We start from the raw sequence: 45009 nt of genomic DNA on the forward strand, positions 1-45009 counted from the left end.
CACCCCGCCGGCGCCGCCCGCCCGCCGCCGCGGGCGGGCGGGGTGTACGGCACTTCATCAACACGATCCGGAATCCGGCGACATGGGACCGCCGGCCCGGGAACCCCGCCGGGCCCGGACAGCCCGGCGGAACATCGCCCGGTCCCGAGGTGGATGCCCAGGGGCCGGGCGACCAGGAGCCGCAGCGGCGGACCGCCAGGGGCGGGCGCGTCGCGGCGATGAGTGAAGGACACCATGCACACCCAGGACGGCAACAACCCGACGGGCGTGACCCGTTCGGCGCTCACCCGACGGGGCTTCCTCGCCTCCGCGGCGGCGGGTGCCGCCGTGGCCGCCGCCGACAGCGCTGCGGCACCGACCCCGGCGAGCGCGGCCACCGAGGCCGGAGCCAGGAGCGGGACCGAGTCCGGGGCGGCGCCGCCGGCCGGAACGACCGGCGCACCCGCGGACACGACACACACGACGCGACTCACCGACGACGCGCCCCGCCCCGGCCGGGGCGGACCGGCCGGACCCGCCCCGGCCGCACCCACCTACCGCAGCCTCACCCCGTTCCGTGACCCCCTGCGCATCCCCGGGATCGTCGGGAAGACCCGGGCCGACGGCGTCTCGTACGCCACCGTCCGGATGCGGACGACGACGACCCGCCTGCATTCCCAGCTGCCGCCGACCCCCGTCTGGGCCTACGACGGCCAGGTGACCGGTCCCACCTTCGACGTCCGCCGGGGCGAGAAGCTCCGCGTGACCTGGGCCAACGAACTGTCCGGCGATCTCCCGGTGACGGTCGTCGAGGTGCCCGACGCCACGACGTCGCCCGCGCTCTGGGACCAGCCGGGGCGCGGCGGCGTGAGCGCGCGCGAAGATGTGGCGGCCCTGCGGCCGTGGACGGTGGTCCACCTGCACGGAGCGCTCACCGGCGGCGGCAACGACGGCTGGCCTGAGAACGGTGTGCAGCCGGGCACGTCCCAACTGTCGGAGTACCCCAACGAGCAGCGTGCGGCGGCGCTCTTCTATCACGACCACGCCATGGGCATCACCCGGTGGAACGTGATGGCGGGTCTGTCCGGCATGTACCTGATCCGGGACGAGGAGGAGGACGCCCTCGGCCTTCCCGGTGGGGCGTACGAGGTTCCGCTGATGCTCGCGGACCGCAATCTGGAGACCGACAGCGAGGGCCGTCTCACCGGCCGCCTGCTGCACAAGACGATCGTCGTGCACAGTGAACCCCTCCTGCAGACGCGCGCGTTCACCGGCCCGTTCACCACGGTCAACGGCGTGATCTGGCCGTATCTGCGAGTCGAGCCGCGTTGGTACCGCTTCCGGGTCGTCAACGCCGCCAACACCCGCCAGTACCGGCTGACGCTGACCGACGAGAACGGCCGTGCCGTGCCGGCCGGCAGCGTGTACCAGATCGGCACGGACCACGGACTGCTGACGGAACCGGTGCCGGTGGACCCCGCCGACGGGCTGACACTGGGCTCCGCCGAGCGCGCCGACCTGCTGATCGACTTCTCGGCGTTCCGCGGTCGCCGCCTGCGGCTGACGAACACCAACCCCAATCCCGACCCCGGGCCGTGGCCGCAGGTGATGGAGTTCCGGGTGGACCACCGCCCCGTCCACGACCCCTTCACACTGCCGCGGCGGCTGAGCGACGGCTCCCTCGGGGACGACAGGACCGGCACCCCGGCCGTCCCCCAGCGCCCGACGGAGCGGCTGGTGGTGCTGACGCCCATGGGCCCCGGTCAGGCCCTGTGCTGGGAGATGGAGAAGACCGAGGCGCCGCCGGGTGAGCTGCCGACCGACGGCATCGTGCAGATCAGGGAGGACGACGGCACCCTGACCACGTACCGCCGCGCGGCGGCGGACTTCCACGACCCGGTGCGCTTCTTCGTCCGTACCCGCGGTTGGGAGCGGTGGCGGTTCCTGCACGCGGCGCCGTCGGGCTGGCCGCATCCCATGCACATCCACGCCACGAGTTTCCGGGTGGTCAGCAGGGAGACGTACGACATCAGCGGGTTCACGTCGTTCTCGATGCCGGACGGCGGCATCGGCTGCGGCACCGCCGCCCCGCTGCGCCGGACCGGTGCCGCGGCCGTGCCGCCCGGCGAGCGGGGGTGGAAGGACACGGTGCGGGTCGGAGCGGGTGAACTGGTCACGGTGGACGGCTACTTCGGGGACTCCGCCGGGAAGTTCGTCTACCACTGTCACATGCTCGAACACGAGGACATGGGCATGATGCGGCAGTTCGTCGTCCTCCCCGGGCAGGTCCAGGACATCGGCATGCCGTCGTCGGGACAGCACGGTACGGAGTCGCGCCAGTGAGCGACGGGGGCCGACGGGGGCTGGCGCTGCTTGTCGCCGGGGCCTTCTTCATGGAGTACCTGGACGGCACGATCATCTCGACGGCCGCCCCCGAGATGGCCGCCTCCTTCGGGGTGCGGCCGGCCGACATCGGCGTCGCCATGACGGCGTACTTCGTCGCGCTGGCCGTGTTCATCCCGGTGAGCGGCTGGGCCGCCGACCGTTACGGCGCACGCCGGGTCTTCGTATGGGCGATCGCCGTGTTCACCCTCGCCTCGGTGCTCTGCGCGGCGGCGGGCGGGCTGCCCGAGCTGGTCGTGATGCGCGTCGTGCAGGGCATCGGCGGGGCGATGATGGTGCCCGTCGGCAGGCTGGCGGTGCTGCGCACCACAAGGAAGTCGGATCTGCTGCGGGCGATCGCCTGGCTGACCTGGCCCGGTCTGCTGGCCCCGGTTCTGGCACCGGCACTGGGCGGGCTGTTCACGACGTACGCCTCCTGGCACTGGATCTTCCTGGTGAACGTGCCGCTGGGCGTGCTGGCGCTGCCGCTCGCCCTGCGGCTCGTCCCCGATCTCCGGCGGCCGGAGCGGCCTCGCCTCGACTGGGTGGGCGTCGGGGTCGGCGGGGCAGGGCTGGCGGCGCTGGTGCTGGGCCTGGAGCGGCTCGGGGATGCGCCCGCCGCCTGGGGACCGGGCGCGTCCTGGCTCACCGCGGGAGTGGTCCTCTGTCTGGTGACGGTGCGTCATTTCCGACGCAGCCGGAGTCCGTTGCTCGACCTCGGGGCCCTGAAGGTGGACACCTTCCGGGTGTCGAACGCGGGGGGTGCGCTGTTCCGCGCGGCGATCACCGCGGTTCCGTTCCTGCTGCCGCTGATGTTCCAGGAGGCCTTCGGCTGGAGTGCCGTGACCGCTGGAGTGGTGCTCATCGCGGTGTTCGCCGGCAACGTCGCCGTCAAGCCGCTCACCACCCCGCTGCTGCGCCGTTTCGGCTTCCGTACGGTGCTGCTGGTGAACGGGGTCGCGACGGCGGTGACCTTCGTGCTGTGCGGGCTGCTCGGCCCGCACACCCCGCCGGCCGTGGTGGTGTCCGTGCTGTTCGTGAGCGGTGTGTGCCGGTCCGTCTCGCTCAGCGCGTACGCGACGATCGGCTTCGCCGACATCGAACCGGACCGCACCAGCGACGCCAACGCGCTCTCCAGCACGCTGCAACAGCTCGCCGCCGGCCTCGGAGTCGCCTTCGGCGCCCTCGCACTGGGCGCGGCGGGACCGATCGCACCCCTCCTCGGGCTGGACGGGGCCGCCGCCCCCTACCGGGTGGCGTTCGCGTTGCTCGCCGTGCTTCCCCTGGTCGCGGTCGGGGAGGCCGCACGGCTACGGCGGGACGCCGGGGCGGTGGTCACCGGTGCGGCCCATGCACCTCACGCAGGAGCTGGTACAGCTGTTCGCTGAGTCCGCGGGTCTCCGCCAGCCGCCGTGCCGCCGCCGGATCGGGGGTCACGGTGCGGTGAGCACGCGCGCCGGGCACCGGGGAGGTCAGCGAGGGCAGGGCGCCGAGCGCGTGCCGGGCGAGCAGCGCGGCACCGAAGCCGGAGCCCGCCGTGTCGTCGGTGATCTCCAAGGGCATGTCGAGCGCGGCCGCGACGATCTCCGCCCACAGGGTGGAGCGCAGGGCGCCCCCGGTGGCCCGCACCGAGGTGATCGGGGCGTCGGCGGCGAGCAAGGAGTCGCGTACCAGGGCGAGTTGCTGCCCCACGCCCTCGATCATGGCCCGGGTCATGTGGGCCCTGCCGTGTCCGCGGCGCAGCCCGATCAGGGCGCCGCGCGCGTCCGGGTCCCACCAGGGTGCGCGTTCCCCGAGCAGGTGCGGCAAGGCGATCAGCCCTTCGGCGCCGGGCTCGACCTGGCCCGCCTCCTTCAGCAGGTCGCCCACGTCGACGCCGCCGAAGGACTCGGCCGCCCACTGGGCGACGACTCCGGCGTTGCTGACCGCCCCGCCGAGTACCCACAGCCCGTCCGCGAGGTAGTAGCAGAAGACCCGGCAGCGTTCGTCCACGCCGGGCCGGTCGCGGACGACACGGAGGGCGCCGCTGGTGCCGAGCGACAGCGCGGCGGTGGCAGGCGCGGTGGCTCCGACGGCGAGATTGGCCAACGGGCCGTCCCCGGCGCCCGCCACCACGGGCAGCCCGGCGGGCAGCCCCAGGGCGGCGGCGGCTTCGGGCAGGAGCGTGAACACGGCGGTCGGCGGCACCGGTTCGGGCAGCCGGTCGGCGCTCACCCCGGCGATGTCGAGGGCGGGTCCGTGCCATCGGGTGGTGCGCATGTCCAGCAGGCCGGTGGCGGAGGCGCAGGACAGGTCGGTGACCAGACTGCCGGTGAACCGCGAGAGGACGTAGTCCTTCAGGCCGCACCAGGTGGCCGTACGCCGGACGAGTTCCGGCTCGTGTGCCGTGAACCAGGCGAGTTTGGTGAGCGGGGCCATGGAGTGCACCGGGGTTCCGGTCGCCCGGTGCAGGGCGTCGGCATTCCCTGCCGCCCTCAGACCTCGGGCGATGTCGGCGGCCCGCGTGTCCGCCCAGCTCAGCGCCGGGGTCAGCGGTTCGCCGGAGGAGTCCAGGGCGAGCAGGGTGTGCAGGGCCGCGCTGAAGGACAGGGCGACGACCGTGAGACCGCGCCCGGCGCAGAGACCCGCGCTCTCCCTGACCGCTTCGATCGCTCCGGCCAGCACCGTCTCCGGGTCATGGACGGCCTCCCCGTGCCGCCCGGTGCGCAGGGGCGCGGGACGCTCGACGGTCGAGACCACCCGGTAGGCACCGTCCACCGCGACCACTTTGGTCGCGGTGGTACCCAGGTCGATCCCGAGCACCACCTGGGCCTCGTCCTTCATCACCGTCTCCGTCTCCGTTTCCGTGACTGTCCCGACTCGGTGTGCTGTTCCGTGGGTGCGGATGGATGCCGGCCCCGCGCCCAGGGGCAGGGGGGCAGGGCGTGGGGCCGGCTGTCTCGGAGCCCGCCGTCTCGCGCCGGGGCCGCAGAAGGGCGGCCGGATCGCTCAGCGGGCGTGGTAACAGGCCGTACATCCGCGGATGCCCAGGACCGTAACAGCATGCAGGACTCAAGCCAATATGCTGCACACACAATCATGCTTATCACCGGACAGTTGCACTGCTTCAACATCGTGGTTCAGTATATTGTTCCGAGTACAGCATTTGGTTCAGAAGGTAGGTCAAAGTGTCAGGTCATCCGGAGGTGGGAGTCGCCGGCCTCGGAGTCATGGGTTCGGCCATCGCCCGCCGACTGCTGCGGCGTGAACGCACCGTGCGGGTCTACGACGTCCGGCAGGACGCGGTGGCGGAGCTCGCCAGGGACGGGGCGGCCCCGGCGGACTCGGCGGCGCAGCTCGCCTCGTCGTCCGTGGTGATCCTCTCCCTCAACACCGCCGACATCGTCGAGCAGGTGGTCTTCGGCCCCGACGGGGTCCTGACCGCTGCACCCGAGGGCGTACTCGTCATCGACATGTCCAGCATCGACCCCGGACGCACCCGCGACCTCGCCGAACGCGCGGCGAAGCTCGGCGCCGGCTGGGTCGACGCTCCTCTGTCGGGCGGCGCGCCGGGCGCGGAACGCGGCGAGCTCACGCTGATGCTCGGCGGCGAGGACGACCAGGTGGAACGGGCGCTGCCCGTGCTCGGCGCCCTTTCCTCCCAGCTCACCCACCTCGGCCCGGCCGGCTCGGGACAGCTGGTCAAGTCCGTCAACCAGGTCCTGGTCGGCTGCGGATTCGCCGCCCTCGCCGAAGCCGCCGCGCTGATCCGGGCAGCCGGTCTGCCACCACTGCAGGTACAGGCGGCGCTCACCGGAGGCAGGGCCGACTCGGCACTGCTCCAGGAGTTCTTCGTGAAGTTCGCCGAGCTCGACCTCACGCCCACCGGACGGGTCAGCAACATGGTCAAGGACCTGGAGGCGGCCCGGGACTACGCGCGCTCGGAAGGAGTGCCACTGCCGGTCACCACCGCCGTCTCCGAACTCCACCGCTGGCTGGCCGCGGCCGGCCACGGCGACGCCGACAACGCAGCGCTCATGCACTACTACGGAACCGGAACCGGAACCGGAATCGGTCCGGCGGGAGGCCAGTCATGACGGTTTCAGCCAAGGGTCCTTCCCTGTTCGACCTCTCCGGGCGGCTGGCCCTGGTCACCGGCTCCAGCAAGGGCATCGGATTCGCCCTGGCCGCGGGACTGGCCGAGGCGGGCGCCGAACTCGTCCTCAACGGCCGCGATCCCGAGGTCCTGGAACGCGCGCGTGCCGAACTCGCCGAACGCACCGGGACGAAGGTGCACGCCGTGCCCTTCGACGTCACCGACGAGACGGCCGTACAGACGGCGGTCCGGGAGATCGAGAACGGGATCGGCCCGTTGGACATCCTGGTCAACAACACCGGCGTACAGCACCGCGAACCACTCCTCCAGGTCTCCGCCGACAACTTCGAACGGGTCCTGCACACCAACCTCACCAGCGCCTTCCTCGTCGGCCGCACGGTGGCCGCGGGCATGGTCGGACGCGGCCACGGAAAGATCGTCAACATCTGTTCCGTACAGACCTGGCTCGCCCGGCCGGGGATCGCCGCCTACGCGGCCTCCAAGGGGGGCCTCGCGATGCTGACCCGGGGCATGTGCGCGGAGTGGGCCGGATCGGGGCTGAGCGTCAACGGCCTGGCACCCGGCTATGTCGTCACCGAACTGACCCGCCCCCTGGTCGACGACCCCGCGTTCGACTCCTGGATCCGGGGCCGCACCCCGGCCGGGCGCTGGGCCTCCGTCGAGGATCTCGTCGGCACGCTGGTGTGGCTCGCCGCCCCCGCGTCGGACTTCGTCAACGGCCAGGTGATCGCCGTGGACGGCGGCCTGACCGCGGTCATCTGAGAAGGACCGAGGACATGAACTCATCACACACGTCGAGCTCGAACTCACCGAACCCGAACTCACCGAACCCATCGAAGTCGTCGAACTCGTCGAACTCGTCCACGATGCGAGCAGTCGTGGCCCACGGGGCGGGCGACCTGCGCCTGGAGGAGCGGCCGGTGCCGGAGCCCGGCCCCGGCGAGGTGGCCGTCGACATCCGCTACGGCGGGATCTGCGGCTCCGACCTGCACTACTGGCGGCACGGCGCGGTCGGCGAGTTCCGGCTGCGCGAACCACTGGTCCTCGGCCACGAGATCGTCGGCCTGGTACGCGCGGCGGGCCCCGGCACGCAGGCCCCGCCGCCCGGGACCCCGGTGGCCGTGCACCCCTTGGCCTCCTGCGGCGCGTGTCGACAGTGCGCAGCGGGGCGTCGCAATACCTGCCTGGACACCGGCTATCTCGGCAGCGCCGCCCGGAACCCCCACGTCCAGGGCGGATTCGCCGATGTCCTGGTGGTGCCGGCGGAACGGGTCCTGCCCCTGCCCGACGGCCTCGACCTGCGGCTGGCCGCGGTCGCCGAGCCTGCGGCGGTCGCCTGGCACGCGGTACGGCAGGCCGGCGACGTACGCGGCAAGCGGGTCCTGGTCACCGGCGCCGGACCGATCGGCTGCCTGGTGGTCGCTGCCCTGCGCGCCGCCGGAGCCGGTGAGATCACCGTGACCGATGTGCACGAGGCGCCGCTGGCCGTCGCCAAGCAGGTGGGCGCCGACGCGACCGTACGGATCGGCGGCCCCTCCAGTGCCGGGGACGGACTGGAGGGACTGGCGGCGGACATCGCCATCGAGTCCTCGGGCAACCCCGCCGGGCTGCGCACCTGCGTGTACGGAGTGGACCGGGGCGGTCTGGTGGTGGGCCTCGGCCTGCTCCCGCCCGGGGACACCCCGGTCGCCGCGAACGCGGTGATCACACGGGAGCTACGGCTGGTCGGCTCCTTCCGCTTCGACACCGAGCTCGGCGAGGTGCTCGAGGCCCTGGCCGACGGCCGCCTCCCCGTCGACCCGGTGGTGACCTCCGTACTCCCCGTGGCGAGCGCCGGCGAGGCGTTCGAACTGGCAGCCGACCCGGCGCGCTCCTGCAAGGTGCTCCTCGACTTCGCGGATCCGACGACGGCCTGAAAGCGGGGCAGGTACGGGTCGGCCGGCGGGAAGTGACGGCAGGCGGGCCCGTCGCCCGACCAGTGGCCACCCTCCCGCGCCGGTTCCACGCCGCGGTCGGGTGAGGCGAGCCGGCGCCCTGTCCCGCCGGCCGCCCTTCGCCCGCCGGCCGCCCCTTCTACCGTCACCGCCCCTTCCGACCCAGGGAGTTCAGCATGTCCGACACCCCTGTCCCCCGTCCGCGCGTCGCCGTCAGCCGCGCCGGCCTGCCAGGCACCGCCGTGGGGCGGCTCGCCTCGCGGTACGACGTCACCGCGTGGGAGGGGACGGCACCGCCCACCTCCGCCGAGCTGGGCGCGCTGGTCCAGGGCTGCGAGGGGCTGCTCGTGCTCGGCAGCGACCGGGTGGACGCCGCCCTGCTGGACGCGGCCGGCCCCGGCCTCCGTGTCGTGGCACTGGCGTCGATGGGTTACGACGGCGTGGACGTCGACGCCGCCGCCGCGCGCGGTGTGGTGGTCACCCACACCCCCGACGTACTCGCCGACACCACCGCCGACGTGGCGATGGCACTGATCCTGATGGCGCGGCGGCGCCTCGGCGCCAGCATGGACGCGTTGCGGCGCGGCGAGTGGGGCGCCTTCCGGATGGACGCCTTCCTGGGGCTGGACGTACAGGGCGCGACACTCGGACTGATCGGCTACGGACAGATCGCCAAGGCCGTCGCCCGCCGGGCGGCCGGCTTCGGGATGCGCATCCAGCACCACCATCCGCGCCGCAAGGAGGACGACGAGCTGTCCCGCTGGGTCACCTTTGACGAACTGCTGCGGAGCAGCGACGTGGTGTCCGTGCACACTCCGCTGACGCCCGAGACCACCGGCATGATCGGCGCACCGGAGCTCGCGCTGATGAAGCCGACGGCGACGCTCGTCAACACCGGACGGGGCGGAGTCGTCGACGAGGCGGCTTTGCTCACCGCGCTGCGCGACGGGAGCCTGCACTCCGCTGGGCTGGACGTGATGACGAACGAGCCGCGAACGGACCCGTCCGATCCGTTGTTCGCCGAACCGCACCTGGTGGTGCTGCCGCACGTGGGCTCGGCAACGGAGGCGACACGCGCGGCGATGGTGGAGCTGGCGGCACGCAACATCGAGGCCGTACTGGACGGCGACAGGGCGCCGACTCCGCTGCCGGGGACCAGCGGGCGGCCCGCGCGATGAACAGAGCGACCCGGCTCGTCGCCTGTCGGTGGTGAGGGGACCCGAGGGCAGGGGGTTGGCCGTGCACCTCACGGGTACTCCGACGATCTTCCGATACGAGCCGCGAGGAAGAGGAAGGTGCCGGTGCCTGAGAAGAACGTGAACGATACGAAGAACGTCTTTGTGATCGGCCTCGACGAGGCCAACCTGCCGACACTCCAGGCGGTGCCGGGTGCGAAGTCACTGCGTTACCACCCCTTGCTGTCGACGGAGGAACTGCAGGGCGGCGAGGTGTCGGTGCCGGAACTGATCGACAAGGCGCAGGGGGTGCTGGACGCCTTCGACGGAAGCATCGACGCGATCGTCGGCTACTGGGACTTCCCGGTCAGCACCCTCGTCCCCATCCTCAGCGAGCGCTACGGCACCCGCAGCACCAGCCTGGAGTCGGTGGTCAAGTGCGAGCACAAGTACTGGAGTCGACTCGAACAGCAGAAGGCCACCGACAGGATTCCGCGGTTCGGCAAGGTCGATCTGGAGTCTGACGACCCGCGCCCTCCCGAGGGCGTGCGGTTCCCCATGTGGCTCAAGCCCGCCCTCTCGTACTCCTCCGAACTCGCCTTCGGTGTCAAGGACATGGACGAGTTCCGGGCCGCCGTGGCCGAGATCCGTGAGGGCATCGCCCGGGTCGGCCGGCCCTTCGAGTACATCCTCGACCGGATCGAGTTGCCGCCCGAGATGGACGGCGTCGGCGGCCAGGTCTGCCTCGCCGAGGAAGCGATGTCAGGGATCCAGGTCGCCGTCGAGGGCTATGTGCATCAGGGCGAGGTGACCGTCTACGGCACCTTGGACTCCATCAACTACCCCGACACCTCCTGCTTCCTGCGCCACCAGTACCCCTCGACGCTGCCGCCGCCGGTGATCGACCAGCTCCGCGACGTCACCGAGCGTGTGATGCGCCGGATCGGCTTCGACTCGGCCACCTTCAGCGTGGAGTACTTCTACGACCCGCAGACCCAGGAGGTCAGTCTCCTGGAGATCAACCCCCGGCACTCCCAGTCCCACGCCGAACTGTTCCAGTACGTCGACGGCGTACCGAACCACCACTGCATGGTCAGCCTCGCCCTCGGCGACGACCCGCACATGCCGCATGGTGAGGGCCCGTACGCGATGGCCGCGAAGTGGTACTACCGCTGGTTCACCGACGGTGTGGTGAGCCATGTGCCCTCGCCCGAGGACATCGCCCGCATCGAGCGTGAGACCGACGGCCTGCGCGTGGACGTCACGCCCCACGAGGGGCAGCCGCTGTCGGGTCTGTCCCAACAGGACAGCTACAGCTTCGAGTTGGCCCACGTCTTCACCGGCGGCAGCAGCGAGGAGGAGCTGCGGGAGAAGTACGACCACTGCGTGGCCGCACTGGGATTCACCTTCGACGAGAGCCCGCAAGAGTAAGGAGCGCGTCGGCCTTATGCGTTACGTGACCAACCTGCCGTACGCCACGAAGGAAGAGGAGCACGTCAGCATCCCCATGCCCGACGGCGTACAGCTGTCGGCACGCGTCTGGCGTCCCACGTCCTCGGACAACGAGCCCGTGCCCGCGGTGCTGGAGTACATCCCCTACCGCAAACGCGATCTCACGTCCGTACGGGACTCCATCCACCACCCGTACATCGCCGGGCACGGCTATGCCTGCGTCCGCGTCGACGTGCGCGGCACCGGTGACTCGGAGGGGGTGCTGAAGGACGAGTACCTGGAACAGGAACAGGCCGACGCCGAAGAGGTCCTCGCCTGGCTGGCCGAGCAGCCCTGGTGCGACGGCACCACCGGCATGATGGGCATCTCCTGGGGTGCCTTCGCCGCTCTCCAGGTGGCCGCCCGGCGGCCGCCGAGCCTGCGCGCCATCGCCATCGCGTCCTTCACCGACGACCGGCACGCCGACGACATGCACTACATGGGCGGGGCCATGCTCTCGGACAACCTCGCCGAGGCGGGCACCATGTTCGCCTACGCCACCTGTCCGCCCGACCCCGCGGTGGTCGGCGACCGCTGGCGCGACATGTGGCACGAGCGCCTGGACAACACCGGCCCCTGGGTCCTTCCATGGCTGCGCCACCAGCGCCGCGACGACTACTGGCGCCACGCCTCGATCTCCGAGAACTACCAGGACGTGCGCTGTCCCGTCCTCGCCTCCAGCGGCTGGGCGGACGGCTACTCCAACGCCGTGACCCGCCTGCTCGGCAACCTGGACGTGCCCCGCAAGGGACTGATCGGCCCTTGGTCGCACAAGTTCCCCCACCTCGGAGAACCCGGACCGGCCATCGGCTACCTCCAGGAGGTGGTGCGGTGGTGGGACCACTGGCTCAAGGGCGTCGACAACGGCGTCATGGACGGCCCCATGCTGCAGACGTGGATGCAGGACAGCGTTCCGCCGTCCACGTCGTACGAGGAGCGGCCGGGTCGTTGGGTCGCGGAACCCACGTGGCCGTCTCCACAGATTCACCCGGTCACGTACCCGCTGACCCGGCACCGGATCGGCTCTCCGGGCGAGGACCGGGCGGTCGGCGAAGGGGACGGCGCCGCGATGACGGTGCGCTCGCCTCTGTCGGTCGGCCAGTTCGCGGGCAAGTGGGCCTCGTACAACGCACCGCCGGACCTGCCCTACGACCAGCGGGAGGAGGACGGCGGCTCACTTGTCTTCGAGACCGAGCCCCTGACCGAACGGCTGGAGATCCTGGGCTCGCCGGCCGTGGAACTCGACATCTCGGCCGACGAGCCGGTCGCGATGGTGGCCGCGCGCCTGTCCGACGTGAGCCCTGACGGTGCCGCCACCCGTGTGACGTACGGTCTGCTCAATCTCACCCGGCGGGACAGCACCGAGGACCCCGAGCCGCTGGAGCCGGGCCGGCGCTACCGCGCGACCGTCCACCTCAACGGAGTGGCGCAGGCGTTCCCGCCCGGACACCGCATCCGCCTCTCCCTGTCCACGTCGTACTGGCCGCTCGCCTGGCCGCCGCCCAAACCGGCCTTGCTGAGCGTCCACGAGGGCTCCAGCACCCTCACGCTCCCCGTCCGCCCGACGGACGAACCCGGCGAGGTGCCCGCCAAGCCGTTTGAGGAGCCCGAAGGAACGCCGCCCCTGGCCGTGTCCCGGCTGACGCCCCCGGAGCAGCGTTGGGACGTGAAACGGGACCTGATCGGCTATCACGCCGAACTGGAGATCGTGAAGGACCAGGGTCTGGTCCGCTTCGACGAGATCGGCCTCGATGCCGGCCGTCGCGCCTACGAGCGCTACGCGACCGTTGCCGACGACTTCACGTCGGTCCGCGGCGAGTCCACGTGGACCATGCGGTTCCGACGCGAGGACTGGGACGTTCGCGTGGTGACGCACACCCGGCTCAGTTGCGACGAGCAGGACTTCTTCGTGGACGCCACCCTCGACGGTTACGAGGGTGACCGCCGGGTGTTCTCCCGCACGTGGAACGAGACGGTGCCGCGCGACCTGCTTTAGGCCGGTGGTCCTGAAGCGTGTGCACGCGGCGGCTGGGAACGATGCCAATAGGCCGGTCCTGACGGGGTATTCGGGAAACGACAGCGGTGTCACGTCGATTCCGAGGAGGTACGTGCCATGCGCGCCTTGAAGCGCTGGCTCGAACGCAGTCTGACCGCTCAGGCGATCCTGCTCTTCCCGTTGGCGGTGGGTGTCGCCGCCCTGTTCCGCCGGAACGAACATCCGGTCCTGTGGGTGATCCACGGCACGGTCTACGCCACCATCGTCATCGCGTGCCTGGCCGTGCAGCGTCGCAAAGTCGGCCGCGCGGTCGGCACCGACCCCGGAGGCATAGCCGATCTCAACCGTAAGATCCGGCACCGCGAGGTACCGAGGGATCCCGAGGAGCAGGCGACCATGCGACGGCTGGTCGCCGAGCAACTGGGGCGGATGGAGCGGGGAGGGCGGTGGCTGCCGTACTGGCTGGGCCTGATGGGCCTGATCGCGGTCGGCATGCTCGCTCTCGGGGTGGCCACCGGCTCATTGGTCTTTCCCTTGGTCTTCGCGGTCGCCGTGGCGGGATTCTGTTTCTGGGTGATCCGGATGCGGCGCCTCGCCATGGACCGTCATCGCTACATGCGCTCAGCCCTGCAGGGCCAGCGCGAACGGGTGTCGTGAGATCTCGGCACCGGGACGACGCATCATGGCCAACCGCCCAGAGCCCGCCTGCGCCCGGACGCCCACGGACGTATGCCGTCAGCGCATGGGAGGCAGTCCGGGCTCCGGCTGGACCTGCAGGGAGTTCAGAGTGAACGCCAGCAGGTGGTAGTGGCCCACCAGCATCGGCAGTTCGATCAGCTGACGCTCCGTCAGGTGCTTGGTCAGCCCTTCCCACGTGGGCCGGCTGATCCGTGCCCCGGAGCGCAACTCGTCCGTCGCCCGCAGCAGCAGCGACTGCCGTTCCGTCCAACCCTCCGCGTCGGGACCTGCCGCCACGCGATCCATGTCGTCCGGTGACAACCCGGCCTTCTCGGCGATCCTCACATGCTGGCCCCACTCGTAGGGCGAACCGCAGTTGCGCGCCACCCGGAGGATCACCAACTCGCGGTCAGCGAAGGGAAGTTCGCCCCCGAGCAGTAGTTGGCTGCTGAACGGGAGCCAGGCGGCGAACAACTCCGGATGACGGGCAAACGTGGCGAAGACATGTGCCTCGCCGAGCGAAGACACGCCGAGCCCGAGTGAGCCGATGTCGGCGGACAACGTCTCCCGCACGGACTCGTCCCACTCCTCGGCAGGCTGCGGAGGAATCCTGGGCGCGGCGGGCGTCAGCGGCGACTCGGGCACGCGGCCACGCTACGCCACCCGCGGGCCGGAGGAAACGCCGACGACAAGCCACCTTGCAGCGGCGCCGAGGGCAGGCGCGTGACCGCCTGCCCGGAGTGCCGGGGCGCCAGGGCCGTTGCCCCGAGTCCGGCGACCGTCATAGATGGGAGTCCGTCGCCGCCCGACGCGGCACACGAGAAGTCCCGCACCGCCATCGAGGTCGGCCGCGCCGTCTCACAAGGCCGCCGGCCCGCCCTCTGGCAGTGGGTCTGCCCCGATCGTCGCGCCGACCACCGTCATCGCCTCGGCGTCGAGATCCCGCAACGCGCCCAGGATCAGGCCGAGGTGGTCGCAGACCTCGCGTACGGCGGCTTCCGAGTAGAAACGGCGTCTCCTGACCTCGTTCACCGCCTGGGCGGCTTGGATGATCGGACCCGAACGGCGACCGGCGTCGTGGAGAGTAGCGATCAGTCGCGCGAGGGCGGAGCACTGGGTGTCGACCCCGATGTCACCGAAGCTGATCTTCCACGCCCAGTAGTGCGGCCCCCTGTCCCACGTGTTGTCAAAGTACTGCTGGTAGGACAGAGCCGTGTCCAGGAGGTGGTAGGCCTCTTGGATCAGCTCCCGGTGGGGCTGCATCCGGGACCGGTTGGTGATCCACCACGACACCTGTCGATGGTCGGAAAGCAGGGGTTCCATACCGAGCGACCGCAGAAGCTCGAGCATCTCGCGGCGGTACACCTGCGGGTCTCGCCACTCACGCAGGTCGGCGTAGCGAAGGTGCGCGATTCCCAGCGGGGGCTGCGTGTCGTCGATCAGTACGGGAAGGATCCGGTAGCCGTCCTGGCTACGTTGCCGGGTCTTGGCCACGGTCAGCTCCTCGGCGACCCACTTCGAGCCCGCCGAGTTCGCGGAGATCAGATAGAGGAGGTCGGTCGACGACTCCAGTCCCCGGTAGACCTCCTGGGTGATGGAGTCACCCACCAGGATGTCTCGCTGGTCCAGGAAGGTCCGGGCACCGGCCACCTGCAGGCTGGCATCCAGCATGCGAGCGACCTCGCCGTCCTTCTGGTTGTAGCTGATGAAGATCCGTCGGTCCGTCATCGCGGCCCCAGTGCGGCACACAGCTCCTGGACGCCGGAATCCCAGTCGGCGGTCAGATCCGCGTACTTGACGTCGGCGAGGATGGCCGGAGCGGTGCCACCGGAGAGTCGAACCGGGAGGATCCTCACCTCTTCGCTCTGCAACTGGCGGGCCAGCGCCGACATCCACTCGCGGCCCATCCAGGGGCTGTCCACACCAGCCTCGGAGTAACACAGCACCAGGAACCGCGAGGCTTCGAGCCCCTCCGCCATCCTCTGCACGATCGAGTCCCCCAGCCCGATCTCCCATTCGTCCAGCCACACCGTGTGACCGGCCGAACGGATCTGAGCCGCGAGCTTCTCGGCCAACTCCGCATCGACAACGCGATGACTCACGAACACGGACGCCATACCGGCCACCTCCCCGTGCATCCTAGGGCCCACTGCCCATCGACAAGTGGCGGACGGAGGGCAGCAGTTGAGCCCGGAGGTGGGAGACCGCGGTGCTGCGGGGGGCCGTGTTCGCCGAGACATCGCCCTGATCCCCGGGGGGACTGCTCATCTGGTCACCACGTACCGATTCCACCCGCTCGACGGCACGATCGCCTTCGACACGGCTCCTGACCTTCGCGCCGGACCGACCACGGCCCGGGCTTCGGGGTCCGGCTGGATTCGCCGTGGAATCGGGTCCACCCGTACGGATGCATTGACCCCTGGCAGGCGGCGCGCTTTCATCGCGTGCACCTCGTGAGCCCTCTGCGCAGGGCCGGGGCACGGGATCACAGAGGGACGGCTGCGGCCCGTCCCCGGCCGAAGGGGGAACCACCTGATGAGACCTTCCTTACGCATCTCCATGACCGCCGCCCTGGCGGTCGCCCTCACCTGTCTCGCCTGGCCTGCGGGGGCGGCGAGCGACGATCAGGTCCCGCGTACCGAACGGATCAGTGTGGCCCCCGACGGCACCGGCGGCAACGGCCACTCGGTGGACCCGGTGGTCAGCGCGGACGGACACGTCGTGGCCTTCCAGTCGTCGGCTACCAATCTGGTGACCGACACGGACGTGCGGAACAGCGTCTTCTACCGCACGGCTCCCGGCGCACCGCTGCAACGTGTGGTGGTGCCGGGCGAGACCACGTCGACGCCCCAACTTTCCGAGTCGGGGCGCTACCTGACCTTCAACTCGTACTCGGCCGCGACCGGGACGTCCTCCGTGCAGGTGATGGACCTGCACACCGGGCGCATCGAACGCCTGGCGCCGACGATGGACGAGGGCTACCGCGTGTCGTACGGCATCGCCCCGATCAGTGCGAGTGGACGGTACGTCGCCTTCGTCGCCCGGCCCACCGTCGACGAGAACGGCGCGTTCTCCTGCCGGGTCATGCTCCTGGACCGTCGGACGCAGCACGTGCGGCGGGTCAGCCGGCCCTCGGACGGATCGAAGAACTTCCACCAGTGCCAACAGATCTCCATGAGCGCCGACGGCCGCAAGGTCGCCTACCTGGAGGGCTACTCCGGGCCCGCCGCCGGCGACCAGGGAGACATCCTGGTGTACGACCGGGTGACCGGACGGACCGTGCAGGCCGATGGCACTCCTGACGACGCGCCGGCCGACATGTCGGCCATTGCCCCGGTGCTCAGCGCCGACGGCTCCAAGGTCGGTTTCAACTCGCAGGCCACCAACCTGGTCCCGGAAGCCGACGCGAACAACGGCTGGAACGCCTTCGTCCGTGATCTGCGCACCGGCACCCTCCGGCGGTACGACGGCCACTCCCCGGCGGATCTCACCCTGGTGTCGGACCTGTCGGTCAACGGCTCGAAGCTGCTCCTGAACACGGCGGACGCGGACCGCAGGACGCTGGGGCTGATCCTGCGCGATCTGCGCACCGGCCACGAGGAGTTGCTGTCACCGGGAGAGGACGGCAAGCCCGTCACCGTGGGGCGAGCCGCACTGAGCGCGGACGAGTCGTCGGCCGTCTTCGACTCCTACTATCCCGGCCTGGTTCCCGAAGACACGAATCTGATCGGGGACGTGTTCGTCCGCACCTTGCGCTGAGCCGACCCGCCTCAAGGGTGGCGGCAACGGCAGCGTCCTCGGCCGATCCGCGGTACCTCCACTGGTACCGCGAACCGGTCCGGCCGGCCTGTCTCGGCTCCCGCCGAATACTCGGCTGCGGGTGACACCGGCTCACCCGTAGGCTGCCGTTCTCGGGGCTGACAAGGCGCCCTGTCGACAGCGGTCAGTCAGTGGATCGGAGACGCAGGGTAATGACTTGTCAACTGTTCGCGGTCTGCTTCGATGCGAGCGAGCCGCTGAGTCTCGCACGGTTCTGGTCCGGGGTCCTGGGCCGGGAGACGGCCGAGGACCCACACGACGGCGTCCTGATCCTGCCCGGTGATGAATCGGGATTCCGGATCCGTTTCCTTCCGACCGAGGAGCGGAAGGTCGGCCAGAACCGGATGCACTTCGATCTGACGAGTACGTCCCTGGCGGACCAGCAGCAGACGGTGGCCAGGGCGCTGGGGCTTGGCGGACAGCACATCGACGTCGGCCAACGCCCGGAGGAGGGTCACGTGGTGCTCGCCGACCCCGACGGCAACGAGTTCTGCGTCATCGGGCCGGGCAACAAGTTCCTCGCCGGCTGCGGCTTCGTCGGAGCGCTGGCCTGCGACGGTTCGCAGGAAGTGGGGTACTTCTGGAGCGAGGCGCTGGGGTGGCCGTTGGTCTGGGATCAGGATGAGGAGACCGCGATCCAGTCGCCGCTCGGCGGTGCGAAGATCACGTGGGGTGGTCCACCGGTGGCGCCGAAGACGGGCAGGAACCGGCTGCATTTCGACCTCGCCCCACCTGCTGACGGTGATCGGCAGGCAGAGGTCGACCGTCTTCTCTCCCTGGGGGCGACTCGAATCGACACCGGCCAGGGCGGGGTCGGTTGGGCGGAGTTGGCCGATCCCGACGGCAACGAGTTCCGTGTGTTGACGCCCCGATAGCGCAGAGCCGTTTGCGGGAGCGGAGGGCAGCGGCCGAGTGGCGTGCACCCATCGGCCAACTCCTTGCGCGTGACGCCCCGTTGGGAGGACGACACAGCCCTTTGCCCGAGCCGGACAGTTCGGAGAGCGGGAGGGCCCTCCGGGCACGGCAAAGGGGTCGGCGGCCCCCCTGGGCACGCGCCGGGGACCGTGCCGGACGTCACCGCACGAGGTCGTGGGGGATGTCCTTGCGAGAGGCGGCCAGGTAGCCGACGAAGCCGAGGATGGCCACCGTCCAGGACAGAGTGACCGGTCCCAGGCCCAGGTTGAGTCCGCCTCGGTGGTGGCTGACGGCCATCCAGTCCGCGATGGACGCACCGAGCGGGCGGGTGAGGACGTACGCGGCCCAGAAAGCGGTCACCGCGTTCAGGCTGCCCCGGCGGTGGGCGACGGCCGGGACGGCGATCGCGGCGGCGTACAGGACGGCGGATCCCGGATAGCCGAGGCCGATGGAGGCGGTGAGATCCCCCGAGGCGGTGCCCAGCGCGAACGTGGCCAGCACGGCGGCCCAGTAGAAGGTCTCGCGGCGCCGGGTGTGAATGCTGTGGATGGACAGGGTGCGTTCGGTGCGGTGCCAGAGGGCGAAGACGGCGGCCAGCGCGAGCATGAAGAACGGGGTCGACAGGGCGTACGGCACGCCGAGGCCGACGTGCAGGACGTCGGCGGCCATCGTGCCGAACACGCTGATCGCGACGATCGCCGTCCAGTAGATCCAGGCCACGTAACGGCGGGCGGCGAACTGCGCCGTCAGGGCCGCCACCAAGGCGAGGCCGCCGAGGCCGACGGCGGGGACGGGGCCGAGCCAGTGGGCCAGGAAGTCCGAGGCCGTCTCACCCATGCCGGTCGTCAGCACCTTGATGATCCAGAAGTAGACGGTCACCTCCGGTACCTTGCTCGCCGCGTGCCGTACGGGGCCCGCCGGCCGGTCGTGGGTGAGGTGAACTGTCGTCATGGCAGGCACGATGGCATGGTGCCGGGCGGTTGCCCCAGACCCCTTTGCCAGAGTTTTGGCGCTTCTGGTACGCGAGTTTCCCAGGGTCCGTCAATGACCACGAGTCACCCTGTGCGGCGTAAAGGGTCAGTGGGCGATCCGGTAGCGGTGTTCGGGCCGGCCCGTGGCCCCGTAGCGGAGTTCGAGCCGGACCAGGCCCTCCTTGACGAGGTACGACAGGTATCGCTGGGCGGTTGCGCGGGAGACGCCGGTGAGTTCGGCGGCCTCGGCCGCGGACAGAGCGCTGTGGGCGGTGCGGAGGATCTGGTGCAGGAGGGCGAGGGTCGGTGCGGAGTGACCCTTGGCCGGGACGCGGGGGACGGCGGGCGGGTGGGCGGCGCTGAAGAGGGCGTCCACGTCTGCCTGGTCGGTGTCCGGGGTCGAGCCGAGTGCCTCCATGCGGTGCTGGAGTTCCCGGTAGGCCATCAGCCGCTTGGCCAGGTCGCCGGAGCCGAAGGGTTTGACCAGGTACCCCACGGCGCCGAGCTTCATGGCGATCCGCACCGAGGTGATGTCCCGGTCTGCGGTGATCATGATGGCGTCGGGACGGTCGCCGCCCTCGTCCCCGCTGAGCTGTCGCAGCACGTCGAGTCCGCTGCCGTCCGGCAGGAAGATGTCGAGCAGCACCAGGTCGGGGCGGAGCGTGCGGACCGCCTCCAGCGCGTCGGTCACGGTGGCCGCCTCGCCGACCACCTCGAAGCCCTCGACCCGGGACACGTAGTCGCAGTGAATGTGGCTCACCCGGAAGTCGTCGTCCACCACCAGGGTCCGGATCATCCCCGTTCACCTCCGGCCGGCAGAAATGCGGTGAACAGCGCTCCCTCGGTCGCGGGGGCGACGTCCGGCAGGGGCAGCACGACGGTGAAGACCGCGCCCGGGCCCTCGGTCACCGTGATGGTGCCGCCGTGGCGCTGCACCAGCCGGTGCACGATGGCCAGGCCCAGGCCGCGCCGGGCGGTGCCCCGGTCGGGCCGGGTGGTCCAGCCGTCCTGGAAGATGGCGTCGGCGGCGCCCGGCGGGATGCCGGCACCGCTGTCCGCCACCTGCACGGTCACCTCGTCGATGTCCTCGATCAGGGCGAGCCGCACCTCGCGGCCGCTCACTGGTGGCGGCCCGCCCGCCGTGGCGTCGATCGCGTTGTCCAGCAGGTTGCCGACGATGGTCAGCAGCCGTTGCAGATGCGGCGGGTCCTGACCGAGCGCGGAGTCGGCGCTCAGCACGATCCGCACCCCGCGTTCCGCACCGACCGTGGTCTTGGCCACGATCAGCCCGACCATCAGCGGGTTGCCGATCCGCCCGCGTACGGACTCGGTCAGCGCCTGCTCGGCGCCGGCCGACTCGACGGCAAACTCGAAGGCGGCGTCGTGGTCGCCGATGTCCAGCAGTCCGGCCACCGTGTGCATGCGGTTGGTGAACTCGTGCTGCTGGGCGCGCAGTGCGTCGGTCAGGCCGCGCACCGAGTCCAGTTCGCGCAGCAGGCCGACGAGTTCGGTGCGGTCGCGGACGGTGACCACGGCGCCCAGTTCCCGGCCGTGCAGCGCCACCGGCATGCGGTTGACGACCAGGCAGTGGTCGTCGGTCAGCACGCTGATGTCGGTGCCGGTCACGGTGCCGTCCAGAGCGCGGCGCAGCCGCCCGTCCGGCAGGACGTCCTCCAGCCTGCTGCCGAGAGCGGTGCCGAGGCCGAGGAGGTGGCGGGCCTCGTCGTTGACCACGGTGACTCTGCCGTCGGGGTCGAAGGCGATGACGCCCTCGCGGATGCCATGAAGCATCGCCTCGCGGTCCTGGAGCAGCCCGGCGATCTCCTCCAGCTCCAGTCCGAACGTCGACCGTTTCAGCCGTTTGGCCAGCAGCAACGCGGCCGCCGAGCCGAGCGCGACGGCGATCGCGGCGTACAGGCCGAAGGTGGGCAGTTCCCGCCACAGCTCACCGAGCACGTCGTGCTCGGGCAGGCCGGCCGACACCTCGCCGACCAGCGTGCCGGTGGGCCCGTACAGCGGTGCCTGGCCGTTGGCGGACCGTCCGGTGGCTCCGTCGTCGATGCCGACGTGCGGACGTCCGTCACGGGCGGCGAGGGGGTCGGTCACGGTCTTGCCGATCAGGGACGGCATCGGGTGCGAATGGCGCACCCCGCGCAGGTCGGTCACCACGACGTAGGACGCTCCCGAGGCCTTGCGGATCCGCTCGGCGACGGTCTGGACCACGTCGCCGCCACCGCCGTACTCCATGGCCTGCTGGATCTGCGGTTCGGCGGCCATCGTCTGTGCGATGGCCAGGGCGCGCTGTTCGTAGGCGCGGTCGAGCTCGGCACGTTGCGCGACGGCGAACAGCACGAAGCCGGCGACTCCGGTGAGCGCGAGGATGAGCAGTTGGTTGGCCAGGATCCGCGCGGAGAGTCTCCCGGTCCGGCCGCGGCCGATCCGGATTCGGATGGGTATCACAGGTGCGTTCGCCCCGGTCGTGCCTCGTTCCGGGCCGGCCCCAGCGCCGTACCCGTGGTGGCGTGATTGTGCCTGTCCACGGGCACTCTGCCCAGCCCCTGGATCACTGAGCAGAACGCGCAGAACCACATTCAACGTGGGAAACCCGCGCAACCTTCGGAAGTCTCGCCCCGCCTCGGACGCGGGCCTACGTTCTCGTCACCCGCCGGAAACACCGGCGCAACGTACTTCTCCGACATCTTCCGAAGGCGGTGCGATGCAGTGCCCGAATCAGTGACCGGTACGGCTCCGGCGATCGAGCTGCGCCAGGCGACCAAGCGGTTCCGCACCCCGTCAGGCGGTGTCTACACCGCCCTGCGTGACCTCGACATGACGGTGGCCCCCGGCGAGTTCTGCGCGGTGGTCGGCCCGACCGGCTGCGGCAAGTCGACCACTCTCTCGCTGATCTCCGGCCTGGAGCAGGCGAACGCGGGCCAGACCCTGATCCACGGCGAAGCCGTCACCGGCATCGACCCGCGGGTCGGCTTCATGTTCCAGACCGACGCGGTCTTCCCGTGGAAGTCGGTGCTGGACAACGTGGCGGCCGGACCGCAGTTCCGTGGCACGCCGAAGAAGGAGGCCGTCACCAAGGCGCGTGACTGGCTGCGCCGGATCGGCCTGTCCGGCTTCGAGGACCGCCTGCCGCACCAGTTGTCCGGCGGCATGCGCAAGCGCGTGGCGCTGGCCCAGACGCTGATCAACGAGCCCGAGATTTTGCTGATGGACGAGCCGTTCTCCGCGCTCGACGTCCAGACCCGGCAGATCGTCCAGGACGAACTGCTGTCCCTGTGGGAACTGACCCGCCCGGCCGTCGTCTTCGTCACCCACGACCTGGAGGAGGCCATCGCACTCGCCGACAAGGTCGTGGTCCTCACCGTCGGCCCCGGCACGGTCAAGGCCACCTTCCCCGTCGACCTGCCCCGCCCCCGCCAGGTCCAGGAGATCCGCTTCGACCCGCACTTCATCGAGATCTACGAGCAGATCTGGGAGACCCTTCGCGACGAGGTCACGCTCGCCTACGCCCGCACGTCGGGCGCCAAGACCACTCCCGCCACCACCTCGGTCTAGGAGACCCGTGATGACCGACCTCCTCATCAACGGGGACCCCGGCCCCGCCGCTCCCCCGCTCCCCACCGACGAGGCCGCGCTGATCCGCACCGCCAGGGCCCGCACCTACCGCCGCCGGCTGCTCATCCTGCTCGCGCAGGTCGGGCTGGTCGTGCTGGTGCTCGGCGGCTGGCAGCTCGGCGCCTCCAGCGGCTCGCTCGACAAGTTCACCTACGGATCGCCCGACGGCGTCGTCACCCAGTTGAAGACCTGGTTCACCGACGGCACCTCGCTCGGCTCCATCTGGCACAACATCGGCGTCACCATGCAGGAGACCGTCCTCGGCTTCCTCATCGGCACCGTCGCCGGCGTTGTCCTGGGGATCGCCCTGGGCCGCATCCGGGCGCTCGCGGACGTGATGGCTCCGTTCATCAAGGCGGCCAACTCCATCCCGCGCATCGTGCTCGGCTCGATGTTCATCATCTGGTTCGGCCTCGGCCCGTCCGGCAAGGTCGCGCTCGCCGTGGTGCTGGTCTTCTTCTCGGTCTTCTTCAACGCCTTCCAGGGCACCCGCGAGGTCGACCGCAACCTGATCGCCAACGCCCGCATCCTGGGCGCCTCCGAATGGCGGGTGACCTCCCAGGTCGTCCTCCCCTCGGCGATGACGTGGATCGTCGCCTCCCTCCACTCGGCCTTCGGCTTCGCGCTCATCGGCGCCATCGTCGGCGAGATGCTCGGCGCCCAGGCCGGCCTCGGCCAGCTGATAGCCCAGGCCCAGGGCAACTTCAACGCCGACGGCGTCTACGCCGGAACCCTGATCATCGCCGTCCTCGCCCTGATCGCGGAGTTCCTCGTCACCCGCTTCGAGAAGAAGGTGCTGCGCTGGCGGCCCACCCAGCTGTCCGCCGACAGCGGCCTGTGACCGCGCGTCCCGACCCACACCCGGCTCCTCCCTCTCCTCCCCTCGCCCCTTCCCGCACACCGCACACCGCACACCGCACACCGCACACCGCAAAGGAGACCAGCGATGAAGCTGGCCAAGAACGCCCTGATCCCCGCCGCCACCTGCGCGGCCCTGGCCCTCACCCTGTCCGCCTGCGCCGGCGGTTCGAGCACCCAGTCGGTCGCCAAGGGCTCCGGTGGAACGCCCACCGTCAGAATCATGGTCGGCGGCCTGGACAAGCAGATCTACCTGCCGGTGATGCTGGCCGAGAAGCTCGGCTACTACAAGGCGCAGGGCATCGACGTGAAGCTGTCCGACGAACCCGCCGGAGTCGAGGCCGAGACCGCCATGATCTCCGGCCAGATCGACGCGGTCGTCGGCTTCTACGACCACAACATCGACCTGCAGTCCAAGGGCAAGTCCACCGAGTCCGTGGTCCAGCTGCTCCAGGCACCCGGCGAGGTGGAGATGGTCCGCAGCGACGAGGCCGGGAGCGTCAAGAGCCCGGCCGACTTCTCCGGCAAGCACCTCGGCGTGACGGGCCTCGGCTCTTCCACCAACTTCCTCACCGAGTACCTGGCGACCAAGAACGGGGTCAAGCCGGGCAAGGCCACCTCGGTCGCCGTGGGCGCGGGCTCCACCTTCGTCGCGGCCATGCAGAACAAGCAGATCGACGCCGGCATGACCACCGAGCCCACCATCTCCATGCTGGAGCAGAAGAAGCTGGCCACACCGCTGATCGACATGCGCACCGCGGCCGGTGCGAAGGCGGCGCTGGGCGGCACCTACCCGGCGTCCTGTCTCTACATGACCACCGCGTACGTCCAGAAGAACCCGGCCACCGTGCAGAAGCTCGTCAACGCCTACGTCGAGACGCTCAAGTGGATCCAGACGCACACCGCCGCACAGATCGCCGACAAGATGCCGGCGGACTATTACGCGGGTGTCGGCAAGGACGTCTACACCAAGGCGCTGCAGAACGAGAAGGGCATGTTCTCGCCGACCGGCCTGATGCCCTCCGACGGTCCCACGACGGTCCTCAAGGTCCTCTCCGCCTTCGACCCCACCGTCAAGGGCCACACAGTCGACCTGTCGAAGACCTACACCGACGAGTTCGTCAACAAGGCCAAGTGACGCCCGTGTCCCGCGTCCCGGGCCCGCTCCACCGGCCCCGGGACGCGGGACGTCCGGCTTCACCACGCCGCGGACACGGCCCGCGACCGCCCTGTCAGAGCCGAGCACCGGGCAGACGCCGTCACCGGGTGAGTCCGGCCTCGTCGCAGGCCGGCCGGAGTTTCCGGGTGCAGATCTGGTCGACGGTGTACACGCCGTCCTCGACGAGTGTCTGCCTGATGTTGTCGACCGTCACCGCGGTCGGCGTGAGCAGGACCGACGGGATGTCCTGGGTGGTGGGACTGTCGGTCGCCGTGCTGGCGACGTCACGGGCGTCCCTGCCTCGTCCCAGGGCGACAGCCATGGCGGCGGCCGCGGCGGCCTCCGCTCTGAACGGTTTGTACACCGTCATGTACTGCTCGCCTCTGACGATGCGCCGCACAGCGGCGAGTTCGGCGTCCTGGCCGGTGACCGGAGGAAGCTCTCGCACACCGGCGCCCTTGAGGGCGGAGATGACGCCCGCCGCCATGGCGTCGTTGGCGGCCAGGACCCCGCCGATCCGGTCCGGGCCAAGAGCCGACACGGCGGCGGACATGTTGGCGTGGGCGTTCCCCGTGCTCCAGCCGATGGTGTCGTACGACCTGGCGATCTTCGCCTTGCCCTTGAGGACGGACAGGGCGCCCTCACGGTAGGACGCCGCATTGGGGCTGGTGGGATCGCCGTTCATCATGACGACGTTCTCGTCTTCTGCTCCGTCACCCATGGCCTGCAGAAGCGCCTCGCCCTGGAGCTTGCCGACCTGCACACCGTCGAAACTGACGTAGCCGGAGATCGGCCCCTCGGCGAGCCGGTCGTAGGCGACGACGGGGATGCCCGCCTTCTGCGCCTCCCGGATCGAGGAGCGCAGCGCCCTGGTGTCGGCGGCGTCGAGGATCAGGACCCCGACCCCCTTGGTGATCATGGAGGTCATCTGTTGCAGCTGCGTCGTCGCGTCGTTCTCGGCGTTCGCGTACTCCATCGTGCAGCCCGGGCAGAGCTTCTTCAGGTGCTGCTCGATGAAGGGCTTGTCCGAGTGCTCCCAGCGCGGGAGCGCTCGGCTGGGCAGCAGCAGGCCGACGGTGAAGCTGTCCGCGCCCGCCTCGTCGTCTCCTCCGCAGGCGGCCAGAGGGACCGTCAGGAGGCCGGCGAGGAGCGCCGCGACGACATACCGGAGACATGTCCTCACGGCGTGACCTCTCGTCCTGTCCCGGGATCGGAGTCCACGGGTGCGGGCTCGCGGCGCGGCACGGCGATCTCGCTCCACACCTGCTTGCCGCCGGCCACGGGCATCGAGCCGAAGGAGTCCGACATCGCCTCGACCAGAAGCAGGCCCCGGCCACCGGTCGACTCCCAGTCCACGATCACCGGCTTGGCGGGCGCCCGCGGCGAGGAGTCGCTCACGCTGACGCGCACCCGGTCACCGCGCAGCGTCAGATCCACGCGGACCGGGCCCTGGGTGTGCACCAGCGCGTTGGTGACCAGCTCGGACACGACCAGGAGCACCGCGTCGGCCGCGTCCTCGGTCTTCCAGCGGCGCAGTGTGCGCGCGGTGAAACGGCGGGCGTGCATGACGGCGTCGGGCAGCCGCCACACCACCCAGTCGGCCCGGATCGGCCGGGTCTTCAGGCCGTCGTAGCGCAGCAGCAACAGCGCCACGTCGTCCTCACGGCGGCCGACGTCGCCGAGCAGTTCGTCGGCCATGCGCCCCGGGTCCGCCGGATCGACCGCGGCGAGTGCGGTGCGCGTGCGGCGCATGCCCTCGTCCAAGGGCAGGTCGGAGGCCTCGACCAGGCCGTCGGTGACCAGGGCGAGCACCGTGCCGGGCTCCAGCGCGACCGCGGTCATGGGGAACTCCGCCTCCGCGAGGATGCCGAGCGGAAGTCCGCCCTCGACCTGCACCTCCTCGGTACGTCCGTCAGGATGGCGCACCAGCGGCGAGAGGTGGCCGGCCCGGACGAACAGGGTGTTGCCCTCCTCCAGGTCCAGTTCGACATAGCAACAGGTGGCGAACAGGTCGGTCTCCATACCGACCAGGAGACGGTTGGCGTGGGACACGACCACGTCGGGCGGGTGGCCCTCCACCGCGTACGCCCTGACCGCGGTGCGCATCTGGCCCATGATCGTCGCGGCTCCGGCGCTGTGTCCCTGCACGTCACCGATGACCAGCGCGACCCGCTCCTCGGACAGGGCGATGACGTCGTACCAGTCGCCGCCCACCTGCAGTCCGCGCATGGCGGGCAGATATCGTGCCACGGCCGTGCACCCGGGCAGTTCCGGAAGGCGTCGGGGCAGCAGACTGCGCTGGAGCATCGTCGCGAGTTCCTGCTCCGCGTCGTGCGCGTGCGCCCGCTTGAGGGCTTGTCCGACCAGCGCGGCGGTGGCGGTCAGCAGGGTTCGTTCCTCGGGGACGAACTCGTGCGGCTGGTCCCAGCCGACCAGGCACACGCCGGCGACCCCGCCCTCGGCAGGCAGCGGCAGCACGGCGAGACCTCCGCTGCCGATGCCTGCCAGTCCGGATTCGAGGGCCGAACCGGCGGGCCACAGGTCCATGCGTCCGTCCCGCAGGGCCATCTGCAGGGTGGGCAGGACGCTGACCGGCGCGTCGGGCCATTCCGAATGCCACTGGGAGCGCCATATCTCCGGCCAGGCGGTGGGCTGGGGCGGATCCAGCACGGTGACCATCAGCCGGTCGTCCTGCAGTTCGGCGAGCGCCACGCGGTCGGCTCCCAGCGGCTCACGCAGCGCGGTGACGGCCACTCGGCCGACGTCACGGACCGTGGCGGCGCCATCGAGCGCCGCAGTCAGCCACTGGATCCTGGAAACGTCATCGGCGCTCCGGCTCAGGACCGAGGTCGCCGTCACCACGCCCAGCACCTGCTCCGGCCGGACTTCGGTGCCCTCCGCCACCCGGCAGCTCAGACTCAGCCAGCGCATCTCCCCGGTAGGGCGCCGGACCCGGAATTCCAACTCCCGCCGGCCGTATGCCTGGCCTCGCGGTTCCAGGACCGACATCAGCGCGTGCATGTCCTCGGGGAAGGCGTGCGCGAGCAGGGTGTCGGCCTTGCCGTCGAAGTCGTCCGGGGTGATGCCGACCAGTTCGAGCAGCGTCTCGTCCGCCTCGATCAGACCGATGTCCGGCACCAGCACGAACGAGCCCACACGCAGACTTCGCAGCGCGGGACGGAGCACCGCCAAAGGTTCGGGCCGACCGGTCCCGGCCTGCAACATCTCGGCGACCACTTCGGCGTAGCGCTCCAGGAAGCGCCGCTGCTCGGCCGCGAAGCCGTCCACGGACCCTCCCATGACGACGAGGCAGCCCAGTCGCCTGCCCCCCGACGTGAGGGGCAACGCGCCGAGCGCCATCTCCGCTCGCGGCGGCGTCGGCACATGATCGAAGTAGGAGGTGAGGACAGCGGGAGTGAGCCACACAGGGCGGTCGGTGTGGAAGGCGTGCACCGCGGGCGAGCCACCTGACAGCGGCAGACGCTCCGGCACCCCCTCCGGCATTCCGTTGTGGGGATTCGCCCGTCCGTCCGTCTCCACCAGCCGAAGCTCTTCGTGCTCGGCATCGGGCACATACACCGCTGCCAGCTCCACGCCGGCGAATGTCAGGGCCCGATCGCTCACGGCGGCCTCCGGCATCGCAGGCTGAGGAGAACCAGTGCCTGCCGTGCCGGCCTCGGCTGCCCGCAACTCGGTGACTCCGGCCCGGGCCCGGCCGTCATGAGGCATGTCCGCAACGTACCTCCCGCCCATGGCGCAGGTGCCGACGCGCTGGGAGACCCACGCACCCACCTACCAGAGTCTCATATGCGAACGAAACAGACAGATCCACGCCTGTGGTCACCGGCCACAGGTCGCCGGTGCGTTCGCAGATCACCGCCCCCGGTGCCAGACTGACGACGTGGTCGTCTTGCTACTTCCACGCGGTGCGCTTCGCCCCGACGTTCGGCTTCGGCATCGCGGCAGCCCGCCGACCGCCGATGCCGGGGCGGCCGGGCGAAGGCTCCGGCACTCCGCCAGGGCGCCCGCTCCGCGCCGGCCAGGCTCTCCGTCGCGCGCGAGGGTTCGGACCACTGTTCGCCCGGGCCCCACTTCCCGCGTGGCGAACCGACTCGACGCAGCGCGGGCTGTCGTACCGCCTCAAGCGTGGCCGGCACGGCCCCGACCTCGCGTAGGCCGGCGGGACGCAGCCGTTGGACCTCACGCCCGTCGAAGGCCGGTCACGGGCAGCCGACGAAGGAGGTCCTCCGCATGAAGGCCTGCACACGGGAGGCGGCCCTCGCCATGACCGCCGTCTCCACGGCCGTTGCCCTCGCGGCCTGCGGACCCGACGCCGGGAAGGACGGCGACGGGGACGACGCACCGAGGATCGGCCTGCTCCTGCCGGACGCCACCACGGCCCGTTGGGAGGGGCAGGACAGACCCCTGCTCGAAAAGAAGATCAAGGAGTTGTGCGCCGACTGCACGGTCGAGCACAGCAACGCCAAGGGCGAGGTGGCCATCCAGCAGGAACAGATGAACTCGATGATCACCAAGGGGGTCGATGCCATCGTCCTCGTGGCCGTCGACGCCAGATCACTCGGCGCCACGGTCAGGAAGGCCGACGAGGCGGACATCCCGGTCATCGCCTACGACCGCCTCGCCGAGGGCCCGATCGCGGGCTATGTCTCCTTCGACGGTGAGGAGGTCGGCAAGCTCCAGGGCAGGTCACTGCTCAAGGCCATGGGTGACAAGGTGAGGGACGGCCAGATCGTCATGATGAACGGCGATCCGATCGACCCCAACGCCGTGTCGTTCAAGAAGGGCGCGCTGTCCGTGCTCGAGGGGAGAGTGCGCATCGGCAAGGCGTACGACACGCTCCAGTGGCGGGCCGAGACGGCGAACATGAACATGTCCGGCGCCATCTCGGCCCTCGGCGTCGGCAACATCAACGGGGTCTACGCCGCCAACGACGGCCTCGCCGCCGGCAGCATCTCCGCCCTCAAGGCGAACAAGGTCGATCCGCTGCCCCCCGTCACCGGGCAGGACGCCGAGCTCGCGGCCGTACGGCGCATTGTGGACGGCGACCAGTACATGACCGTCTACAAGCCCTTCGGCCCCGAGGCGTCCGCCGGAGCCGCGTTGGCCGTGGCCGCGGCCCGCGACGAAAGCCTCAGCCGGGTTGCCACGGACAAGGTGCGGAGCAGTACCGGAGCGGAGGTTCCGGCCGTCATGCTCGCCCCCGTGTCCGTGACGGTCGACAACATCAAGGACACCTTGGTGAAGGACGGCGTGTACACGATCCCGCAGATCTGTACGCCCCGACTGGGTGCCGCCTGCAGTGAGGCCGGGCTGACCTGACAGGCCGGTCCCTGACGGGGCCCGGTCCGGGAAGGAGATGTTCTCCGTGCCGACTCCCCCCTTGCTGGCATTGCACGGCGTGTGCAAGCGCTTCGGCGTCGTCGAGGTCCTCACGGACATCGAGCTGGAGATTCGCGCCGGGGAGGTCGTGGCCCTGCTGGGCGACAACGGGGCCGGCAAGTCCACCCTGGTCAAAGCGATCTCCGGAGTGTCGCCCGCGGACAGGGGCGTCATCGAGTGGGAGGGCCGGACCGTCCACATCAAACGCCCCCACGACGCCCGGGACCTCGGCATCGCCACCGTCTACCAGGACCTCGCGCTCTGCGGAAACCTCGACGTCGTGGGCAATGTGTACCTCGGGCGGGAGATCCGCCGGTACGGCTTCCTCGACGAGGTGGAGATGGAGCGCCGCACCAGACACCTGCTGGAGGGTCTGACCAGGGGCATCCCCGATCTGCGTGCCCCCGTCGTCTCGCTGTCCAGCGGTCAGCGGCAGACGGTCGCCATCGCCCGCTCGCTCCTCGGTGGCCCGCGGCTGCTCCTCCTGGACGAACCGACCGCGGCGCTGGGATTCGACCAGACGACCGAGGTCCTGGACCTCGTCGACCAGTTCCGTGACCGCGGCCTGGGAGTACTGCTCATCAGCCACAACATGGGGGACGTCAAAGCGCTCGCGGACCGGGCCGCCGTCCTGCGGCTCGGTCGCAACAACGGCTTCTTCAACGTGAACACCGCTTCTCAGGAACAGATCATCTCCTCCGTCACCGGCGCCACGGAAAACGTGCCTCGCCGGGTGGTCCACCGGGAGGCAGGATGGTGAAAGGGATGCGCAACATGGCGGACGACACGCAGCCCGAACCCGCCGCGCCCACCGCCAGAACCCGTCAGCCGCGCCGCGGGCAGGCCGTCACCCGTGCGGTGCAGGGCTGGGGTGCCGTCTTCCGGCGCAAGCTGAGCGCCGGCGAACTGAGCTCGCTCCCTGTCGTCCTCGTCCTCGCCACGGTCTGGATCATCTTCGAGGCCCTCAACGAGAATTTCCTCTCGCCCCGGAACCTGTCCAATCTCAGCGTGGACATCGTCGGCACGGGACTGATCGCGGTCGGTATCGTCTTCGTCCTGCTGCTCGGTGAACTCGACCTGTCGGTCGGCTCGATCAGCGGCCTCGCGGCTGCGGTCTTCGCCGTCCTGAACGTGAACCACGGCGTGCCGGAATGGCTCGCCCTCATCGTCGCGGTACTCGCGGGCACCGCGGCGGGAACCGTTCAGGGCTTCTCCTTCGCCAGGACCCGGGTACCGGCCTTCGTCGTCACGCTCGCGGGACTGCTCACGTGGAACGGCTTCATGCTCTCCATCCTCGGGACCAGCGGCACCATCAACCTCGACGAGAACGGGCTCGTGGCCAAGCTGACCAGCTACTACTTCACCCATGACGGCGCCGCCTACGGTCTGGCGGCGGGCGCGGCGGGCGCGGTCTTCCTCGTGTCCCACCAGGACAGACGGCGGCGCAAGGCCGTCGGCATGCCGCACCGTTCGCTTCGGGGAATCGTGGCGCGCACGGGAGCGTTCGCGGTGCTCGCGTTCGCGGCCGCGTATGTGCTCAACCAGTTCCAGGGCCTGCCGCTCGCCCTCCTGCTCTTCCTGGTACTCGCGGCCGGCCTCGACGTCGTTCTCCGCCGCACGCACTACGGGCGGCAGGTCTACGCACTGGGCGGCGGCGTCGAGGCGGCCCGACGCGCCAGCCTCAGCGTGACCCGGGTACAGACCGCGGTACTCGCGGTCTCCGGCACCATGGCCGCGATCGGCGGCATGTTCCTGGCCTCGCGGATCACCTCCGTGAGCCAGAACTCAGGCTCCGGCATCCTGCTGCTCAACGCCATCGCCGCCGCCGTCATCGGTGGGGCCAGCCTGTTCGGGGGACGCGGTTCGACCTGGAACGCGGTGCTCGGCATCCTGGTGATCCAGTCGATCGCCTCAGGCATGGCGATCACGGACACCCCCACCGCCGTCCAGTTCATCATCACGGGCGGAGTGCTCTTCGCCGCCGTGGTCATCGACTCCCTGTCACGACGCTCACACGAGGCACACGGGCGGGCCTGATCGGTCCGCTTCCCGGCAGCGCCGTCGCCGGAAGAGGTGGCACTCGCCCGAAGAGGACCTCGCCCCACCACCGGTGAGGTGGGCCGCACCGAGTGACCCGCCACCGCGAGGGCCGCACCCATCCGGTGCGGCCCTCGCGCGTTGCACGTACACCGTGCCGCCACCAGGCCCGCTGGTTCAGCAGGCCTTGAGGTTCGACGTCTTCGAGGGCAACCACCCGCTCGGCGGCCCCGGCCCACTTCGCCTTTGGCGGTACGCGCCGTCCTGGCGTTCGGCGAGCAACGGTCGCCGTTCAGCCGCGCCCGCGAGACGGCCCCGGGCCTGCCGGTGTTCCGCCCTCAGGACCTGCTCGCGCGGCTGGTCCGGCGCCGGACACCGCCGCCCTCGCGGCCGTCGGCCGGTGACCGTCTGTCGGCGTCGCCGCCGCTGCGGCCGGGTCTCCGCTCGGCGGGTACCCGGACCCGCCGGGCGGTCGACGACGGAGTCCGCGCGTGTCACCTCACCGACCGGCCCTGTGAGGCGGCCCGCTGCCAGGCCGCGTCCCTCAGCAGCCGCAGCCCGTTGAGGCCGACGATGACGGTGGATCCCTCGTGGCCCGCGACGCCGAGCGGCAGGGGCAGGGTGCCCGCGAGGTCCCAGACGACGAGGCCGGCGATGAACACTCCGGCGATCACGAGGTTCTGCACTACCAGCTGCCGGGCGCGGCGGGAGAGGGCGATCACGGCGGGCACGGTGACGAGTTCGTCGCGGACGATCACCGCGTCGGCGGTCTCCAGCGCGAGATCGGAGCCGGCCCGGCCCATGGCGACACCGATGTGGGCGGCGGCCAGCGCCGGGGCGTCGTTGACGCCGTCCCCGACGACCAGGACCCTGCGGCCGGCGTCCTGAAGCTCCTGGACCGCCTGCACCTTGTGCTGCGGCAGCAGAGCGGCCCGGACGTCCTCGATACCGACCTCGGCGGCCAGGCGCGCCGCCGCGCGCGGATTGTCGCCGGTCAGCAGTACGGGCGTGGCACCGGTGAGGGCCGTAAGGGCTACGACCGTGGCGGCGGCGTCCGGGCGCAGGCGGTCGGCGATTCCCAGGACGCCGACCGGAACACCGTCGGCCGTGACCAGGACGGCGGTACGCCCGTCCTCCTCCAACTCGGCGGCGAGGGTCAGCGCGTGAGCGGCTGCCGCGTCGGTCGGTCCGTGGAGGACCCGGGCCGGTGCGCCCACCGCGACCACTCGGCCGTCGATGGTGGCGGTCACTCCCACGCCGGGCGTGGAGGTGAAGTCCTCGGCGGGCGACAACCGCAGGCCGCGCTCTCGCGCCGCGTCCACCACGGCCCGCGCCAGCGGATGCTCACTCGGATGCTCGGCCGCCGCCGCGAGGGCCAGCAAATCCCGCTCCCCCAGGCCCGGTCCGGCCGTCGGCCGGACGTCGGTGACCCTCGGCACTCCCTCGGTCAGCGTGCCGGTCTTGTCCAGGGCGACCGCGTCGACCTGCCCGAGGCGCTCCATCACCACCGCCGACTTGACCAGCACACCGCGCCGTCCGGCGTTGGCGATGGCCGAGAGCAGGGGTGGCATGGTGGCCAGCACGACCGCGCACGGCGACGCCACGATCATGAAGGTCATGGCCCGCAACAGCGCCTCGCTCAGCTCCTCACCGAAGGCGAGCGGGACGAGGAAGACGGCGAGCGTCGCCGCGACCATGCCGAGTGAGTAGCGCTGTTCGACCTTCTCGATGAACAGCTGGGTGGGCGCCTTGGTCTCGGACGCCTCCTCCACCATCCGCACGATCCGGGCGATCACCGTGTCGGAGGCGTCGCGATCGACGCGGACGCGCAGCGCGCCGGTGCCGTTGAGAGTGCCCGCGAACACCTCGTCGCCGGGCTCCTTCGCGACCGGGAGCGGTTCGCCGGTGATGGTCGCCTGGTCGACCTCGCTGGTCCCGTCCAGGACGCGGCCGTCGCCGCCGACGCGTTCGCCGGGTCGTACGAGGATGGTGTCACCGACCGCCAACTCACCGGCGGGAACGCTTTGTTCGCCGCCGTCCGGGGTGAGCCGGGTGGCCGTGGCGGGGGCCAGATCCAGCAGGCCGCGGACCGAGTCGGCGGTACGGGCCGTGGCCAGCGCCTCCAGGGCGCCGGAGGTGGCGAAGATGACGATCAGCAGGGCGCCGTCCATCACCTGCCCGATCGCGGCGGCGCCGAGAGCGGCGACGACCATCAGCAGGTCCACGTCGAGGGTCTTGTCCCTCAGCGCCTTCAGACCCTCCCAACCCGGCTCCCACCCGCCGGTGACGTAGGCCAGCGCGTACAGCGGCCCCCACAGCCAGGCCGGCGTGCCGGTCAGATGCAGAGGCAGCGCGAGCAGGAAGGAGACGGTGGCCGCGACGGCCCAGCGCACCTCGGGCAACGCCAGGATCCGGGTGCGGCGCCGGGGAACGCCCGCTTCCCGTGCGAGCACGGCCAGACCGGCCGGAGGCGGACTGAGGGTGGAGGTCATCGGAGTCGAAGGTCCTTCACGAGGGGGTATGGGGCACAAGGACATGCGGCAAGCAGCCGCTCCCGCGTACCTTTCACCATACAGGAACACATGAATACCCATTCATTTCTTCATGGGGTCGACCCCGAGCCGCAGGCCGCCGGACCGAGCGGCGGGCAAGGGAACCCGCATCACATATGCATGAGTCGCCATATGTTAATGTCGCCATGTACGGCCTGCGGGGCACGAGCCGCAGGGGACCCAAGAGCACCAGCGGGAGCACCACATGACCACCGCCACCGAGCACCGCACCCACGACGGCCACACGCACACCCATGGCGAGGGCTGCGGCCACGTCGCCATCCCCCATGGCGATCACACCGACTACGCGCATGACGGCCACGTCCACCGGGCCCACGAGGGCCATGTGGACGAGTGCGCGAACGCGGGTCACGCCGCCCACGAGGGGCACGACCACCAGCACGGCGAGAACTGCGGCCACGTCGCCGTCCCGCACGAGGACCACGTCGACTACGTCCACGACGGCCACCGCCACGCGGCTCACGACGGGCACTGGGACGACCACTGACCGGGCTCACGCGTTCACGCGTGAGTAAAGCCGGCAAAGCGAACGCCAACCGGAAATCATTGTCACATGCTAATGTGTGCATGTGACACCCATTCCGCCCCCCTCCACAGCCTTGACCGATGAGCCGCTACGCGACCTTCAGGCCGCCAGTGACCTGCTGAAGGCACTGGCGGCTCCGGTCCGGCTCGGCATCGTGCGCGAGCTGTCCCAGGGCGGGAAGTACGTGCACGAGCTGGTCACCGCCCTCGGAGTGAGCCAGCCGCTGGTCTCCCAGCACCTGCGAGTACTGCGCAACTCCCGGATCGTGACGACCCGGCGCCAGGCCCGCGAGATCCAGTACTGCCTCAACGACGACCACATCGCCCACATCGTGCTGGACGCCATCCGGCACGCACAGGAGTAAGCCCCTTCCTGACGTGCGAGGTCACCAGGCATCAGCACTGCCGAGGAGCGGATCGGGCACCGCCGTCCACCCCGCCCGCCCCTGGGACAGCTCCGCGTCCGTGAGCAGGGCCGCGTCCAGAGCCTCCAAGATTGCCGGCCCGGCGAGGGCGATGCCCGTCAGGGCGATCTCGTTGCGGCGTTCGCCGTAGTAGTCGTCCCAGAACCAGGAAGCGAGAGTGCGTCGCTGCGGGGAAACAGCCGCCCAGGCTGTCGCGTCCAGCGGCTCCAGCCAGTGGTCCGCCTCCCTCAACTCCAGGGAGGTCCCTGCCGAACGCCAGGTCACGACGGCGTCCGGACGGCTGCACAATTACAGGTGGCCTCTGCCGCGGACGACACCCCGCATGACGACGGGGAGCGCGTCGGCCAGCCGCCCCGGATGCAGGGGGCGACGGGACTGCCAGAGCACCGACTCCACTCAGCGGTCGGCGCCGCATCGCGAACGCGGTACCGTCACCGGCTCCAGGCGCGCCCGCCACTCGCCCTCGGCGCCTGACGGCACGGCCCGGGTCAGCGAGGCCCGCACCTCGGGTCCGGCTCCGGCGAGGCCCGACGTCACCAGGTGGGCACCTACGGTGAGACGGGAGGCCAGCGCGGCCGCAGCGGACGCCTCCTCCTCGTCACCATCCACGCGACCCGGCGCGATCAACACGTCCGCCGCCTCCACCTGGCGAACGGCGACCTCGGCCGGACTCAGGGCCTCACCCCGCTCGCGTCCACTCCACAGCCGTACCGCCCGGTGAACGCACCCGATGTCCACCATGAACGACGCCGGCTCGACACCGACCACCACGGGGGCCGGCTCGTAGTAGTCCCCCAGTGAACCGCTCGCGACGCGCGCACGCCACAACTCCATCAGGAACGGCAGGACATCGACGTCCCCCGGCAGGGCGAGAACCACGTGCACCGGCCCCGAGCAGCGCCGCAGGGACATCAGATCCTGGCGGAGAATCACCACCGGATCACCCGTCGCACCCCTGGACGCCTCCCGGACGGACGCGTCGGCGCCCGACAGAAAGCGCTGAACGACCGGATACCCGTTGTCGCACTCCTGGATGGACACGGCCAGCAACACGGCACGCGGCGAAAGCCGCAGCAGCTGGTCGACCACATCGGCCCGAACGCCGGGGGTGTTGCCGACCACCACGCTCAACAGACCCTTGGGCACACCCTGGTCCCTCAGTTGAGGCGGGCGACGTGCTGGGGGGCGGGCGCCGCCCGAAGCCGGTCGGGCAGTGTGCCGTCGTCGGGCATCCCGGCCCGCAGCCAGGCTCCGAGCGCTTCGGCGTCGGCCACGGTGACGAGCGTGCCGAGCCGCACGACGGCACCGGCGGGCCTGCGATCCGGCGTGCACGGCTGCACCGCGGCATGCAGTCCGCGGTCGTCCCGGCAGTGCAGAACCTTCGCCAGGCAACCGGTGGAGACCAGGACGCCGTGGGGGCAGCCGCGGACGGCCCGGCGCAGCCCGTCCATCAGCCGGCTCGTCTCGGCGGGACAGGACGCGCAGACGACGAGGGTGAACGGACGGCTCCGACGGCCGTGTGCGGCGTCATCCATGCCCGACCCCCTCATTTATTGAAAATGGTTTCCATTTGTATAGCACACCCCGAGTCCCCGCACGAGACCATCGCCGCCGCAGGCGTCGTGACCGTCAAGCCTTGGCAATGGTTTTCATATCGATCGGTTTCAGCCATGTTCTGACATTCATTTCCATCTAGCGTGTCGCAGGTCCGGTCCACCCCGGCCTGACCAGCTCCCGGGAACATCCCTGTTCTCACCCGTTCGTGGAGGACCACCCATGCCCATGCCCCCGTCCCGGCGCCTCGCCCTGATCACCGGCGCCTCTCTGGCCCTCCTGGCAGGCTGCGGCAGCTCGTCGGACTCCGGCAGCGACGGGAACGCCTCCCAGAGCCCGGCCTCCTCGTCCATGATCCCGGTGGTCGCATCGACGAACGTCTACGGCGACATCGTCGAGCAGATAGGCGGCGCGAAGGTCGACGTCACGTCGGTCATCAGCGACCCCGACCAGGACCCGCACTCCTACGAGGCCAACACGCAGAACCAGCTGGCACTGTCCAAGGCGAAGGTCGTCGTCAAGAACGGCGGCGGCTACGACGACTTCATCGACCGCATGCTGAAGAGCAGCGGCTCCTCCGCCGAAGTGATCAACGCCGTCAAGGTCTCCGGGAAGTCCGCGCCCAAGGGCGGAGAGCTCAACGAGCACGTCTGGTACGACTTCCCCACCGTGCGCAAGATCGCCGACAGCGTGGCCGCCGCCCTGGGCAAGGCCGACCCCGGCAGCGCTGCCGCCTTCACCAAGAACGCCGAGACCTTCAAGGCGAAGCTCCAGCCGCTGGAGACCAAGGAAGCCCAGATCAAGAAGGACCACGGCGGCGAGGCGGTCGCCATCACCGAGCCCGTGCCGCTTTACATGATCGACGCGAGCGGTCTGGTGAACAAGACGCCCGCGGAGTTCAGCGAGGCCATCGAGGAGGGCGACGACGTCTCGCCCAAGATCCTGCAGGCGACGCTGGCTCAGTTCACGGACAAGCAGGTCAAGGCCCTGGTCTACAACGAGCAGACCTCCGGCCCGCAGACCGAGAAGGCGGAGGCCGCGGCCAAGGCGGCCGGAATCCCCGTCGTGCCGGTGACCGAGACCCTGCCGCAGGGCAAGGACTACCTCGGCTGGATGACCGCCAACGTCGACGCGCTCGCGAGCGCGCTGGACAAGTGAGGCAGCCGGGCGCGGCCTCCGTACCCCGGGCCCGCGAGGGCGGGGCAGACACCGGCGCGGTGATCAGTCTGCGTGGGGCGGCCGTGTCCTACGGCGAGCGCGAGGTGTGGCAGGGCCTCGACCTGGACGTACGGCCCGGGGAATTCGTGGCCGTCCTCGGGCCGAACGGCTCGGGCAAAACCAGCTTCGTACGGGCCCTGTTGGGCCGGCAGCCCCTGTCCGCCGGAACGCTCTCCGTCCTCGGCCGCCCCCCGCGCGAGGCGCGTCGGCACCTCGGTTACGTCCCCCAGCAGGCGGAACTCTCCGCCCAGGCCATGCTGCGCGCCCGCGACCTCGTTCGCTTCGGGATCGACGGGCACCGCTTCGGACCACGGCTGCGCACAGCCGCCGTCCGCCGTCGGGTGGACGAGATCCTGGAGTCGGTCGGGGCCTCGGCGTACGCCGACGTCCCCCTCGGCCTGTTGTCCGGAGGTGAACGGCAGCGTGTGCGCATCGGACAGGCTCTGGCGACCGACCCGCGGATCCTGCTGTGCGACGAACCGCTGCTCTCCCTCGACCTGAACCACCAACGGGCCGTCACCGAACTCGTGGACGCCCGCCGCCGCTCCCACGACACCGCGGTGATCTTCGTGACCCACGAGATCAACCCGGTCCTCGGCCTGGTCGACCGGGTGCTGTACCTGGCACCGGGCGGTCACCGGGTCGGCCCACCGGAGGAGGTGCTGACATCCGATTCGCTGACGCGGCTGTACGGCACGCGGGTCGACGTCGTCCGCGTCCAGGGCCGCGTCGTGGTCGTCGGAGCCCCCGACGAGACGGCCGCGCCACCGCACCACCCCCATGAGACCGAGGAACCCCGCACATGACGCTCGCCGACGGAGTCTGGCACCAGATCTTCAGCTTCGAGAACTACGGCGAACTCCTGGCGCTGGTACGCAACTCCCTCATCGCCGGCGCCGCGCTCGGCCTCGTCGGCGGCCTGGCCGGGGTCTTCGTCATCATGCGCGACCTGCCCTTCGCGGTGCACGGCATCAGCGAACTGTCCTTCGCGGGCGCGTCGGCGGCACTGCTGCTGGGGGTGAACATCGCGGGAGGCTCCATCGTCGGCTCGCTCCTGGCGGCGGGCGTGATCGGCGTCCTGGGTGCGCGCGCCCGCGACCGCAACTCGGTGATCGGCATCATCATGCCGTTCGGCCTCGGCCTCGGCGTGCTCTTCCTCGCCCTCTACAAGGGCCGGGCGGCCAACAAGTTCGGCCTCCTGACCGGCCAGATCGTCGCCGTCGACACCCCGCAGATGACGTGGCTGCTCGGCACTTCCGCCGTTGTCCTTCTCGCCCTGGCGATCATGTGGCGGCCGCTCACCTTCGCCAGCGCCGACCCGGACGTCGCCGAGGCACGCGGCGTACCCGTGCGCGCCCTGTCCTTCGCCTTCATGATCGTGCTCGGTCTCGCGGTCGCCCTGTCGGTGCAGATCGTCGGCGCACTGCTCGTCCTCAGCCTCCTCGTCACCCCCGCCGCGGCCGCCGCCCGCGTCACCGCCTCGCCGGTACTGCTGCCACTGCTCAGCGTCGTCTTCGCCGTGCTCTCGATCGAGGGCGGCATCCTGCTCGCGCTGGGCGGCAGCATCCCCATCAGCCCCTACGTCACGACGATCTCCTTCACGATCTACGCCGTCTGCCGCCTGGCCGGCAGCTACCGCACCCAGCGCTGGGGAGCCAGTCGAACGGCACCGCGGGCCGCCTGACGGACGTCGCGCGCGGGTCGCCGTACAGGGCCTGGTCCTCGTAGCGGGTGACGATCCAGCGCGTGCTGCCGTCCCGCAGCCGGATCTCGGAGCCCGGGCTTCTCGGCGTGCGGTCTCATCATCGAACCGACAACTCCCCGTCAGTCGGCTGACGAGAGATCGATTGGCCGGATCACGCAGCCGGACGACGTAAGGCTTCCGTCATCTTTGCGGGGTTACGGGGCGGACGTCCTCTTGCGTTGAATGGGGCAGAGATCAGACGAACTCTCAAGGGGTGAGGCGGGGATGGGGCGCGTGCGGAAGGTACTGACCGGGCGGTTGGCCGTCGGGGCACTGGTGATGGCGATCGCCGTGGCCGGCTTCGGGCTGTACTGGTTCCAGCCGTGGAAGCTGTGGCAGGACGAGACCGTCGACGAGGCTCTGCCCGGGGTCGTGGAGACCTCCGCGCCTCCTGCGGCGGCGCCCTCGGGAGAGCCCTCCGAGGCGCCTTCCCCGGCCGCTCGGCCGCAGGCTCTGGCGAGCGGTGAGCTGATCAGCCATGAGCACGCGACGTCGGGCAGTGTGAAGCTCGTACGGCTGGCCGACGGCTCCCACGTCGTCCGGCTGGAGAACCTCGACACCAGCAACGGGCCTGACCTGCGGGTGTGGTTGACCGACGCACCGGTGAAGGCGGGGAAGGCGGGCTGGCACCTCTTCGACGACGGGGAGTACGTGAGTCTCGGCAGACTCAAGGGCAACAAGGGAAGCCAGAACTACACCCTGCCCGATGACATCGACCCCGCCCGCTACACCAGCGTCAGCATCTGGTGCGACCGCTTCGACGTGTCCTTCGGTGCCGCCGAACTCGCCCGCGCCTGACACCGGGGGACGGTGGGAGGCGATCCCGAGTGTCAGAAGAGAGACGCCGGATCCGCCGCCATCCGTGCGGCACTCAAGGCCGCCAAGGACGCGGGCGAGCACTTCGTCACCGTCCTCGGGCATCCGGCCCACTACCCGCGATTCGGCAACCCGCCGTGCGGGGGTGCCAGGCTCCCGCACGGTCCGCCTGCCAGGTCGCCCGAAAAACGCCCATGCGGTCTGGATGGACCGGACCCGGAGTCCTACTGTGCGGGTTCTGCATGAAGGAACCACGATTCCGCAGAGGGGGACCTGTTGAACGACTTCCGTTCCGAGGCCGAGAAGATCTACGAGACCACCCGTGACACCGACACTCGTGGCATCATCGCCGCGGTTCTGCACCTGGCCGACACCATGAACCCGGCGGCCGCCGGATACGCACATCCGGTACCGGAACGCGCCGCGTGGCAGGGCGCGGCGCTGTCCTACCTCCTGGGCAAGCCCACGCGGCGGAAGACCGCCGACCGCATCGCTTCATGGCTGACCGCCCAAGGATTCGAAGTCGACGCCTGGACCGTCAACCAGGGCATGTGGCAGCTCGTTGCCGACGGCAGGGTCGCGGCCGACGCCTCCGGCATGGAACCGGTGTTCGCCGCCGTTCGCGACTGATCCGCAGCCCCGCCGGGCGGTACGGGGGCGGGTCGACACGACACGGTTTCTGCTGCCGGCCAGGGCGCGCCCCCCTGGCCCTACCCGGCCACGTCGGTCAGCATCCGCCATCCCGGCGCGTAGTTGCCGTGCAACACGAGAGAAGCGGCGCCGACCGCGCCCACCGTGTCGCCGATCACGCTCTGTTCGACGGCGATCGCGCGGATCGTACGGGCCACGGATGTGCGGTTGACGGCGGCCTCGATCTCCTCACGCATGATCGGCTCGATGCCGCGCAGGGCCTCGCCGCCGAGCACGATGCGGCCGACGTCGAGCAGGCTGGCGGCGCCCCGTGCCGCCTGGCCGATCTGGCGGGCGGCGCGGCGTACGACGTCGCAGGCATCCGGGTCACCGGCGCGGGCGGCGCGGCGCAGGGCTTTCCAGTCGTCGTGCACCGAGTCGGACGTGCCGGTCAGGCCGATGCGGTCGGCGGCGGCCCGCCCATGGCGGCGCAGCAGGTCGTCGATGATCGCGGGCGGGCTGCAGTACGGGCCCAGGCAGTCGGTGGCGCCGCAGTGGCAGACGCGGTCGCCGGGTTCGACGGCCATGTGGCCGAACTCGCCGGCGTTGCCCGAATCGCCGTGCAGCACGGTGTCGTTGAGGACGATGCCGGCCCCGATGCCGGTGCCCAGGTAGATGAAGAGGAAGCTGCCCGCCCGGTCCGCGCCGCCGATCCAGCGCTCGCCGATCGCGGCGGCGGTGGCGTCGTTGTCGAGGGCGACGGGCAGGCCGGTGGCCTCGACGAACATCTCCGTCAGGGGGACCCGCCCCCAGCCGGGGAAGTTCGGCGGGGACACCACGGCGCCGGAGGTGCCGTCGACCGGCCCGGGGGCGGCGACGCCCAGGCCGAGCAGACGGGCGCGGTCCACGCCGCTTCGGTCCACGAGCCGCTGGGCCGCGCGCGCGACCCGGTCCACGACGTCGGCGGGGTCGCCGGGGTCGGTGAGACGCAGCCGGCGGGTGCCGATCACGTCACCGGCCAGGTCGACCACCACGATCACCGCGGCCTCGGGGTCGAGGTGGACGCCGACAGCGCAGGCCCCGTCGGCGCGGAGGGACAGCAGGGTGCGGCGCTTTCCGCCGCTCGAGGGGGCCTGGCCCGACTCCGCCACCAGGCCGGCGTCAAGCAGTTTGCGGACGACGTTCGAAACGGTCTGGTTGGTCAGGCCGGTGAGCACGGCCAGCTCGACCCGGCTCACCTGGCCCCTGGTACGGATGGCGTCCAGGACGACGGCCTGGTTGTAGCCGCCGACCCGCGGCAGATTCGTACCGCTGAGCGTCGTCACCTGTCGGTCACCTGAACCCCTCACATCAGCCCTGGCCCGGGGGCCGCCCCTTGTGGCCGCGAGTGCCCGCGCCCTCACGCCCGACCGGGAACGGTCTTTCCACGGGCGCCCCAGGGCGAAAGTTTACAGGTTGGAAGCATTGACTTAATCCATCAATTGGATTTAGCTGACGCCACGAAAATCGGCCACACAGGCCAGACAGCGCAAGGTGGCGCCCAGCTCGGGGCGCTGCCCGGCCTGGCCTTCTTGGCCGGAACTCGCGGCTTCCCCTCAGGTTTCGCGTCCCGGAGGAACCACTGTGCGCTCAAGACTCATCACCGCCGCGGCCCTCACCGCCGCCACCTCTCTGGCCCTCGCCGGCTGCGGTTCGGGCTCCTCAGGCAGCTCGGCCAAATCGATCAAGGTCGTCTACTGGCAGAACCTCGACAGCACGAACAAGCTCCAGGCCAACTACCTCGCCTCGATGGTCAAGGAATTCACCGCGGCCAACCCGGGCACCAAGGTCAACCTGGTGCCGGTGACCGCCTCCGAGAACGACTACTACACGAAGATCCAGCTCATGATGCGCTCCCCCGCGACCGCTCCCGACCTGGTCTACGAGGACACCGCACTGATCAACTCCGACATCGCGGGCGGTTACCTCAAGCCCCTCGACGCGTACACCGCGAAGTGGGCCGGCTGGTCGCAGTACGCCGCCGCGGCCAAGGGCGCGGTGAGCGGCGCCTCCGACGGCAAGGTCTACGGCGTCCCGATCGACACCGACACCCGGGGGATCTGGTACAACAAGCAGCTCTTCCAGAAGGCCGGGATCCCCGTGCCCTGGCAGCCGAAGACCTGGGCCGACGTCCTGAGCGCCGCGAGGACGGTCAAGGACAAGCTCCCCGGTGTCACCCCGATGAACCTGTACACCGGCGCGGCGGGCGGCGAGGCGTCCTCCATGCAGGGCTTCGAGATGCTCCTGTACGGCACCCCGGCCGGCGACAAGTCCCTCTACGACGCCTCGCAGAAGAAGTGGGTCGTGGGCAGCAAGGGCTTCAAGGACGCGCTAGACTTCGTACACACCGTCTACAGCCAAGGGCTCGGCCCGGCCAAGGAGCAGGCGCTCGGCGCCAACTTCGGCACCACCGTGGGCACGGAGCTGATCCCCGAGGGCAAGCTGGCGATGGACATCGACGGCTCCTGGATGCCCAACAACTGGAGTTCCTCCAGCGCCAAGCCGTGGCCACAGTGGCAGTCCACGATGGGTACCGCGGCCATGCCCACCCAGAACGGCCAGGCGCCCGGCCGGACCAGCATGTCCGGCGGCTGGGCCTGGTCGGTCCCGGCCAAGGCCAAGAACCCTGACCTGGCCTGGAAGTTCCTGTCGACCTCCCTCGCTACGAAGACCAACAACGCGAAGTGGAACGCGCTCAACGCGAACATCGCGGTACGCACGGACGTCGCGGCCGACCCGACGTACCTGAAGTCGGTGCCCACCAACAAGTTCTTCACCGAGCTGGTGGCCGACACCCACTACCGGCCCGGCCTGCCCGCCTACAACCAGGTCTCGACCGCGATCCAGAAGGCCATGGAGTCCGTGACCACCGGTCAGTCCTCGGTCGACAAGGCCGCCGAGACGTTCGACAACGATGTCAGGTCCGCGGTGGGTGACGACAAGACCGTCGAGGGAACCTCGTGACGGC

At 70.4% G+C, this 45009-nt stretch carries 39 protein-coding genes; 25 read left to right on the forward strand and 14 right to left on the reverse strand.

Annotation, left to right across the window (positions count from 1 at the left end; all coding sequences use genetic code 11):
* Positions 1-234: 234 nt before the first annotated feature.
* Together ACFWWR_RS40085 and ACFWWR_RS40090 are read left to right on the forward strand one after the other, a co-directional pair.
* A complete protein-coding gene (locus ACFWWR_RS40085) occupies positions 235-2322 on the forward strand; it encodes a multicopper oxidase family protein (protein ID WP_383874734.1) in 2088 nt (695 codons plus the stop codon).
* Entirely contained in the window at positions 2319-3749 is a 1431-nt protein-coding gene (locus ACFWWR_RS40090) for an MDR family MFS transporter (protein WP_384308757.1), read from the forward strand. The genes ACFWWR_RS40085 and ACFWWR_RS40090 overlap by 4 nt, the downstream gene beginning before the upstream one ends.
* Here ACFWWR_RS40090 and ACFWWR_RS40095 read toward each other — a convergent pair.
* Positions 3697-5184 carry a gluconokinase gene (locus ACFWWR_RS40095; protein ID WP_383874738.1) on the reverse strand — a complete coding sequence of 496 codons (1488 nt, stop codon included), beginning with the start codon at positions 5182-5184 and terminating at the stop codon, positions 3697-3699. The two genes, ACFWWR_RS40090 and ACFWWR_RS40095, sit on opposite strands and share 53 nt — an antisense overlap.
* A gap of 344 nt (positions 5185-5528) precedes the next feature.
* On the opposite strand from ACFWWR_RS40095, the gene ACFWWR_RS40100 reads away from it, so the two are divergent.
* The 7 genes from ACFWWR_RS40100 (at position 5529) to ACFWWR_RS40130 (ending at position 13710) form a co-directional block, all read left to right on the forward strand.
* On the forward strand, positions 5529-6437 hold the full coding sequence (locus ACFWWR_RS40100) for an NAD(P)-dependent oxidoreductase (protein WP_383874740.1): 909 nt from the start codon (positions 5529-5531) through the stop codon (positions 6435-6437).
* Positions 6434-7219, forward strand: a complete 786-nt coding sequence (locus ACFWWR_RS40105; RefSeq protein WP_383874742.1) for an SDR family oxidoreductase — start codon at positions 6434-6436, stop codon at positions 7217-7219. Before ACFWWR_RS40100 ends, ACFWWR_RS40105 begins: the two co-directional genes overlap by 4 nt.
* A 104-nt stretch (positions 7220-7323) precedes the next feature.
* A complete protein-coding gene (locus tag ACFWWR_RS40110; protein ID WP_384308760.1) occupies positions 7324-8373 on the forward strand; it encodes an L-idonate 5-dehydrogenase in 1050 nt (349 codons plus the stop codon).
* A gap of 194 nt (positions 8374-8567) precedes the next feature.
* Positions 8568-9569 (forward strand): 2-hydroxyacid dehydrogenase, encoded by a 1002-nt coding sequence (locus tag ACFWWR_RS40115; protein ID WP_384308763.1) that lies wholly within the window; start codon positions 8568-8570, stop codon positions 9567-9569.
* Between the two features lie 123 nt (positions 9570-9692).
* On the forward strand, positions 9693-10997 hold the full coding sequence (locus ACFWWR_RS40120; protein WP_384308766.1) for an acetyl-CoA carboxylase biotin carboxylase subunit family protein: 1305 nt from the start codon (positions 9693-9695) through the stop codon (positions 10995-10997).
* Positions 10998-11013: 16 nt separating this feature from the next.
* Positions 11014-13053 carry a CocE/NonD family hydrolase gene (locus ACFWWR_RS40125; RefSeq protein WP_383874750.1) on the forward strand — a complete coding sequence of 680 codons (2040 nt, stop codon included), beginning with the start codon at positions 11014-11016 and terminating at the stop codon, positions 13051-13053.
* Positions 13054-13170: 117 nt separating this feature from the next.
* Positions 13171-13710 (forward strand): hypothetical protein, encoded by a 540-nt coding sequence (locus ACFWWR_RS40130; protein WP_383874751.1) that lies wholly within the window; start codon positions 13171-13173, stop codon positions 13708-13710.
* Between the two features lie 78 nt (positions 13711-13788).
* Here the strand turns inward: ACFWWR_RS40130 and ACFWWR_RS40135 are convergent, their stop codons facing one another.
* The 3 genes from ACFWWR_RS40135 to ACFWWR_RS40145 all read right to left on the reverse strand — a co-directional run bounded on the left by ACFWWR_RS40135 (position 13789) and on the right by ACFWWR_RS40145 (position 15848).
* Positions 13789-14376 (reverse strand): carboxymuconolactone decarboxylase family protein, encoded by a 588-nt coding sequence (locus ACFWWR_RS40135; RefSeq protein ID WP_384308769.1) that lies wholly within the window; start codon positions 14374-14376, stop codon positions 13789-13791.
* A gap of 213 nt (positions 14377-14589) precedes the next feature.
* On the reverse strand, positions 14590-15459 hold the full coding sequence (locus ACFWWR_RS40140; RefSeq protein ID WP_384308772.1) for a toll/interleukin-1 receptor domain-containing protein: 870 nt from the start codon (positions 15457-15459) through the stop codon (positions 14590-14592).
* On the reverse strand, positions 15456-15848 hold the full coding sequence (locus tag ACFWWR_RS40145) for a toll/interleukin-1 receptor domain-containing protein (protein WP_383874757.1): 393 nt from the start codon (positions 15846-15848) through the stop codon (positions 15456-15458). The genes ACFWWR_RS40140 and ACFWWR_RS40145 overlap by 4 nt, the downstream gene beginning before the upstream one ends.
* A gap of 418 nt (positions 15849-16266) precedes the next feature.
* Between ACFWWR_RS40145 and ACFWWR_RS40150 the strand changes: the two genes are divergently transcribed.
* Positions 16267-17490, forward strand: a complete 1224-nt coding sequence (locus ACFWWR_RS40150) for a TolB family protein (protein ID WP_384308775.1) — start codon at positions 16267-16269, stop codon at positions 17488-17490.
* 212 nt (positions 17491-17702) lie between these two features.
* Positions 17703-18425: a VOC family protein gene (locus ACFWWR_RS40155; protein ID WP_384308778.1), complete on the forward strand. Its 723-nt coding sequence runs from the start codon at positions 17703-17705 to the stop codon at positions 18423-18425.
* Positions 18426-18624: 199 nt separating this feature from the next.
* On the opposite strand, the gene ACFWWR_RS40160 is transcribed toward ACFWWR_RS40155, so the two are convergent.
* The 3 genes from ACFWWR_RS40160 to ACFWWR_RS40170 form a co-directional block, all read right to left on the reverse strand.
* Positions 18625-19416: a hypothetical protein gene (locus ACFWWR_RS40160; protein WP_384308780.1), complete on the reverse strand. Its 792-nt coding sequence runs from the start codon at positions 19414-19416 to the stop codon at positions 18625-18627.
* 126 nt (positions 19417-19542) lie between these two features.
* Complete coding sequence (locus tag ACFWWR_RS40165; RefSeq protein ID WP_384308782.1) at positions 19543-20232, reverse strand: response regulator; 690 nt, start codon at positions 20230-20232, stop codon at positions 19543-19545.
* Positions 20229-21896 carry an ATP-binding protein gene (locus ACFWWR_RS40170; protein WP_384308785.1) on the reverse strand — a complete coding sequence of 556 codons (1668 nt, stop codon included), beginning with the start codon at positions 21894-21896 and terminating at the stop codon, positions 20229-20231. Before ACFWWR_RS40170 ends, ACFWWR_RS40165 begins: the two co-directional genes overlap by 4 nt.
* A gap of 261 nt (positions 21897-22157) precedes the next feature.
* Between ACFWWR_RS40170 and ACFWWR_RS40175 the strand changes: the two genes are divergently transcribed.
* The 3 genes from ACFWWR_RS40175 to ACFWWR_RS40185 all read left to right on the forward strand — a co-directional run bounded on the left by ACFWWR_RS40175 (position 22158) and on the right by ACFWWR_RS40185 (position 25059).
* A complete protein-coding gene (locus tag ACFWWR_RS40175; RefSeq protein WP_384308788.1) occupies positions 22158-23003 on the forward strand; it encodes an ABC transporter ATP-binding protein in 846 nt (281 codons plus the stop codon).
* 10 nt (positions 23004-23013) lie between these two features.
* Positions 23014-23904 (forward strand): ABC transporter permease, encoded by an 891-nt coding sequence (locus ACFWWR_RS40180; protein WP_384308791.1) that lies wholly within the window; start codon positions 23014-23016, stop codon positions 23902-23904.
* A gap of 105 nt (positions 23905-24009) precedes the next feature.
* The gene (locus tag ACFWWR_RS40185; protein ID WP_384308794.1) at positions 24010-25059 is read left to right on the forward strand and encodes an ABC transporter substrate-binding protein; all 1050 of its coding nucleotides are present in this window, start codon (positions 24010-24012) and stop codon (positions 25057-25059) included.
* 121 nt (positions 25060-25180) lie between these two features.
* Here the strand turns inward: ACFWWR_RS40185 and ACFWWR_RS40190 are convergent, their stop codons facing one another.
* Complete coding sequence (locus ACFWWR_RS40190; RefSeq protein ID WP_384308796.1) at positions 25181-26263, reverse strand: sugar ABC transporter substrate-binding protein; 1083 nt, start codon at positions 26261-26263, stop codon at positions 25181-25183.
* Complete coding sequence (locus ACFWWR_RS40195) at positions 26260-28719, reverse strand: SpoIIE family protein phosphatase (protein WP_384308823.1); 2460 nt, start codon at positions 28717-28719, stop codon at positions 26260-26262. Before ACFWWR_RS40195 ends, ACFWWR_RS40190 begins: the two co-directional genes overlap by 4 nt.
* A gap of 612 nt (positions 28720-29331) precedes the next feature.
* Here ACFWWR_RS40195 and ACFWWR_RS40200 point away from each other — a divergent pair.
* From ACFWWR_RS40200 to ACFWWR_RS40210, 3 genes are read left to right on the forward strand one after another with little or no spacing between them, the layout of a single operon-like run.
* A complete protein-coding gene (locus ACFWWR_RS40200; RefSeq protein ID WP_383874774.1) occupies positions 29332-30420 on the forward strand; it encodes a substrate-binding domain-containing protein in 1089 nt (362 codons plus the stop codon).
* Positions 30421-30457: 37 nt separating this feature from the next.
* A complete protein-coding gene (locus ACFWWR_RS40205; protein ID WP_383874776.1) occupies positions 30458-31240 on the forward strand; it encodes an ATP-binding cassette domain-containing protein in 783 nt (260 codons plus the stop codon).
* A 14-nt stretch (positions 31241-31254) separates the two neighbouring features.
* Positions 31255-32517, forward strand: coding sequence for a sugar ABC transporter permease (locus tag ACFWWR_RS40210; RefSeq protein ID WP_383874777.1), 1263 nt, complete (start codon positions 31255-31257; stop codon positions 32515-32517).
* Between the two features lie 494 nt (positions 32518-33011).
* Here the strand turns inward: ACFWWR_RS40210 and ACFWWR_RS40215 are convergent, their stop codons facing one another.
* A complete protein-coding gene (locus tag ACFWWR_RS40215; RefSeq protein ID WP_384308799.1) occupies positions 33012-35009 on the reverse strand; it encodes a heavy metal translocating P-type ATPase in 1998 nt (665 codons plus the stop codon).
* A gap of 265 nt (positions 35010-35274) precedes the next feature.
* On the opposite strand from ACFWWR_RS40215, the gene ACFWWR_RS40220 reads away from it, so the two are divergent.
* The gene (locus tag ACFWWR_RS40220) at positions 35275-35577 is read left to right on the forward strand and encodes a hypothetical protein (protein WP_384308801.1); all 303 of its coding nucleotides are present in this window, start codon (positions 35275-35277) and stop codon (positions 35575-35577) included.
* A gap of 112 nt (positions 35578-35689) precedes the next feature.
* Positions 35690-35980 carry an ArsR/SmtB family transcription factor gene (locus ACFWWR_RS40225; protein WP_383874782.1) on the forward strand — a complete coding sequence of 97 codons (291 nt, stop codon included), beginning with the start codon at positions 35690-35692 and terminating at the stop codon, positions 35978-35980.
* A 21-nt stretch (positions 35981-36001) separates the two neighbouring features.
* On the opposite strand, the gene ACFWWR_RS40230 is transcribed toward ACFWWR_RS40225, so the two are convergent.
* The 3 genes from ACFWWR_RS40230 to ACFWWR_RS40240 form a co-directional block, all read right to left on the reverse strand.
* Complete coding sequence (locus tag ACFWWR_RS40230) at positions 36002-36304, reverse strand: hypothetical protein (protein ID WP_384308804.1); 303 nt, start codon at positions 36302-36304, stop codon at positions 36002-36004.
* 132 nt (positions 36305-36436) lie between these two features.
* Positions 36437-37186 carry a hypothetical protein gene (locus tag ACFWWR_RS40235; protein ID WP_384308807.1) on the reverse strand — a complete coding sequence of 250 codons (750 nt, stop codon included), beginning with the start codon at positions 37184-37186 and terminating at the stop codon, positions 36437-36439.
* Between the two features lie 11 nt (positions 37187-37197).
* Positions 37198-37575, reverse strand: a complete 378-nt coding sequence (locus ACFWWR_RS40240) for a hypothetical protein (RefSeq protein ID WP_384308809.1) — start codon at positions 37573-37575, stop codon at positions 37198-37200.
* Positions 37576-37816: 241 nt separating this feature from the next.
* Here ACFWWR_RS40240 and ACFWWR_RS40245 point away from each other — a divergent pair, with 241 nt between their 5' ends.
* From ACFWWR_RS40245 to ACFWWR_RS40265, 5 genes are all read left to right on the forward strand, one after another.
* Positions 37817-38752, forward strand: coding sequence for a metal ABC transporter solute-binding protein, Zn/Mn family (locus ACFWWR_RS40245; RefSeq protein ID WP_384308812.1), 936 nt, complete (start codon positions 37817-37819; stop codon positions 38750-38752).
* Positions 38753-38811: 59 nt separating this feature from the next.
* Entirely contained in the window at positions 38812-39618 is an 807-nt protein-coding gene (locus tag ACFWWR_RS40250; protein WP_384308825.1) for a metal ABC transporter ATP-binding protein, read from the forward strand.
* Positions 39615-40496, forward strand: a complete 882-nt coding sequence (locus ACFWWR_RS40255) for a metal ABC transporter permease (protein WP_384308815.1) — start codon at positions 39615-39617, stop codon at positions 40494-40496. The genes ACFWWR_RS40250 and ACFWWR_RS40255 overlap by 4 nt, the downstream gene beginning before the upstream one ends.
* Positions 40497-40781: 285 nt before the next feature.
* Complete coding sequence (locus ACFWWR_RS40260) at positions 40782-41354, forward strand: DM13 domain-containing protein (RefSeq protein WP_384308817.1); 573 nt, start codon at positions 40782-40784, stop codon at positions 41352-41354.
* Between the two features lie 294 nt (positions 41355-41648).
* Complete coding sequence (locus ACFWWR_RS40265) at positions 41649-42002, forward strand: hypothetical protein (protein WP_383874794.1); 354 nt, start codon at positions 41649-41651, stop codon at positions 42000-42002.
* A gap of 80 nt (positions 42003-42082) precedes the next feature.
* Here the strand turns inward: ACFWWR_RS40265 and ACFWWR_RS40270 are convergent, their stop codons facing one another.
* Positions 42083-43327: an ROK family protein gene (locus ACFWWR_RS40270; RefSeq protein WP_384308820.1), complete on the reverse strand. Its 1245-nt coding sequence runs from the start codon at positions 43325-43327 to the stop codon at positions 42083-42085.
* 298 nt (positions 43328-43625) lie between these two features.
* Here ACFWWR_RS40270 and ACFWWR_RS40275 point away from each other — a divergent pair, with 298 nt between their 5' ends.
* Positions 43626-45005: an extracellular solute-binding protein gene (locus tag ACFWWR_RS40275; RefSeq protein ID WP_383874797.1), complete on the forward strand. Its 1380-nt coding sequence runs from the start codon at positions 43626-43628 to the stop codon at positions 45003-45005.
* Positions 45006-45009 lie beyond the last annotated feature (4 nt).

The organism is Streptomyces sp. NPDC058678, assembly GCF_042714835.1.
GTDB lineage: Bacteria > Actinomycetota > Actinomycetes > Streptomycetales > Streptomycetaceae > Streptomyces.

What these genes read in the sequence shown, in the direction of transcription:
- ACFWWR_RS40195 (WP_384308823.1), bottom strand. Translation starts at nt 28,719, where the DNA reads ATGCCGGAGGCCGCCGTGAGCGATCGGGCCCTGACATTCGCCGGCGTG.
- ACFWWR_RS40220 (WP_384308801.1), top strand. Translation starts at nt 35,275, where the DNA reads ATGACCACCGCCACCGAGCACCGCACCCACGACGGCCACACGCACACC.
- ACFWWR_RS40095 (WP_383874738.1), bottom strand. Translation starts at nt 5,184, where the DNA reads ATGAAGGACGAGGCCCAGGTGGTGCTCGGGATCGACCTGGGTACCACC.
- ACFWWR_RS40165 (WP_384308782.1), bottom strand. Translation starts at nt 20,232, where the DNA reads ATGATCCGGACCCTGGTGGTGGACGACGACTTCCGGGTGAGCCACATT.
- ACFWWR_RS40150 (WP_384308775.1), top strand. Translation starts at nt 16,267, where the DNA reads ATGAGACCTTCCTTACGCATCTCCATGACCGCCGCCCTGGCGGTCGCC.
- ACFWWR_RS40140 (WP_384308772.1), bottom strand. Translation starts at nt 15,459, where the DNA reads ATGACGGACCGACGGATCTTCATCAGCTACAACCAGAAGGACGGCGAG.
- ACFWWR_RS40180 (WP_384308791.1), top strand. Translation starts at nt 23,014, where the DNA reads ATGACCGACCTCCTCATCAACGGGGACCCCGGCCCCGCCGCTCCCCCG.
- ACFWWR_RS40125 (WP_383874750.1), top strand. Translation starts at nt 11,014, where the DNA reads ATGCGTTACGTGACCAACCTGCCGTACGCCACGAAGGAAGAGGAGCAC.
- ACFWWR_RS40255 (WP_384308815.1), top strand. Translation starts at nt 39,615, where the DNA reads ATGACGCTCGCCGACGGAGTCTGGCACCAGATCTTCAGCTTCGAGAAC.
- ACFWWR_RS40245 (WP_384308812.1), top strand. Translation starts at nt 37,817, where the DNA reads ATGCCCATGCCCCCGTCCCGGCGCCTCGCCCTGATCACCGGCGCCTCT.
- ACFWWR_RS40145 (WP_383874757.1), bottom strand. Translation starts at nt 15,848, where the DNA reads ATGGCGTCCGTGTTCGTGAGTCATCGCGTTGTCGATGCGGAGTTGGCC.
- ACFWWR_RS40160 (WP_384308780.1), bottom strand. Translation starts at nt 19,416, where the DNA reads ATGACGACAGTTCACCTCACCCACGACCGGCCGGCGGGCCCCGTACGG.
- ACFWWR_RS40085 (WP_383874734.1), top strand. Translation starts at nt 235, where the DNA reads ATGCACACCCAGGACGGCAACAACCCGACGGGCGTGACCCGTTCGGCG.
- ACFWWR_RS40110 (WP_384308760.1), top strand. Translation starts at nt 7,324, where the DNA reads ATGCGAGCAGTCGTGGCCCACGGGGCGGGCGACCTGCGCCTGGAGGAG.
- ACFWWR_RS40115 (WP_384308763.1), top strand. Translation starts at nt 8,568, where the DNA reads ATGTCCGACACCCCTGTCCCCCGTCCGCGCGTCGCCGTCAGCCGCGCC.
- ACFWWR_RS40185 (WP_384308794.1), top strand. Translation starts at nt 24,010, where the DNA reads ATGAAGCTGGCCAAGAACGCCCTGATCCCCGCCGCCACCTGCGCGGCC.
- ACFWWR_RS40130 (WP_383874751.1), top strand. Translation starts at nt 13,171, where the DNA reads ATGCGCGCCTTGAAGCGCTGGCTCGAACGCAGTCTGACCGCTCAGGCG.
- ACFWWR_RS40215 (WP_384308799.1), bottom strand. Translation starts at nt 35,009, where the DNA reads ATGACCTCCACCCTCAGTCCGCCTCCGGCCGGTCTGGCCGTGCTCGCA.
- ACFWWR_RS40205 (WP_383874776.1), top strand. Translation starts at nt 30,458, where the DNA reads ATGTTCTCCGTGCCGACTCCCCCCTTGCTGGCATTGCACGGCGTGTGC.
- ACFWWR_RS40210 (WP_383874777.1), top strand. Translation starts at nt 31,255, where the DNA reads ATGGCGGACGACACGCAGCCCGAACCCGCCGCGCCCACCGCCAGAACC.
- ACFWWR_RS40200 (WP_383874774.1), top strand. Translation starts at nt 29,332, where the DNA reads ATGAAGGCCTGCACACGGGAGGCGGCCCTCGCCATGACCGCCGTCTCC.
- ACFWWR_RS40105 (WP_383874742.1), top strand. Translation starts at nt 6,434, where the DNA reads ATGACGGTTTCAGCCAAGGGTCCTTCCCTGTTCGACCTCTCCGGGCGG.
- ACFWWR_RS40155 (WP_384308778.1), top strand. Translation starts at nt 17,703, where the DNA reads ATGACTTGTCAACTGTTCGCGGTCTGCTTCGATGCGAGCGAGCCGCTG.
- ACFWWR_RS40260 (WP_384308817.1), top strand. Translation starts at nt 40,782, where the DNA reads ATGGGGCGCGTGCGGAAGGTACTGACCGGGCGGTTGGCCGTCGGGGCA.
- ACFWWR_RS40240 (WP_384308809.1), bottom strand. Translation starts at nt 37,575, where the DNA reads ATGGATGACGCCGCACACGGCCGTCGGAGCCGTCCGTTCACCCTCGTC.